Consider the following 55980-nt stretch of genomic DNA (forward strand, 5'->3'; position numbering starts at 1 on the left):
CCGCCACCGGATCGGCCGTGGACACCACAGACCTACGCGACTTCGCCCGGCGCGCACTACCGGACTACATGGTCCCGGCAGTATTCATACTCCTCGACGAACTGCCTCTGCTCCCGAACGGAAAACTGAACCGGGCAGCCCTGCCGACGCCCGAAGCCGGTACGGCCCCGGCAACGCGTGCTCCTCGTACGCCGCGGGAAGAGCTGCTCTGCGGCCTCTTCGCCCACGTGCTGGGCCTCCCCGAGGTCGGCGCGGAGGACAACTTCTTCGAGCTGGGCGGCGACAGCATCATGTCCATCCAGCTCGTGTCCAAGGCCCGCGCCGCCGGGCTGGTCATCTCCCTCCGCGACGTCTTCCAGCACAAGACGCCCGCGGCCCTGGCCCTGGCAGCGACGAAGGACTCGGAGAGCGAACCCGGCAGCGAAGCACCTGATGCCGGCGTCGGCCGGCTGCCGATGACCCCGATCATGCACCGGCTCCGGGAACGCGGGGGTTCGCCCGACGGGTTCCACCAGTCGGTGCTCCTGAACGTTCCCGGCGGACTCGGCACGACTTGCCTCAACGCGGTGATGCAAGCGGTGCTGGACCACCACGACGCCCTGCGGATGAGGGTGACCCGGCATCCCGGCGGCGAGTGGCAGTTGGACATCGCCCCACGCGCCACGGTCACGGCGAGCACGTGCATCCGTCGCGCCGACATGCGCGGGCTGGAAGGCGCGGCTTTGCGCGCGACGATCGCTGCGGAGGGCGCTGCGGCCGTGCGGCGGCTGGCTCCCGGTGACGGGGTGATGCTGCAGGCGGTGTGGTTCGACGCCGGGCCCGCCCGTGCGGGCCGGTTGCTGCTGGTGCTGCACCATCTGGTGGTCGACGGGGTGTCCTGGCGCATTCTGCTGCCGGACCTGGCCTCTGCCGCGGCTGCCGTCGCGGCGGACCGCGCAGCCGACCTGGCCCCCGTACACACGTCGTTCCGCCGGTGGGCCGAACTGCTGGTGGAACAGGCCCGGGAACCGGAACGGGTCGACGAGGCAGCATGGTGGGCACAGGTCCTCGACGGGCCCGGCGCGACCCTGGCCGACCGGCCGCCCCAGGAGGACGACACCACACGGTCGCTGGTGATGACGATTCCGCCGGAACGGGCAGCGGCGTTGCTGACGGACGTGCCGGCCGCGTTCCACGCGAACGTCAACGACGTCCTGCTGACGGCGCTGGCCGTGGCGGTCCTGCGCCGGCACCAGCAGCGCGGAAAGGCGGGGGCGGCCCTGCTGGTTGATCTGGAGGCACACGGCCGGGACTCAGGGGTTCCCGGAGTGGATGTGTCGCGCACGGTGGGCTGGTTCACCAGCCTGTTCCCCGTACGGGTCGACCTCCACGGCATCGACCTCGATCAGGTGCTGACCGGAGGACCCGCTGCCGGTCAGGCTCTCAAGACGGTCAAGGAACAGCTTCGGGCGGTCCCGGCCCAGGGCCTCGGATACGGGCTCGTCCGCTACCTCAATCCGGAGACCCGCGGACGGCTGTCCCACCTGTCCGCTCCCCAGGTCGGATTCAACTACCTGGGGCGATTCCCCGCGGCCGACACCGGGCAGTGGACCGTCGCCGAGGAAACCGACGCCCTCTTCGATGCGACCGAAGCCGGACTGCCCGGACCGGGGCCGGCGCACCACCTCGGCATCAATGCCCTGGCCCGGGAAAGCGCCGAGGGGCCCGTACTCGTGGCCTCCTGGACATGGACCGACAAGACCCTGTCCGAAGCAGACGTCCATGAGCTCACCAACTTGTGGTCACAAGCACTCGACGCCCTCATCGCTCACAGCCGCCGGCCCGGTGCAGGGGGCTGGACGCCCTCGGACCTGCCTCTCGTCTCACTGACGCAGAACCAGCTTGACCGGCTCACCGGGGCCCGGGTGGGCGGGTCGGATCTTGAGGAGATCCTGCCGCTCTCACCGTTGCAGGAGGGCTTGCTCTTCCACTCGGCTTTCGACGACCAATTGCCCGACGTCTACACCGTCCAACTGGTCCTCGGCCTCCAAGGGCAGCTCAACGCGGCAGCGCTGCAGTCCGCGGCAGCGGCCTTGCTGCGCCGGCACGCGAACCTGCGGGCGGGCTTCCGGCAGGAGGATGCCGATCACCCGGTGCAGGTCATTCCGCGCGAGGTGGCGTTGCCCTGGCGCGAAGTGGACCTGAGCGGGAGGAGCGACCAGGACTCGGAGCCGGAACTGGCCCGGCTGCTGACCGAGGACCGCGCCCGCCGCTTCGACCCGGCCCGCCCACCACTCCTGCGCTTCACCCTCATCCGCACCGGCCCCGCCCACCACCGCCTCGTCTTCACCCACCACCACCTGCTCCTCGACGGATGGTCCCTCCCCATCCTCATGCGAGAACTCTTCGCCCTCTACACCCAGAGCTCCGGCAGCGGAGACGGAACCGCCCTCCCCTCCCCCGTCCCCTACCGGAACTACCTCACCTGGCTCGTGAGCCGGGACCGGGACGCGGCCGAGAAGGCCTGGCGAGAGGCACTGACCGGCATAGAAGAGCCCACGCTGCTGGCTCCGGTCAGTGCTGCCCGTGGCACTGTGCTGCCCGCCGACGTGACGAGTGAGCTGCCGGAGACGCTGACCGCGGCCTTGACGGCGTGGGCCCGCCGGCACGAGCTGACGCTCAACACCGTTGTCCAGGGGGTCTGGGGAACCCTGCTGGGGCGCTTGCTCCACCGGCACGACGTGGTCTTCGGCGCCACGGTCTCCGGCCGCCCGCCCGAGGTCACCGGCATCGAGGACATGGTGGGGCTGTTCATCAACACCTTGCCCGTACGCGTGCGCTGGGACGAGAACGAGTCGTGGGCGGACATGCTGACCCGGCTGCAAGAAGAGCAGTCGGCCCTGCTGGAGCACCAGCATCTGGGGCTTGCGGACATCCAGCAGACAGCGGGTGTACGCACACTGTTCGACACGACCACCGTGTTCGAAAGCTATCCGGTCGACGCCGGGGCGCTGGAGAAGACCGCTCCTGCCTTGCGGCTGCTGGACATCGAAGCCGCCGACGGCACGCACTATCCCCTCAGCCTCGCCGTGATACCCGGCCCGGCTCTGCGGCTGCGGCTGCAGTACCGGCCGGATGCGGTGGAGCGGGTCGCGGCCGAGGCCGTCGTGACGCGGCTGCGCCTCTTGCTGGAGGCGGTGGTCATGCGCCCCGAGCAGCCCATAGGGCACGTCGATCTACTGACCGCCGGGGAGCGGGACCGTCTCCTGGGGTTCAGCGCGGATCCCGCCCCGGAAGGTCTGCTCCCGGGGTGGTTCGAGGCTCAGGCGAAGGAGTCGCCCGATGCCGTAGCAGTGCTGCACGACGGTGTTGGGATCACGTACGGGGAGCTCAATGCCCGGGCGAACCGGCTCGCTCGGGTGCTGGTCCGGTGCGGCGTCGGTCCTGACCGGGTCGTTGCCGTGGCGCTGCCGCGGTCGGTGCATGTGGTGGTCGGTCTCCTGGCCGTGCTCAAGGCGGGCGGCGTGTACCTGCCGGTGGATCCGGAGTATCCGGCGGAGCGGATCGCGTTCATGCTGGCCGACGCCCGGCCCGCCCACGTACTCTCCGACGCCGTCACCGCGCCGCGCCTGCCGGACCTGGGTGACGTCCCATCGGTGCTGGTCGACCGGCTTGACCTCGCCCGGGAGGACGGCGCTGACCTCACCGATGCCGATCGCCCGGCCCCGCTGTCACCGGAGCAACTGGCGTATGTGATCTATACGTCGGGATCAACGGGCCGCCCGAAGGGCGTCATGATGTCCGGCGGCGCGCTGGCGAACCTGCTGGCGTGGCACGCCTCGGCGATGCCGGCCGGCCCCGGCGTGCGGGTCGCCCAGTTCACTGCGATCAGTTTCGACGTGTCGGTGCAGGAGATCCTGTCGACGCTGGTGTCCGGTGCGTGCCTGGTGATTCCCCCCGAGGACGTCCGCCGTGACGCGGCGGCGTTCGTGGCGTGGCTGCGGCGGCACGAGGTCGGCAAGCTGTTCGCGCCGAGCTTGGTGATCGAGGCGCTGTGCGAGGCGGCTGTTGAGAGCGGAGAGACGCTGCCGGCGCTGGTGGACGTGGCCCAGGCCGGTGAGGCGCTGCGGTTGAGCGAGCCGGTCCGCCGCTTCCACCGGGGCGTACGGCGCCGGTTGCACAACCACTACGGGCCTGCCGAGACCCATGTGGTGACCGCGTTCACCCTGCCGGACGAGGAAGCGGCATGGCCGGGCGCGGCGCCGATCGGCCGGCCGATCCGGAACGTCGGGACGTATGTGCTGGACGCCCGCTTGCGGCTGGTTCCCCCGGGTGTGGTGGGGGAACTGTATCTGGCCGGTGCCCAGTTGGCCCGCGGCTATCTGCAGCGCCCGGGGCTGACCGCCGGGCGGTTCGTGGCGAACCCGTACGGCGGCCCGGGGGCACGGATGTACCGCACCGGGGACCTGGTGCGGTGGGACTTCGCCGGGAACCTGGAGTACGTCGGCCGGGCGGACCGCCAGGTCAAGGTCCGCGGGTTCCGCATCGAACCCGGCGAGATCGAGGCGGCCGTCGCCCGCCACGAGGACGTCGGCCAGGCCGCCGTGCTGGCCCGGGAGGACCGGCCGGGCGACACGCGTCTGGTGGCCTACGTGGTGCCCGTGCCGGGACGGCGGGTGCAGGTCCCCGAACTGCGCCGGCACCTGGCGGCACTGCTGCCGGACCACATGCTGCCTGCCGCCGTGCTCGAACTCGCCTCCCTGCCGCTGACCGCCAACGGAAAGCTGGACCGGGACGCCCTGCCGGCACCCGGGGCGGGCACGCCGTCCACCGGCGCAGCGCCCCGGAACTCCCGGGAGGAGGTCCTGGCCGGCTTGTTCGCCGAGGTGCTGCGACTGCCGGCGGTGGGGGTCGACGACGACTTCTTCGCCCTGGGCGGGCACTCCCTGCTCGCCACCCGTTTGATCAACCGGGTCCGGTCGGTGTGGGGCACCGAGCTGCCGGTCCGCGCCTTCTTCCAGTCGCCCACCGTCGCCGGACTGGCAGCGGCCGTCGATGCCGCCGAGCGTCCCCGTGGCGATGCGGCGGACGGCACGGACGGCATCGATTTCCGCGCCGAGGCGGTGCTCGATCCGGCGATCACGACCGACGGCTGCCGGCCCGTGGCCCCCCGGGTGCACACTGCTCCCCGCCGCATCCTGCTCACCGGCGCCACCGGGTTCCTCGGTTCCTTCCTGCTCCGCGAGCTGCTGGACCGGACGGAGGCCGACGTGTGGTGCCTGGTGCGAGCGGCGAACGACGAAGAGGCCGGAGAACGGCTGCGCGGCGGCCTCGCCGCGTACCGGCTGTGGGACGAGGCCCTGCGCGAGCGGATCGTCGCCGTGGCAGGAGACCTGGAGAAGCCGCTGCTCGGTCTGACCGGGGAACGCTTCGCCCTGCTGGCGGACCGGATCGAGGTCATTTACCACAACGGCGCGCGGGTGAACATCGTCGACTCGTACGCGAGGCTGAAGGCGGCCAACGTCCTGGGCACGCAGGAGGTGGTGCGCCTGGCCGCCACGGCGCGGGTCAAGCCCCTGCACTACGTCTCCAGTTCCGCCGCCGGGGTGGGGCGGGACCCGGGTACCGATGTCGTCCGGGAGGACCGCCGCGTCGCACCGGACCGGGTGGCGTCGAACGGGTACGTCGCAACGAAGTGGGTGGCCGAGGAACTGGTGCGGGCGGCCGGGGAACGGGGCGTTCCCGCGGTGATCTACCGGCCGAGCCGGGTGAGTGGCCACACCGGCACGGGCGCGTGCACGACGGGGGACGCACTGTGGACGATGGTCCGGGCGATCATCGAGTTGCGTGCCGCGCCGGACCGGACGGTGCGGGAGGGAATGCGGTTCGACGTCGACCTCGTGCCGGTCGACCATGTGGCGAGGGCGATCGTCCATCTCGGCCGGCAGCCGGATGCGCACGGCAAGGTCTTCCACGTGACCAACCCGGAGCCGCTGGGCTTCGACGCGTTGACCGACTGTCTTCGGCGGCTCGGCTACGACGTGACGAGCCTGTCCTACGAGGAGTGGAAACACGCACTCCTCGGCGCCGCCGAAGCGAAGTCCTCGCTGGCTCCGGCCGCACTGCTGGCGCAGGGGCTGCGGGTCGGCGCCGCGAGCCCGCGCTACGACCGGAGCAACACCGAGCGCGGGCTCGCCGGTTCCGGCATAGCGTGCCCCGCCGTCGGCGACGACCTGGTCGCCAAGTACGTCCAGTACTTCGTCGGCTCGGGGTTCCTCCCGGCGCCGGCATCGACGACCGGCGGCTGATGGCTGACGGCAGGCCGCCGGTGGACGACAACCCGACGTTGTACGCGAGGAAGGACAGGACATGACCAACCCCTTTGACGACGACAACGGGCGTTTCCACGTGCTCGTCAACGACGAGGGCCAGCACTCGCTGTGGCCGGTCTTCGCGACCGTCCCCGAGGGCTGGTCCGTCGCCCTGGAGGACCAGGAGCGGGCCGCCTGCCTGGAGTACGTCGAGCAGCACTGGACCGACATGCGTCCCAGGAGCCTCGTCGAGGCGATGAACGCGGCAGCGGCGGCCCGGAAGGATCCCTCCTGACCCTTCGGGAGGATCCCCCCTGGTCCCTCCCCTATCGCTCGTACCCCGGCGCCCCGGATTCCGGTGCTCGGCGGACCTCGCCCGTGCCCAGTGTGATCACGGCCCGGGGCAGCATGGGCCCCTCGCCGCGCCGGGAGAGGACGGCCACCTCTTCGACCACGGCGGACCGTGCGCCGAGCCGGGCGGCGCATTCCGCGGCCAGGCCCCGTGGTTCCTGCGTGCGACCGAGGGACAGATGCGGGGTGAAACGGTCGCCGCGCCCGCGGCAGAGCGGGAAGCGCGACTCCAGCTCCTGGTGGAGGCGCTCCCACGGCGCCGTGCCCGCCGCTGCCGGATCGAGCCACACCGTCGAGGAGTGCCGGTGCCGGAAGTACCGTACGCCGGACAGGCGCGCCGTGAACGCCGCGCTCTCCGCCGCGCCCGCGGCCAGCAGCGGCACGGCCCGCGCGAACTCCTCCTCCGGCACGAAACCGAACAGCAGGTTCACGTGCGGAGGCCACCGCCGCACCTGCGGATCGTGCTCCCGGCGGATCGTCTGAATCGCGGGCCAGAGCTCCTGCGGCGGCAGCCACGCCACGGCCGTCCGGGCCGTCGGCGGCACCTCCAGCGTGCCTCCCGGCCCGGCGCCGCCGGCCTCCCGGTACCCGTTCACACTCCCATGATGCGTTCACCCGCCCGCCCGAGCCTCGTTATTCCTTGCGAGAAAAGAGCGGCCCGGACGGGGAAAATCCCGGGATCCTTTGACGGGTGCTTAATGTCTGAAATACAGTGATGCCCGATTGACGCACCACCGCAGGCTTGCTGTCGATCGGGGGATTCTCATGACCAGCTCCGCTTCTTCCGTCGTGGCCGGTGTCGGTTCCTCCCTCCCTCCGCGGGTGATCCGCAACGACGACATATCGTTTGCGAATCTCGGTTCGAGTGACGAATGGATCCGCAGCAGGACCGGAATCGAATGCAGGCGCCGGGTCGAGCCGGGAATCAGCACCGGGGACCTCGCCGTCGAAGCGGGCCGCGCAGCCCTGCTGAGTGCCGGCGATCCGGCCGTCGACCTCGTGGTGCTGACGACCACGACGCCCGACCACCCCTCACCGGCGACGGCGCCGTGGGTCGCCGCCCGGCTGGGTCTGGGCACCTTGCCGGCGTTCGACGTCGCGGCCGCGTGTTCGGGCTTCACGTACGGGGTGGCCGTGGGCGATGCGTGGATCCGGGCGGGGCTGGCGGAGTGCGTGCTGGTCCTGGCGGCGGAGACGCTGTCGACGATCACCGACCCCGCGGACCGCGGCACCGCCGTGGTCTTCGCCGACGGGGCCGGGGCCGTGGTGCTGCGCAGCGGCGAGCGCGACGAGCCCGGTGCCGTCCGGGCGACGTGCCTGGGCAGTGACGGCACGCAGAAGGACCTCGCCGTCGTCCACGCCGGCGGCTCCCGGCGGCCGGACCCCGGTGGCGCCGCCCCGGTGGCGGAGCGCTGCTTGCGGTTGCAGGGTCCGCAGCTGTTCGCCCACGCGGTGCGCCGGATGACCGAAGTGTCCCGGGAATTGCTGGAGAAGACCGGATGGCCGGTGGATTCCGTGGGGGCGTTCATCGGCCACCAGGCCAATCAGCGGATCCTGGACAAGGTGGCCGACCTGGTCGGCGTGCCCCGTTCCAGCCGCTTCGGGAACATCCGCAGCGTCGGCAACACGTCTTCGGCGTCGATCCCCCTGGTCATGGACGAACTGGTCGAGGCCCAGTCCGTCGCCCCCGGCACACGGACCCTGCTGACCGCGTTCGGGGGCGGCGCGGTGTGGGGCGCGGTCGCGTTGACCTGGCCCGGTCTCAAGCCCGCACGACGGTAGGAGTTTCTTCATGGACGAGCCCGTCCGGCAGCCGTTCGAGTTCATTCGCGACTATCTGTCCGCCACCTACCATCTCGATTCCGAAAAACTCACCGTGGACCGTTCCTTCGACAGCCTCGGCCTGGATTCCATCGCGCAGGTGGAGATGTTCGTGACGCTTTCCGACCACTACGGGATCCGGCTCGACGACGCACACGCCCGCGGGCACATCACTCTCCGGGAAACCGCTGATCTCGTGCAGGAGGCCCTGGACTCGGTGGACCGGCGGAATGGAGAGCCGTGACCAAGGCGATCACCCGCACCCTGCAATTGGACGGGCTGACCTTCTCCTGCCAGGTGGTGGAGAGCGACACTCCGCGCATCGAGCCGGTGCTCGTCCTCGGCGGCGTGCTGCAGGGCATGCACGGCTGGTCCATCATGGAACGTCACGTCCTGCCCTTCGCCGACCTGATCTCCGTGGACCTGCCCGGCGCCGGAGCGTCCACTCCCCTGCGGCCCGAGCAGGACATGGAGACCATGTGCCGGGCCACCGAGATCATCATCGACGGCCTCGGCCTGGAACGGGTCAACTTCCTCGGTTACTCCTTCGGTTCGGCCGTCGCCTTCCGCTGCGCGCAGAGGCACCCGGACCGGTACGCCAAGCTGGCGCTGGGCGGCGTGCCCGTCCGCATCAGCGACAAACTCGTCGGCCTGTGGACGCGCGGCGCCCGGCGGATGCTGACCGGTGACGCGAACGGATTCGTGGACGTCCTGGCGGAGATGTTCCTGTGCTCCGACAGCCGGGTGACGGTCAGGAACCGGGACGTGGTGCGCCAGTTGGTCAAGCGGATGACCCTCAGGGCCGTCACCGGCAGCGCGCACGGATTCCGGACGATGGAGCGTTCGGTCCTGGAGAACCTCGACCCCCGGGGCGGTCTGAGCGGTGTTCCGACGCTGGTGTTCTGCGGCGAGCACGACACCATCAGCTCCCTGGAGGAGCAGAGGGAGTTCGCGGCCACGATCGAGGGCTGCACGTTCGCGGCGATCGGCGAAGCCGATCACTGGGTGTTCCTGCAGCGCCGGTACGAGGCCGGCGACCTGGTGATGCGCTTCTTCACCGGCCGGCCGCTCACCGGCCTCGGCTATCTGACCGGACCCGCCACGGCCGCCGGGGTGACCACGCCGTGAGCGACGACCCGGTGACCACCGTGCTGGCGGGTCTGGGGTCCTGGCTGCCGCCGACCGTCGTGGACAACGCGGATCTCATGAGCCCCGCGATGGACGCCTTCGTACGGCGGCGGATCGGCATCGCCCGCCGGCACCGCATCAGCGACGGCGACGCCACCGTCCACCTGGCCACGGAGGCGGGTGCGCGGGCGCTCGCCTCGGCCGGCGCGGCACGAGTCGACGCGCTCGTCCTCGCCACCACGACCCCGGACCGGCTCTGCCCCGCCGGCGCCCCCGAAGTCGCCAGCCGCCTGGGCATGACCGGCATACCCGCCTTCGATCTCAACGCCGGCTGCTCGGGCTTCCTCTACGGCTGCGAGCTCGCCCGCGGGCTGATCGCCGCCGGCACGGCAGGATCCGTCGCGGTGATCGGTGCCGAGAGCTCCTCCACCATGATCAACCCTGCGGATCCCGGCACCGCCCCGATCTTCGGCGACGGCGCCGGCGCCGCCGTGCTCCGGCGGGCGCGCCCGGGTGAGCCGCCCACGTTCGGTCCGACGGCATGGGGCAGCGACGGCACCCTCGCCGACGCCATCGCCATCCCGGCCGGCGGCTCCCGCCGGCGCACCCCCGCACCGGACCTCGGCGGCGCGGACGCGTTCCTGCACATGCGCGGTACCGAAGTCGTGCGCAACGCGGTCAAGCGCATGAGCGCCGCCGTGATCGCCGCCGCCGAGGCCGCGAGCTGGACGCTGGAGGACATCGACGTGCTCGTCGCGCACCAGGCCAACGCGGCGATCACCCGGGCCGTGGCCGCGACCCTGTCCTTCCCGGCCGACCGCATGCCGTCCAACATCGAGCACGTCGGCAACACCGCCGCGGCGTCCATCCCGCTCCTGCTCGCGCACGCCGCCTCCCACGGCGCGGTCAAACCCGGCCGGCGCGTGCTGATGGTGGCCTTCGGCAGCGGCCTGTCATGGGCCGCCACCACCGCCACGTGGCCGCACGGCCTCACTCCCCACCTGTGACTCCCGGAAGGCCAGGCGCATGGACGACAGGCAGGACACCGACGTGCAGAACGCCGGCGTGCAACACGCCGTCATCCGCATTCTGACGCACAAGGCCGGCCTGCCTCCCGGACCGGTCACACCCGACGCCACCTTGACGCAGGCGGGCGTGGACTCCATGGCCATCGCCGTACTCGCCATGGTCATCGAGGACGAGTACGCACTGGTGATCAGCGAAGCCGATCTGTCGGCGAACTCCACCGTCGCCGACCTCGCGGCCCTCGTCGAGAGACACTTGGCGGCCGAGGCGTGACCGGGCGGCACCCCTCCTCGCTCCCTCTCGCCCGTGCCGGCGCGCACGACCACCGCATCACCTGGAGCCCCGCGGACTTCCCGTGCAGGACCGTCGTTCCGGACGGCCCGGCCGGCGCCGCCGATCCGCTGCTCGTCCTCGGCGGCGGCCTGCAGAACAGACACTCGTGGGCACGCTTCGAGCGCCGTACGGCCTCCCGGTTCCCCCTGGTCATCCCCGACCTGCCGGCCGCCCGCACGCCCGGGCAGGATGTGCCGAGCCTGGACTGGGACGACCTCACCGACGCCGCCCTGCGCGTCATGGACCAGCTGCGCATCCGCCGCTTCGCCGTGCTCGGCGTCTCCTCCGGCTACCCCATCGGCTACCGGCTGGCCCAGCGCCACCCCGACCGGGTCACGCGGCTGATGCTCTTCGGTGCCTCGCCCCGGCCCGCCCCCCGCCTGGCGAAACTGATCGGTGAAGGCCTGCGCCGGGAAGCCGGCCGCCGCGCCCCGGCCTCCTCCGCCGAAGATGCACCGGCCCGTCTTCGAGCCGCCGAAGAGCTGGTCGGCGTCCTCACCAACCCCGAAGCGGCCGAGCGGCACCTGCTCATCAGGGCAGCAGGACGCGTCGTGCTCGACCAGCTCGCCGCGTCCCCCTGCGACCCCCTCGTCCGCTACGTCCACGACCGCGGGTTCCTCCTGCTGCGCGACCCGCTTCCCCCGGGCGGCATCCACGGCGTTCCCTCTCTCGTCGGAGTGGGCGAATTCGACACCGCCACCACCGTCGCCGACAACCGGGCCGTCGCGTCCACCATCAGCCGCGCGACCTTCGTCGTCATGGAGAACGCCGACCACCTGCTGCACATGGAACGGGACGCCGACTTCGCCGCTCTCGTCACCCTCTTCCTCGGCGGCAGACCGCTCAGTGCTCTGCGGCAGTGCACCGTCGAGGCGATGCCTTGAGCACCAGGCCGTGCCGTGCCGCCGGCCCTCTGTACCTCGCCCCCGCGTCCCGCATCCCGAGGAGCCCCGCAGCCGTGCAGACCCCCAGGAAGCACCGACCAGCCGCGCCTCGGCGCATCGTCCTGGCCACGTGGGGGACGACCGGCGACGTCGCCCCGTACACCGGCCTCGCCACCGGCCTGAGAGAGGCCGGTCATCAGGTCACCGTGGTGACCTCACGGCGATACGCGCACCTCTTCCGCGCGCACGGGCTTCCGGTCCGGGCCATGCCCCTGGACGAGCAGGAGGCCGCGGTCGGAGCGCACAAGCCGCGCCGCGCGCGCATCGACAACGGCCGGGACATGGCACTCACCGCAGCCGGGGTCCTGCTGGAAGCGGCCGGTGAAGGCGCCGACGCTCTCCTCGCCCATCCCCTGCTGCACCCCCAGGCCGCGGTCATCGGCGCAGGGCTCCGCGTGCCGTGCCTCGGCGTCTACACCGTCTCGCACGCCATGATGCTGCCGCGCCTGATCGCCGGGACGCCGCGGCTGCGCTACACGATCGCCGATGCGCTGGTCAAAGCCGTCCTCAGCCCGCTGTACGCCCCGGCGATCGCCCGCCTGCGACGCGAACTCGGCCTGCGTCACCGCTCCGTCCCCACCACCCTGACGCCTTCCGCCCGCCACGCCGTCTCCTACGGTTTCAGCAGCGCTCTCCTGCCCGCTCGGATGCCGCTGCCCGCCGCGCACAGGGCCGTCGGCGCCTGGCGGCCCGCTCGACCACCGGACTGGCGTCCTGATGACCGTCTCGTCGACTTCCTCGCTTCGGGGCCCGCACCCGTGTATTTCGGCTTCGGCAGCATGGGCGAAGGCCGTGCGGAACAGCTGTCCCGCACCATCACCCGTGCCGTGCGCCGGCTGAGGATCCGCGCCGTCGTCCAAGGCGGCTGGGCCGGCCTGACGGGTGACGGCGGCAGCGACGACGTCCTCACCATCGGAGAGTGCCCGCACACCTGGCTCTTCCCGCGCATGGCCGCCGCCGTGCACCACGCGGGCCCGGGAACCACCCACGCCTCTCTGGAGGCCGCCCTGCCCACCCTCCCCGTCCCCTTCAAGCTCGACCAGCCCTTCTGGGCAGCCCGGCTCCGCTCCCTCGGGCTCACCCCCGCCGCCCTCCCGGTGCCGCACCTCACCAGCGGCAATCTCAGCCTCGCCCTCACCCGGCTCCTCACCGACGGCCACTACCGCGAACGGACCCGCCGCATCGGCGCGATCGTCGAAGGGCAGGACGGCACCGCAGGGGTCGTCCACGCGCTCAGGCGGATCGCGTCTCAGCCGGGGGAGGCGGTCCGGCGGGGGACTCCGTAGCGGTTCCAAAAGTCCGGGCCGTCCGTAAATGACTGGCGCGCGTGGTGAGGCAGCGGGATCCTCCTGACTGTCCGGGCCCGCGCGCATCCGCGTGATCGCGCTCCACCCCGCCCGGAAAGGGAGTGGTGATGACCGTCTTCGCGTCCGAACCGTCCGCGCCCCGGCCCGGAGTCCGTACAGCGGCCGGAGCGCTGCGCGGCTGCCGGGAGGCGGGCGTGGCGGTCTTCCGCGGCATCCCGTTCGCCGAGCCGCCGGTCGGCTCGCTGCGCTTCGCCGCACCGCGGCCGGTACGAGGCTGGGACGGGGTACGGGAGGCCGCCTCGTACGGGCCACCGCCTCCGCAGGGCGGTCACTTCGGCATGGACGCGCTGGCGCGGGAGACGCCGGGCGACGACTGGCTGTCGGTCAACCTCTGGTCGCCCGACCCGGCCCCCGGCGCCGGGCTGCCGGTGATGGTGTGGATCCAGGGCGGCGCCTACACGTTCGGCATGTCCGCCCTCCCCGAGTACGACGGCGGGCGCCTCGCGCGTGACGGCGGCGTCGTGGTGGTGACGCTCAACTACCGCGTGGGGCTGGAAGGCTTCGGACACATCGACGGGGCGCCGGCCAACCGGGGTCTGCTCGACCAGGTCGCCGCTCTGGAGTGGGTGCGTGACAACATCCGGGCCTTCGGCGGCGACCCGGACCGCGTCACGGTCTTCGGCCAGTCGGCGGGCGCGGGCTCGGTCGCCGCGCTGCTGGCGATGCCGCGTGCGGCCGGGCTCTTCGGCCGGGCGGTCGCGCAGAGCGTGCAGGGCACGTTCTTCTCACCGGAGCTCGCCGCCGGCATCGCCGCCGCCTGCGCCGCCGAACTGGGGCTGAGGCCCGCCGTGGCCGACCTGTCCGCGGTGGCCCCGGCCCGGCTGTCCGCCGCCGGTGACGCGGTCGGCGCCAGGATGAGCCGGTGGGCGGACCACTGGGGCCGGGCCGCGCACCGGTCGATCCCGTTCTCGCCGGTCGTCGACGGTGACATCCTTCCCGTCACGCCGTGGCAGGCCCTCGCCGGCGGGGCCGGCCGGGACGTCGCGCTCCTCGTCGGCCACACCCGCGACGAACAGCGGCTGTTCACGGCGATCGACGGCCTGCTCGGCCAGGTCACACCGGAGCGGGCGGCGTCCGCCCTGCGCCTCTTCGGCCCCGGCCCGGACGGCGCACGGCGCTACGCCGGCGGCTTTCCGTCCGCGGGGCCGGACGAGCTGTACGAACTGGTCCACTCCGACTGGCTGTTCCGCATGCCGAGCCTCCACCTCGCCGAGGCCCGTGTCGCCGGCGGCGGCCGCGCCCACGTCTACGAGCTGACCTGGCCCGCCCCGGGCATGGGCGGTGCCCTCGGCGCCTGCCACGGCCTCGACGTGCCGCTCGTCTTCGGCAACCTGGACCGCGGTCAGCCCGCCATGCTGATCGGCGAAGTCCCCTCCCCGGAGGCGGAGGCGCTCTCCGCCCGCATGCGCGCCGACTGGACGGCGTTCGCCGCCCACGGCGACGCCGGCTGGCCCGCGTACGACACCGGGCGGCGCCTCGTCCGGCTCTACGGCACCCGGCCGGCGGTCACCGCCTATCCGGAGGAAGCCTCCCGCCTGATCTGGCAGGAGCATGCGTTCCCGGCCCTTCCGCTGACCGGCCGGTAGCACCGGCCACGGGAGGCTGCTCACCGGCCGGCGGCTGCCCTTCGTGCGGTGTGTTCGCGCGGTTGAAGAGGTAGGAGCCGAGCAGGACGCCGGCGATGACGAGGAGACCGCCCCAGAGTTCGTGGAAGGTGGGTGCGCGGCCCTCCCAGACCAGGTTGAACGCCGCGCCGAACACGGCCTCCATGCCGATGACGGGGCCCATGACCGTGGCGGGCAGCCGTTTCGAGGCGATGTTCCAGAACCAGGTCGCGCACCACGAGCCCAGTACGGCGAGTGCGACGCACCACAGCAGGAACGACTGGAGGGTGCCTGCGTCCGCGAAGGGGGACGGGCCGTCGCCGGACCGGGCGAGCGGGAGGAGGAAGAGCGAGGCGCCGAACGCCCCGAGGCCGATGCAGGCCGTCCACGTGGCGTTGCCGGCGGCGGGCCGGACCCGGTTCAGGACGATGCGGTTGACGACGACGAAGTAGGACCAGGCGACACAGGCGAGGAAGCCGAGGACGACGCCGGTCGTCACGTCCCCCTCGCCCGTCCGCCCGTGGGACGCACCGCCGTTGACCAGGAGCAGCCCGGCGGAGATCGCCGCGACCGGCAGCACGAGCCGGCGCCACGGCAGGACCTTCTCGGTCGCGTTGGAGGCCAGGGTCACCAGCAGGGGGATCAGCCCGGTCAGGGTGGAGGCGAGGACGCCCCCGCCGGCCTGGGCGGACAGGGACAGCAGGAGGTAGAAGCCGATGTATCCGACGACGCCCAAGTGGAGGGCCAGCAGCAGGTTGCGGGGACCGAGGCGGCGGAGGCCGCCGCGGCGCGCGGCGAGCACGGCCAGGGACATGGCGCCGAAGACCGCGTACCGGCCCACGACGAGGTAGTAGACGTTCACGGGGGCGACGGCGGCCGGCCCCAGGAACGTGAAGCCCCACAGGGCTGTCGCCATGAGGGCCGCGAGCAGGCCCACGACGTACGTGCGGGGCGCCCTGCCTGTCATGTGTGCACCTCTCCGCGGTCGTGACGGGTCGATCCAGCCTATGCCGGGGCGGGGACGAGCAGGATGCGGGTGCGGGCGTGGGCCCGGTCCTCGCCTCCGTGTCACCGGCCGGCCGCCGGTGGCGCGGTCCCGGCGGGGCCGGGGTCCTCCTCCGCGGCGCGCAGTTCCGCCCCGATGGCCCGCACCTGGTCGATCAGGAAGTCGAAGTCGGTGACGTCCGTGCGGTGGTTGTTGTCGGCGACGCGGATGACGAACTTCCCGTCGAGGACCGTGTGCGAGGGCATCGCCAGGCCCTCGGTCTGCAGCCGGTTCAGGATCCCCCGGTTGACGCGGTCGGCGGCGTCCGGGCCGGCTCCGGGCCAGACGTACCGGAAGCAGGCCACGTTCAGATCGCCGCGTGCGACGAGTTCGAGGTCCTCGGCGGCCTCGACGCGTGCGGCCAGGTGGGCGACCTGGGCGATGTTCGCGGCGACGGCCTCGGCGAACGCCCCGATGCCGTGGGTCTTGAGGGCGAACCACACCTTCAGCGCGCGGAAGCGCCGGGACTGCTCGACGCCGCGGTCGGAGAAGGCGAGCGGGTAGGCGGCCGGTCCCCCGGCGGTGCTGCTGATGTAGTCCGCGCTGGAGCTGAAGGCCGCCTCCAGCATGCCCTCGCTCCGGGTGAGGACGCAGCTGACGTCGAACGGCATGTAGAGCCATTTGTGCAGGTCGCACACGAGCGAGTCGGCCTCGGCCAGGCCGTCGAGCAGGGCGCGGTGGGAGGGCAGGAGCTGGGCGAACGCTCCGAAGGCGCCGTCCACGTGGTACCAGAGGTCCTCTTCCCGGGCGATCTCCAGCAGGGTCCGGAGGGGGTCGACCGCGCCGGTGTTGACCGTGCCGGCGTTGCCGATGAGGCACAGGGGGTACAGGCCCGCCTCCCGGTCCGCGCGGAGCGCGGCGCGCAGCGCGCCGACGTCGATCCGGAAGTCCCGGTCCACGGGGATCTTCCGGAAGAAGCGGCGGCCGATGCCGAGCAGCTCGACGGCCTTGTCGACGGAGTGGTGGGTCTCCTCGGACCCGTAGACGGTGAACTGCACGCCCGCGGCGACGGCGCCCTCGTCGCGGATCGCGGCGGCGGAGGGCGCCTTCGCCACCCGGGCGGCGGCGAGGGCCGTGACCTGCCCCATGGAGGCGCCGCTCGTCAGCAGCCCGGAGCCGCCGGCGGGCCAGTGGAGGGCCTGCTGCAGCCACTCGATCACTTGCTGCTCGACCATCATGGCGGCGTTCCCGCCCGAGCCGAGCGTGCAGTTGATCACCGAGGCCAGCAGGTCGCCGTAGGCCGCGACCGGCACGCCGGAGCCGTTGGCCCAGCCCCAGAAGCGGGGGTGGATGTTGCCGCGCGGGAACGGCAGGACCGTCGCCCGGAACTCCTCGTACACCTCGGCCATGGGCATGCCCTTCGCCGGGAGTCCGGTGCGGAACGAGGCCCGGACGTCCTCGGGCACGGGCTGCCACACGGGGCGCTCGCGGAGGCCGGCGAGGTGGTCGGCGATGTCGTCGACGATCCGCTTGCCCAGGGCGCGGAACTCCTCCCAGTCGGCGGGGTCCAGAGGGGGGTCGGTGTGCATGGCGTCCTCTTCTCCAGGTCTGCGGCCTCTCCGGCTCTGCGGGCCGGGTCCACGGGCCTTCTCTCCGCTCTGCGGGCCTGCTAGGTGCGCGAGGCCAGCGGCTGCGGGGCCCGCGCTGCCGGCATGCGCGTGCAGGCGGCCGGTGCCGTGAAGGCCGTGAAGCGCTCGGGGTGGTAGAGGCGGTGCATCGGGTGCTCCTCGCCGCGCAGGGTGGCCAGCACGGCGCGGGCGACGGCCGGGGCCTGGGCGAAGCCCCCGGTGTTGTGCCCGCCGTTGACGACGTACAGCCCGCGGCCCGGGCCCTCCTCCGCGTGGTGGAGGCCGAGCGAGGTCGCCGTCCAGGGGCGTATGCAGTACTTGAAGGCGTAGTTGTCGCCGCCGCGGGACGAGGCCCGCAGGCCGGCGCGGTCCGGGAAGAGCCGCTCGATCGTGTCGGCGATGCCGCGCCGCACGGCGGCGAGCTGCCGCTCGTCGGGTTTCGTGCCGGCCCCCGTGTAGCCGTAGCCGGAGCCGACGATCAGGATCTCCTGGCCGTCGGCGTCGAGCCCCACCGTCACGTTGGCGTCCTCGGTCACGTGGCCGCGGCGCCCGACCTTGAGGGAGTTGCGCAGCCCCGTGGCGTGGTTGCTGATGCGGATCCAGCCGCCGAGCACGCCGTGGATCTTTCCCTCGCAGGGCGTGCCCCGCAGCAGCTCACTGCCGTAGACGCCGGGCGAGGCGACGACGTGGGCGTCCGGCGGCAGCCGCACCGGGCAGTCGAGGCCGGTCAGCGCTCCCGAGGCGTCGCGCCGCACCCCCGGCACGGGGGTGTTCCAGTGGAAGCGGGCGCCCCGGTCCGTCAGCCACGCGACGGCCCGGGCGGTGAACTTGTGCACGTTGAGGGTGAAGCCGGGGACGAAGAAGCCGCCGGCCAGGCTGCCGTCGCGCATCGGCCCGGCCAGGGCCGCGCAGTCCCGTGCCGCTTCGGCGGGCGGCAGTTCGCGCAGGACGGCACCGATGGCGCGGTGCCGGGCCAGCGCGGCCTCCAGGTGGGCGGGGTCCTCGTACACCCGCAGGATGTCGTCGGCCAGGACGACGTTCTCGAACAGTTCGGGGCGGCGCCGCCGCAGCAGGTCCCACTCGCGGCCGGCCTCGGCGGTCAGGGCGAAGATGTCGTCGTTGTAGGACCGGGCCAGCCAGGAGGGGACGCGCTCGAACTCGTCGATCCAGGCGAGCTCCTCCGGGGACAGCGTCCGGGCGTCGCGGGCGAGCCAGCCGTTCTCCTCTACGGGCCGGCGGAACCAGTCGGGCGGGCTGCCGTGGAAGTCCTGGTTGTTGTAGCTGTCCATCTCGGTGAAGGTGAACATGCGCGCGTCGTCGCCGGCGTGGGTGCAGCCGTACGCCTCCCACGCGGCGCTGCCCGGTGCCGGCGAGCGGTCGAGGACGGTCACCCGGTACCCGGCCTCGGTCAAGTACAGCGCCGTGACCAGGTTGACGACTCCGGCTCCGACCAGGACGACCTCGCGCGGGCCCTCGCCGGACGCGGACGGCGGGGCGGCGGCGGTGAGCGGGCGCGAGAGCGCGAAGTGCCGCTCGCAGCGGGCCAGGGCCGTGGCGACGGCCTCCAGGCCGCCTCCGCGCCCGGGGGCCGCGCCGGGGACGCATGCGAGGAAGACGGGCCCCCGGGAGCCGGTCCGGCGCCGCAGCGCCGCCTCGTCCGGCGGCCGCGATGTGACGAGGGCGGCGGCTCCGTGCCGGTCGAGTGCCGCGAGTACGTCCTCGGGCGGGGCGCTGTCCAGCGAAGGATCGTGGACGATGTTGCCGGAGCGCAGGAAGTCGGATGTCCCCAGGCCGGTGTCCGGGAGAGTGAGCAGAATCTTCATCTCGCTGGGAGTCCTGTTCTGGCTGTCGGGTGCGGCGGCCGGGGTGAGGGACGAGGGTGAGGGGACGGGAGCGACGCGCAGCCGCGCACGTCCGGCGTCCGTACGGCGTAGGAGTGTGCGGAGCCTGTGGTGAACGTGCGCGGCCCGCAGTGGGGCAGGGCGCGACCGCCCGGCCGCGCGGTACGGCCGGAGGCGTGGCCGAAGCGGGCCGGTCAGCCCTGGCCGGTGCTGAACGGCAGCGGCCGGCGCCGCATCCGCAGCCGGGCACGGCCCGCTCCGTCGATGTCGATGCCGGTACCGGTCCAGCCGTCGCGGAAGGCGCGCTCCAGTGCGTCGGTGGCCGAGCACGCGACGGTCAGTTCCGGCGTCTCCCCGGCCGTGGCGGGCCACCCCGCGGGGCTGGGCCGGTACAGCAGGAACCGCAACCGTCCCCCGAACTTCCGGACGAGGCCGACCGGTTGGAAGCCGGCCTCCAGCAGGGTGCGCACGGCGTACGGGTTGCTGGGCGCGCTGGTGGCGAAGAGATGGCGGATGTCCGTGCCGGCGAGGTCGGCGAGGGCGCGGACGTTCATCAGCCGGGCCAGTCCGTGACCGCGCCAGCCGGGCAGGACGGCGACGGTGTCCCAGTGGCCCACCCGGTGGTACTCGGCAGGGGGCAGGGCCGTGTCCTTGGCCAGGTTGAACGCGCGGTCGCGGGGAAAGTAGACCATCCGGTAGGCGACGGTCTCGCCGTCGTACACCACGCCGTAGCACCGTCCGCCGTCGGCGAGGCAGTACGCGATGAACTCGGGCGTGCTGGTCTGGAAGACGGACGGGTCCGCGAGGGCCGAGCGCACCCGCTCCTGGAGGCCGAGCAGCAGGCCGAGGTCGCCGGGGCCGAGCCGGCGGACGTCGAAGGTCACGTCGGGTGTCGCTCCGGGTGTCGCTCCGGGCGTCATGCCGCTCCCGCCGCGGCGACGAACGCCGCGATCAGCGGATCGGGGCGTTCCCCGCCGCCGTCGGCGGGCCCGTCGTCCGCGGGGAGCTCGGGGTGCCACAGGACGCCGACCGCCCATGCGTCCCCCTCGGCGTCGTCCTCGCGCTCGATCGCCTCGGCGAGGGAGTCGTCGGCGCGGGCGGTCACCCGCCACCGGATGCCGCCCGGGGTCTGCTCACCCAGCCCCTGGTGGTGGTACGAGGTCACCTTCAGCGTCCGCTCCCCGTACGCCCGGGCGACCTTGCTGCCCTCGACGAGGGTGACCGAGTGCCGCGAGGTCTCCGTGAGGGAGGTCCGGTGCGCGACGCGCCCGCCGTTGACGTCGGGGATGTGCCCGATCAGCGGATTCCCGGTGACGGCGTGGAGCACTTGTGCGCCGCGGCAGATGCCGAGCGTGGGAATTCCCGCATCGAGCGCCGATCCCGCCAGCCGGGTCTCGAACGCGTCCCGCCGGGGGTGGTAGGCGTATCCGGGCTGCCGGTCAGTACCGCGGCAATACGCGGGATCCATGTCCTCGCCGCCGGTGAGCAGCAATCCGTCGAGCAGGGAAAGGTATGACGTGCACAAATCCCCGTCGGCGCCGGTGCAGGGAATGACGAGGGGCAGGCCGCCGGCCCGCGTCACCTGCTCGACATATCCCTCGTGAACGCTATGGCTTCGGATGGTCTGACGAAAGCGTGAGGTGACCCCGATGCGAGGCCTCGCGGACGACGTCCTCATCACCCAACTCCCCCTGAAAATCAAGCACACGCACACGACGGCATACGACGAGCGATGTTTCAGTGGCCGGCAGGTCCGCGCGACTCGCTGCGCGGAAATAGCCTGCCCGGTAAAGGACTTGCAGTGTGGCGACTACACGTACGAACGTTCGGCACCGTAACGGAACACGGACGGAACACGCAAGATTCCGAGATCACTGCCCGTGCGCCCGTGCGCCCGTCCGCCGAGACCGACCCGGACGAACGATCGGTCGGCAGACCGGTGACTCTGCGCGCGATCCCCGCCAGTCCGTTTATTGAACATTCAAGGAGATCGTTCTAGAGTGGCGCCGAGGAGATTCTTGAACATTCAAGAACCACTCTCGCCTCCCCCCATGTAAGGAGCCGTCGTGAAGTCCACCCGCAAGACCTGGGCCGCCGCCGTCGCCCTGGGCGTCCTCGCCGCGAGCGGCGCCACCGTCGCTGCCGCCACCCCCTCCGCCTCCCGCGCGTCGCAGGGCGCGAGCGAGGACGAGCAGCTGCAGAAGCTGTACAAGGACGCCCTGGCCGAGGGCGGCCGCCTGGTCGTCTACGCCGGCGGCGACAAGCCCGGCCAGGCCGACTACCTCAAGAACGCGTTCCTCAAGCGGTTCCCCGAGATGAAGGTCGACACCGTCGTCGACTTCAGCAAGAACCACGACGCGCGCCTCGACAACCAGATAGCCGAGCACAAGGTCGTGGCCGACGTCGTCCACCTGCAGACCCTCGACGACTTCCCGCGCTGGAAGAAGGAGGGCGCCCTCGAGAAGTACAAGCCCGTCGGCTGGAACAAGGTCTACGACCAGATCAAGGACAAGGACGGCTACTACACCGGCCTGTTCTTCATCGCCTTCGCCGACGTCACCGCCACCACGCTGGGCGACGACGCGCCCGTCGAGGCCCAGGACTTCCTCAAGCCCGAGTTCAAGAACAAGCTCGTCTTCACCTACCCGAACGACGACGACGCCGTCCTCTACTACTTCAAGCAGCTCACCGACAAGTACGGGTTCGACTACCTGAAGAAGCTCCTCGCCCAGAACCCCAAGTTCGTCCGCGGCACCGCCGACGCCTCCGCCACGGTCGGCAAGGACGGCTACGTGGCGAACTTCGGCAGCTCCGGCAGCTCCAGCGGCCTGTCGAAGACGAGCACCCCGCAGAAGTCGCCCTGGGTCGCCTGGCCGCAGACCGGCGCCATCCTCAAGGACGCCCCGCACAAGGCCGCCGCCAAGCTGTACCTGAGCTGGCTCCTGTCGAAGCAGGGCCAGGAAGGCCGCTGGAGCGCCCGCACCGACGTCGCCACCCCGGCCGGGCGCAAGAACATCTTCGACTACGACAACATGAACCCCCTCGGCCTCGGCGAGTTCATGAGCGACCGCGCCGCCCTCGACCGCTTCAAGGCGCGCATCAACCTCTACGTCGGCGACGTCAAGGGCGCGAACCCCGCCGACCCCGAGGGCAAGCTCGGCCTGTACCCCGTCGACCAGAACGGCACGCAGGGCTGAAGCGCGCCTCCGGACAGCGGACCTGATCAGTGACCCCCGACTGCCGGCGAACCCTCGCCGGCAGTCAGCCGCAGGGCTGTCCCCGCGGACGCTTCGGCGGGTTCCGGGCGGGGTACCGCAGAGGCAGTTGTCGGCTGGGCGGACTGCGGAGGGGGCCAGGACATGGGGATGGGGACGGGGACGGACCCGTGCGTGACGGATGACCTCTCGCCCCGCGACGCCCAGCACGCGGCCAGGGGCCGCCTGCTGATCCGCACCGGGTGGGCGCTGCGGGTCACGGGGACCGTGGTGGGCCTGGCGGGCGGGCTGCTCTTCAGGGGCGGTCTGAACTCCGACCACATACCGGAGGGCTTCACGCAGGGCATGTGGTGGCTGCAGGAACTGGCCGGCCTGGTGGTCCTCGTGATCGGCCTGTACGTGTTCGGCGCCGGCCGGCGCCGCGTGGTGCGCGGCAAGCAGCACACCGCCGACGTCATCGTCTCCGCCGGTCAGCTGGCCGGCACGAGGTACGTGCTCTACCTGCGCCCGTTCGCGAACGACCCGGCCATGGCCTCGCTCCCCCGCGACTTCCAGGGCGGCGGCTCGAACGCCGAGAACCTGTTCTTCCTCACCGGACTGACCTACGAAGAGGCCCTCGTCCGGCGCTTCCGCCATCTCGGCCGCGTCGTCGCGATCGGCCGGCCCGGCGAGCCGCTCCCGCTGCCCGGCGCGGCCCGCGCGTACCTGCCGGTCGACGACTGGCAGGACACCGTGAGCGAGCTGATCGGCGGCGCGCACGTGGTGATGCTGTCGGCGGGCCCCGGGCCGGGGACGGTGTGGGAGTTCGCCGAGGCCCTGCGCGTCCTGCCGCCCACGCGGCTGGTGCTCCTGGCCTACTGCGAACCCGCGGAGTACGACCTGTTCCGCGAGGCCGTCGCCGAGGAGTACGCGCGGCGGGCGCGCGGCGGCCCGGGAACCCCGGACCCGCATGCCGGCGCCGGTACGGAAGCATGGCCGCCGCTGCCCGCCCTGCCGGACTTCCCGCCGCTGGCCCATCCGCAACGGCCGCGCTGGCAGGTGCTGCTGAGCGGCGGCCGCAGGAAACCGCGCTGGGACTTCGTCCTCAAGGGGCTGATCGTCTTCGGCCCGGACTGGAAGGCGACGTTCGTCCGCTTCGATCCGACGGCGAAGCGCCTGGCGGGCCCTGGAATGCTGAATCATCTCGTCAAGCGCGAACTGCAGCCCATTATGGAACAGTTGAACGCACTGCCCGCGCGGAACTGATTCGTCCGCTGCGTGCGGGAGGTCATCATGCTCCCATGACCGGCATAGACGACACTCTCTGGAACGCAGGCGTCGGCCCGACGGACTACGCCCGGGCCAAGGACAAGTACCAAGGCGCGATCCTGGAGCAGTACAAGCTGTGCGTCGAGATGGCCGACCGGGTCAGCGCCCGGCGCAGCCTCACCAACACGTTCTTCCTGTCGCTCAACACCGTGGCCGTCACCGCCCTCGTCACCCTCTCCGGAGCCCACTGGCGCAGTTCCTCGGTGTGGCTGCTGCTGGCGGGGCTGGCCGTGCTGCTGACCCAGTGCCTGGGCTGGTTCGTGATGATGCGTTCCTACCGCCAGCTCAACGCCGCCAAGTACGCGGTGATCGGCGCGCTGGAGCGAAGACTGCCGGCGCTCGCCTACTCGGACGCGGAGTGGGGCGCCCTGGGCGAGGGACACGACTGGCGCCGCTATGTGCCCCTGACCTACGTGGAGCAGGGGGTCCCGGTCGTCTTCGGCGTGGCCTACGTCGCGGGCTTCCTGGCCACCACCCTCTGAGCCGGTCCGGCTCCCGCCCGGCGACGGGCCCCGCTCCTGCCGGCCGGGGTGGGACACTGGCAGGGCGACAGTGCCGACCGGCGGACGGGTGAAGTGCGATGCGGACGATCGGCGTTACCGGACACATGGACCTCGCCGAGGGCACGGAGCCCCTCCTGCGGGACGCCCTCCAGGGCCTCCTGCGCGAACTGACCCCGGGTGCGACCGGGCTGACCGGCGTGTCCTGCATCGCACCCGGCGCCGACTCGTTGTTCGCCGAGGCCGTCCTGGCCGCCGGCGGAGCCCTTTCCGTGGTCCTGCCGTTCGACGACTACCGGGCGTCCCTGGACGACGCGGAGGACAGGGCGCGGTTCGACCGCCTGCTGGAGGCGGCTGCCGACGTCACGGTCATGCCCTACCCGGCGGCGAGCGTGAGCGCCTTCAAGGCCGCGAACACGGAGCTGCTCGGGCGGTCGGACCTCCTGGTCGCGGTGTGGGACGGGGCGGCGTCCGCGAAGGACGGCGGCACGGCCGCCACCGTCGCCGAGGCGCGGGAGGCGGGGATCCCCGTCCGCGTCCTGTGGCCTGCGGGGGCGGCACGACGCTGCTGACCCGCCCGGACCGGCGGGGCGGCGTGGGCGGGCGCGCCACGCGGACGCGCCCCAAAGACTCCACCGGCCGGATCCGCGCGCGGGCCGGACGTACGCTCGAAGCCGGTGGGACCGCGCCGGGCGCCGCCGGGCGGCCGCGAGGGCGGGCCCGCGCAACGGATGGAGAGACGATGAGCAAGGCCACGGGGACGGGCACGGACAGACGGCCGCCCGCGCCGCACGCTGCCGACAGCCATGATCTGATCCGGGTGCACGGCGCGCGCGAGAACAACCTCAAGGACGTCAGCATCGAGATCCCGAAGCGCCGGCTGACGGTGTTCACCGGTGTGTCCGGCTCGGGCAAGAGCTCCCTGGTGTTCGACACGATCGCCGCGGAGTCGCAGCGGCTGATCAACGAGACCTACAGCGCCTTCGTGCAGGGCTTCATGCCGGTCATGGCACGGCCCGAGGTCGACGTGCTCGACGGGCTGACGACGGCGATCACCGTCGACCAGCAGCGGATGGGTGCCGACCCCCGCTCCACGGTCGGTACCGCCACCGATGCCAACGCGATGCTGCGCATCCTCTTCAGCCGGCTCGGGAAGCCGCACATCGGCCCGCCCAGCGCGTACTCCTTCAACACCGCCTCGGTCCGGGCGAGCGGTGCGATCACGGTCGAGCGCGGCGCGCGGAAGGCGGTGAAGGCGACCTACTCGCGCACCGGCGGCATGTGCCCGCGCTGCGAGGGCCGGGGCACGGTCTCCGACATCGACCTCACCCAGCTCTACGACGACTCCAAGTCGCTGAGCGAGGGCGCGCTCACGATCCCCGGCTACAGCATGGACGGCTGGTACGGCCGCATCTTCACCGGCTGCGGCTTCTTCGATCCGGACAAGCCGATCCGCAAGTACACCAAGAGGGAGCTGCACGACCTCCTCCACAAGGAGCCGACCAAGATCAAGGTCGATGGCATCAACCTGACGTACGAGGGCCTGATCCCCAAGATCCGCAAGTCGATGCTGTCCAAGGACATCGACGCGCTGCAGCCGCACGTCCGCGCGTTCGTGGAGCGGACGACGACGTTCGCCACCTGCCCGGAGTGCGACGGCACCCGGCTCAGCGAGGGCGCACGGTCGTCGAAGATCAAGAAGATCAGCATCGCCGACGCCTGCGCGATGGAGATCAGGGACCTGGCGGAGTGGGTCCGCCGCCTCAGGGAGCCCTCGGTGGCGCCGCTGCTCACGGCGCTGCTGCACACCCTGGACTCGTTCGTGGAGATCGGCCTCGGCTACCTCTCGCTCGACCGGCCGGCGGGCACGCTGTCGGGCGGCGAGGCGCAGCGCGTGAAGATGGTCCGTCACCTCGGCTCCTCGCTCACCGACGTCACCTACGTCTTCGACGAGCCCACCACGGGCCTGCACCCCCACGACATCAGCCGGATGAACGACCTGCTGCTGCGGCTGCGGGACAAGGGCAACACGGTGCTCGTCGTGGAGCACAAGCCGCAGACGATCGCGATCGCCGACCACGTCGTCGACCTCGGCCCGGGGGCGGGCACGGCCGGCGGCACGGTCTGCTTCGAGGGCACCGTCGAGGGCCTGCGGGCCGGCGGCACGATCACCGGCCGGCATCTCGACGACCGGCCCGCCCTCAAGGAGGCGGTGCGCACGCCCGCCGGCACGCTGCCGGTCCGCGGCGCGACGACGCACAACCTGCAGGGCGTGGACGTCGACATCCCGCTCGGGGTGCTGTGCGTGGTCACCGGTGTGGCGGGGTCCGGCAAGAGCTCGCTCGTCCACGGCTCGATCCCCTCCGAGGAGGGTGTGGTGCCGGTGGGCCAGGGCCCGATCAAGGGCTCGCGGCGGAGCAACCCGGCGACGTACACCGGGCTCCTCGACCCGATCCGCAAGGCGTTCGCCAAGGCCAACGGCGTGAAGCCGGCCCTGTTCAGCGCCAACTCCGAGGGCGCCTGCCCCACCTGCAACGGCGCGGGCGTGGTCTACACCGACCTGGCGATGATGGCCGGCGCCGCCGTCACCTGCGAGGAGTGCGAGGGCAAGCGGTTCCAGGCGGCGGTGCTGGAGCACCGCCTCGGCGGCCGCGACATCAGCGAGGTGCTCGCGATGCCGGTGTCCGAGGCCGAGGAGTTCTTCGGCTCCGGCGAGGCGCGCACGCCGGCCGCGCACCGCATCCTCGGCCGCCTGGCCGACGTCGGGCTCGGCTACCTCGCTCTCGGGCAGCCGCTCACGACGCTGTCCGGCGGTGAGCGGCAGCGGCTGAAGCTGGCCACCCACATGGCCGAGAAGGGCGGTGTCTACGTCCTCGACGAGCCGACCACCGGCCTGCACCTCGCCGATGTCGAGCAGTTGCTCGGCCTGCTCGACCGGCTCGTGGACTCCGGCAAGTCGGTCATCGTCGTCGAGCACCACCCGGCGGTCATGGCGCACGCCGACTGGATCATCGACCTCGGGCCCGGGGCCGGCCACGACGGCGGCCGCATCGTCTTCGAGGGCACGCCCGCCGACCTCGTCGCCGCCCGCTCCACCCTCACCGGCGAGCACCTCGCGGCGTACGTCGGCGGCTGACCGGGGCCTTGCCCGGCCGGGGCCTTCGCGAGCGCCGGCCGGGAGGCCGGGCGCCCTGTCGCGGCAGCCGGCCGGTACTCAGCGCCCGGGCGCTCCCGCGCGCAGTCCGTCCATGACGAGGTCCAGCAGCCGGGTGACGCGCGGCTGCCAGTCCGAGCGGGGGTCGATCTGCCAGAGGCCGGCGATGGCGAGGAGGAAGTCGTCCGCGGAGACGCCCGGGCGGATGGTGCCGGCCTCCTCGTTGGCCCGGAGCAGGAGGCCGGCCGCGGAGGTCACCGGGGCGTGCCCCGGTTTCGCCGGGCCCCCGGGCCCGGCGGTGGCCATGCGGATCGCGTCGGCCAGGCCGGCCTTGGTCATGGCGAACCGGGCGAGGCGGTCCATCCACTCGCGCAGGGCCCGGTCCGGTTCCCGCGAGCCGAGCAACTGGGCCGCCGCATCGGCGACCTGCTGCATCTCGTAGCGGTATATCTCCAGGACGAGCGCCTCGCGGTTGGGGAAGTTGCGGTAGAACGTGCCCTGTCCGACGCCCGCCTTCCTGGCGATCGCGCTGAGCGGGGCGTTGGGGCAGCGCATCAGTTCGGCCACTGCCGCGTCCAGGATGCGCTCGCGGTTGCGCCGCGCGTCCGACCGCTGAGCGGTGTCCTTCTTCTCCTGCACTCGCCCTCCCGGCGACGCGTGCCCGAATCCCGCTCTTGTTAACCGGACAACTGTCCACTAAGCTCCATAGGAGCGGACAGTTGTCCGCTTGTGCTCACCATAGCGGCACCCACGGTCGGCCGTTGCCCGTCCCGGCACCGGCGTCGTGATCTTTGCCACCCGCAGTGCTTCCGTCACCTGACCCGCCACGCACGCACAGCGCCATCTCGCGGTCTCCCCCGGCACGTCCCCTGAGACCCCTCCTGATCCACCTCCTGATCCACCGTTCGCTCCGCCCGCCGGTTCGTCCCCCGCGACGTGCTCGGGACACGAGGCTCCGGATACGCGAAAGAAGGCTGATCATGGCCCCACCCCCCTCGTCCGCGTACGACAGCTCCATCACCTTGGACGTCAACGGCGACAAGCACACGCTGACCGTGGACCACCGCACCACCCTGCTCGACGCACTGCGCGAGCGGCTCGATCTGACCGGTACCAAGAAGGGCTGCGACCAGGGGCAGTGCGGGGCCTGCACGGTCCTGCTCGACGGGCGCCGGACCGTGGCCTGCCTCCAGCTCGCCGTGGCCGCCGAAGGGCGTGCGATCACGACCGTCGAGGGCCTCGCCGACGGTGACCGGCTGCACCCCGTCCAGCAGGCGTTCCTCGACCTCGACGGCTACCAGTGCGGCTACTGCACGCCGGGACAGATCTGTTCGGCGGTCGCGGTGATCGAGGAGCACGCGGCGGGCTGGCCGAGCGCCGTCACCGATGACATACGACCCGAAGCCGGGCCGCCCCCGCTGACCGGTGACGAGATACGCGAGCGGATGAGCGGCAACCTGTGCCGCTGCAGCGCTTACGTGTCGATCGTGCAGGCGGTCTCCCGCGCGGCCGCCACGGCCCGGACGGAGCCCGCGGAGGCGGCGGCCGGCGCCGAGGGGGCGGCGGCGTGAAGGAGTTCGGCTACCAGCGCGCGTCCGACGTCTCCGGCGCCCTCGCGCTGCTCGACGCCGATGCCGACGCCCGTTTCCTCGGCGGCGGCACCAACCTCGTCGACCTGATGAAGGCCGGCGTCGAGCGCCCCTCCCGCCTCGTCGACGTGCGCGAACTGCCCCTCGACCGCATCGAGCCGACGGCGGACGGAGGGCTGCGCATCGGCGCCACCGTCACCAACAGCGACCTCGCCGCCCACCCCGGCGTCCGCCGCCGCTACCCGGCGCTGGCGCAGGCCGTGCTGGCCGGCGCCTCCGGACAGCTGCGCAACATGGCCACGGTCGGCGGCAACCTGCTCCAGCGCACCCGTTGCGGCTACTTCACCGACGTGAGCAGGCCCTGCAACAAGCGCGTCCCCGGCAGCGGCTGCCCGGCCGTCGGGGGCGAACACCGCAACCACGCGATCCTGGGCGCCACCCGCCACTGCGTGGCGGTCCACCCCTCGGACATGGCCGTGGCGCTGGCCGCCTTCGACGCCGTCGTCTCGTACGAGACGAGCGGCGGGCCCGGCGAACTGCCGCTCGCCGGCTTCTACCTGCCCGTGGGCGGCACACCGCACCTGGAGACCGCGCTGCCGCCGGGCGCGCTGATCACCGGCGTCACCCTGCCGCCCGCTCCCGTCGCCGCGCGCTCCCGCTACCGCAAGGTCCGCGAGCGCGCCTCGTACGCGTTCGCGATCGGCTCGGTCGCCGCCGCCCTCGACCTCCGGGACGGCGTGATCCGCGAAGCGCGCCTGGCCTTCGGAGGAGTGGCGTCCCGGCCGTGGCGCGCCCTGGCCGCCGAACGGGCACTGACCGGGGCACCCGCCGACGGCGAGACGTTCGCCGCCGCCGCGGACGCCGAACTGGCGGCCGCCGAGCCGCTGCCGCACAACGCGTACAAGGTGACCCTGATGCGCAATCTCGTGGTGGCGGTACTGACCGGACTCGCCGAGGAGGCCGCCCGATGACCACCGCCCCCACCGCGCGCAAGGGCGCCGTCGGCACCGCGCACACCCGGGTGGAAGGCCGCGACAAGGTCACCGGCGCCGCCCGCTACGCCGCCGAGATCCCCTTCGCCGGCCTCGCCCACGGCTGGCTGGTGCTGTCCACCGTCGCGCGCGGGCGCATCCGCTCCCTGGAGACCGCCGAGGTGCTCGCGATGCCGGGAGTGCTCTCCGTTCTCCACCACGGGAACGCCCTGCGGCTCAACACCGACTACATCGGCCTGCTGGGGGCGCCGCCGGACCCGACCTGCGCCGTCTTCCAGCACGACCGGGTGCCGTTCATGGGATGGCCGGTGGCCCTGGTCGTCGCCGAGACCCCCGAACAGGCCAGGGAAGCCGCCGAAGCGCTCGTCGTGCGCTACGAGGAGGAACCGTACGACACGGCCTTCGCCGGCGACCGCCCGGACGCGTACCCCGTCGGCGGCCGCATGCCGGCCGAGACCGGGAAGGGCGACCTGGAAGCCGGACTCGCCGCGTCCGCGGTCGTCGTGGACGCGGAGTACACCACCCCGGAGGAGTACCACCACCCGATGGAGCCCCACGCGGCCACGGCCCGCTGGGACGGCGGCCGGCTCGACGTCGTGGACTCCAACCAGGGCGCCACCTGGGTCGTGGGCGAGCTCGTCAGCCTCTTCTCGCTCGACCCCGCCTCGGTGCGGGTGCGCTCCGAGCACGTCGGCGGCGGCTTCGGCAGCAAGGGGGTCCGCGCCCATCAGGTGGCCGCCGTGATGGCCGCGACCCTCCTCCAGCGGCCGGTGCGCGTCGTCCTGACACGCCGCCAGATGTTCTCCCTCGCCGGCTACCGCAGCCCCACGATCCAGCGGCTCAGGCTCGGCGCCGACGCCGGCGGGCGGCTGCGCGCGCTGGAGCACCGCTCCCTCAGCCACACCTCCACCGTGCACGAGTTCGTCGAGCCGAGCACCGGTGCGACGCGGGTGATGTACGACGCCGACGCCCACCACACGGCCAACCTGGTGGTGCGTCTCGACGTGCCGACCCCGACGTGGATGCGCGCACCCGGCGAGGCACCGGGGTCGTTCGCGCTGGAGGCGGCGCTGGACGAACTCGCCGAGAAGTGCGGGATCGACCCGATCGAGCTGCGCGTGCGCAACGAGCCCGAGCGGGGGCCGGTGTCCGGCCTGCCCTTCAGCAGCCGCAACCTGATCGCCTGCTTCCGGGAGGGCGCCCGCAGGTTCGGCTGGGCGGACCGCGACCCCCGGCCCGGACTGCGCCGCGAAGGCCGCCGGCTGATCGGCACCGGCACGGCCGCGGCCGGCTTCCCGGTGATGGCCCTGCCGTCCACGGCGGCCGTCACGGCGGAGGCCGACGGCACCTTCACCGTACGGATCGCCGCGGCGGACATCGGTACCGGAGCGCGGACCGCGCTCACCCAGGTGGCCGCCGACGCACTGGAGACCGCGCCGGACCGCGTCCGGGTGCGCATCGGGGACAGCGACTTCGGACCGGCGATGATCGCCGGAGGTTCGATGGGCACCCGCTCCTGGTCGTGGGCGATCACCGCCGCAGCCGGCGAGTTGCGCGAGCGGCTCGTCCCGGGAGCCGGCATCCCGCCGGAGGGCATCACGGTGCGGTCGGACACCACCGAGGCCGTCGGCGCCCTCGCGCAACTGGAACGGCACTCCTTCGGAGCGCAGTTCGCCGAGGTCGCCGTGGACGTCGCCACCGGCGAGGTGCGCGTACGGCGCATGCTCGGCGTCTTCGCTGCGGGCCGGATCATCAACCCGCTCACCGCCCGCGGCCAGTTCACCGGCGGAATGATCTGGGGCATCTCCATGGCCCTGCACGAAGAGGCGGTCCGGGACAGCACCTCCGGCGGAAACTACGGCGCGGACCTCGCGGGCTACCACGTCGCCACGCACGCCGACGTCCCGCACATCGAAGCGCACTGGATCGACGATCCGGATCCGCACGACCCGGTCGGGATCAAGGGCATCGGTGAGATCGGCATCGTGGGCGCCGCGGCGGCCGTCGCCAACGCGGTCTGGCACGCGACGGGCGTACGCCACCGGAGCCTGCCCATCCGGCCGGACCGCGTCATCCTTGCCGGTGCGGGCAATGCAGGCGGTGCGGCCGGTACGACCGTTGCGGGGGGAGCACATGCTTGAGATCGCCGGGGAACTGCACCGCTGGGCCGCGCAGGGCCGGGACTTCGCCGTCGCCACCGTGGTGGCCGTCAGCGGCAGCGCCCCGCGCGGCCCCGGCGCCGCCCTCGCCGTCGACGGCGAGGGCACGGTCATCGGCTCGGTCTCCGGCGGCTGCGTGGAAGGAGCGGTGTACGAGCTGTGCCGGCAGGCCCTGGCCGACGGCGAGACGGTCGTCGAACGGTTCGGCTACAGCGACGACGACGCCTTCGCGGTCGGGCTCACCTGCGGCGGGGTCATCGACATCATGGTCACGCCGGTCACCGCGGGCACGCCGTGGCGGGCAGTGCTCCGGTCGGCGCTGACGACCGCCGCCCGCGGCGAGCCGGCGGCGGTCGCCCGGGTGGTCCGGGGCCCGGCCGGGCTCCTCGGCAGGGCACTGCTCGTACGCCCCGAGGGCTCCTGCGAAGGCTCTCTCGGCGGCCGGGCGGAACTGGACCGGACGGCGGCGGCCGAGGCCCGGGCCGTGCTGGACACCGGCCGCACCGGCACGGTCGGCCTCTCGGAGGACGGATCGCACTGCCCCGGCGGGCTCACCCTGCTCGTCGAGTCGAGCGTGCCGCCGCCCCGCATGATCGTCTTCGGTGCGATCGACTTCGCCGCGGCCCTCGTACGGGCGGGCAAGTTCCTCGGCTACGACGTGACCGTGTGCGACGCCCGCCCCGTCTTCGCCACGCGGGCCCGCTTCCCCGACGCCGACGACGTCGTGGTCGACCGGCCCCACCGCTACCTGCGGCGCACCGCGGTCGACGGGCGCACGGTCCTGTGCGTGCTCACCCACGACGCCAAGTTCGACGTGCCCCTGCTGAAGGAGGCGCTGCGGATGCCGGTCGCGTACGTCGGCGCGATGGGCTCGCGCCGCACCCACGCGGACCGCGGCCGGAGGCTGCGCGAAGCCGGCGTGACCGAAGGGGAACTGGCCCGGCTGAGGTCGCCGATCGGCCTCGACCTCGGCGCCCGTACGCCCGAGGAGACCGCCCTGTCGATCGCGGCGGAGATCGTGGCGGCCCGGCGGGGAGGGACGGGGGTGCCGCTCACGGGCTCGGACACGCCGATCCACCGTGAGGACCGGCGGCTCGCCCTCGTGCCCTCACGAGGACGAGCCGCAGCCGCCCGAGCCACCGTCCCCGTGGTGCCCGCCGCCGCAGGAGTGGTGTCCTCCCCCTGAATGGTCTCCGCCGGAGTGGTGGCCCGGCCCTCCGCCGTCGTCCCCGGAGTCCGCCGACCCGTCGTATCCCCCGTGCCCCTTGCTGCCGCGGGCGCCCCGGAGCGCCTGCGTCAGCTTCTTCAGAATCCCCATGACCGCCGCCTCCCTCGTCGGACCTACCCACCGCACGGCCCGCACGCACGTTCCTGCTCCGGCGCGCCGAAGCACGCGGCGCGCATGCGGGAAGCGGGCGGGGGCGCGTAGCCGAAAGAAGTCAGGAAGCACGCCGGAGAGCCGCCGTACGACGGGCGTCACCCGGCCTGCTGCAAAGGGGCCGCGCCCGCCGGCCCGCGAACACGGGCGGCGGGCCGCGGGCCGCCGTTCCCGGGAGCAACGCAACCCCCGGAACGGGTGAGGGGCCACGCCCGGGTGAATCGCACAAGGCTCGCCCCGGCCCTCGCCCCGTGGTCACGGCCCTCTTGACCCAGGCTCGAACTTACGCGCGACGAAGCGCCCGCCGGGGTCCGTAACGGACCCGATCGGGGGTCGTTTTTCCGATCACTCGTCCGAGCCACCCGTCAACGAGGAGGCGTAGTGCGTCACCGCCCCATCTGCCGTACGAGCAACACGAGGGTGCCCTTGCTGTTCGAACACCGGCCGCTCCCGGCCCGTGCCGTCCCCGCCCGGGCCACCGCGGGGAGGACGGCATGAGCCACCGGATCCGCTACCGCAGCGTGGTCGACGTCATGGTCCTGCTGCACCGCACCGACGGGCGCGTCCTGCTGCTGCGCCGGGCCGGAGACGTCTACGCCCGCGGCCTCCTCGCCCCGCCCGGCGGGCACCTCGAGGACGGCGAGACCGTCGTCGAAGGGGCCCTGCGCGAGGCCGGCGAAGAGGTCGGCGTGGGCATCGCACCGGCCGACCTGGAGTTCTGCCACCTCATCCATCACCGCTCCCCCGAAGGCCGGGCGCGGCTGGGGGTGGTCTTCACGACCCAGCGGTGGTCCGGGGAGCCCCGCAACCGCGAGCCGGGCAAGTGCTCCGCCCTGGTGTGGGCCGATCCCGGCCGGCCCCCGGCGGACTGCGTCCCCTACACCGCCGCCGTCCTGGACCGGTTCTGCGCCGGCGCCCTGTTCTCCACACATGGCTGGCCCGTCACCATGGCAGGAGGGACGGCATGAAACCCGAGGACAGCAGGGCGTGCGGCCGCGCCGGAGGACGACGAAGGGCTGAGTGCGTTCGGGTGTACCCCGACGCGCGGACATTGCGGGCGACCGCCGAGTGCGGGAGATTGATGCGGGTCCCATTGCCGTAGGACGGGCCGGTTGCCCGGGGCCGCACGGCCGGCAGTCGCCGAGTGCCCGGCAACGCCGGGGCGAGCAGGAGGAGCCCGACATGCCCGCAGCGGACGCCGAGGCGGACGTGCTGATCGTCGGCGGCGGGCCGGTCGGGCTCACCGCCCGGGCGCTGCTGGAACGGTGGGGCGTACGGGCCCTGCTCGTCGAGAAGCACGGCGAGTTGTCGCCCTTTCCCCGGGCCCGGCTGGTCAACGTGCGATCGATGGAGATCTACCGCGCGCTCGGGCTCGCCGACGGCATCACGGCGGCCGCGTTCGCACCGGAGTACGGCCGCATCCGCTTCCGCGACACCTTGCACGACAGCGACTTCGCCACGGCAGCGATGGTCGGGATCAACGCGCCGGTCCCCGAAAGCCCCGTGACCGGCGTGGTCACCTCGCAGGACCGGCTGGAACCCACCCTGCTCGCCGCCGCGGACGGCCGGGTGCGGTTCGGGGCCGAGCTCGTCGACCTGGTCGAGGAGGACGAGGGCGTCCTGGCCACGCTCCTCGACCGCCGAAGCGGTCAAGAGGTCCGCGTCCGCGCCCGTTACGCGCTCGCCGCCGACGGCGCGAACTCCACCGTCCGGCAGCGGCTGGGCGTCGGCACGACCGGCCCCGGAGCGATGGCGGACTTCACGACCGTCGTGTTCGACGCCGATCTCGGCCGCTGGTGCGCCGACCGGCCCGCCGGGGTCTACTTCACCCCGCACGGGCTGTTCGCCCCGCTCTACCCCGAGGGAGGCTGGGCCTGGTTCGCGCCCACACCCGAAGACGCCGCGCACGCGGACTGGGCCGGGCTCGTCTCGCGCGCCCTCGGCCCGGGCTCCGGCGTACCCGTCGACGTGGTGCGGGTGCAGCACTGGACGATGAACGCCTTCGTCGCCGAACGCTTCCGTCACGGCCGGGCCCTGCTGGCCGGCGACGCCGCGCACGCGATGCCCATCGTCGGCGGCCTGGGCATGAACACCGGCATCGCCGACGTGCACAACCTGTGCTGGAAGCTGGCGGGCGTCCTCCACGGGTGGGCCGGACCGGGACTGCTGGACACCTACGGGACGGAACGGCAACCCGTCGCCCACCGGACCCTGCGCCAAGCGGTGACCAACACCCGGCTCATGCTCGACGTGCAGAACCGGCGCCGCGAACAGCTCCGCGCCGGAGCAGCACCGTCGCAGCGGATCGAACTCCCCTGGTCGCAGCGGTACTTCGCGCAACTCGGCCTCGTGCTCGGCGTCTCGTACGACTCCGACGCCGTCCTCACCGACGGCAGCGGTCCGCCCGGCCCACCCGGCACAGGCACGGATGCGGACACGGGCACGGACTATGTCCCCACCGCAAGGCCGGGCCGCCGCATGCCGCACCTTCCGCTCGCGCGGGACCGCTCCACGCTCGACGCGTTCGGCGAATGGTTCACCCTGCTCACCCCGGACCCCGTCCGCTGGGAGCGGCAAAGTACCGCCGGACCATGGCCGTTGCGCATCGAGCCGCTTCCCCGCGAGCACCTCGGCGTCTGCGGGCTCGGCCCGCAGGGGGCCCTGCTCGTCCGGCCCGACGGCCACGTCGGCGCCCGCTGGCGTGACCACCCGCCCGGCGGCTCCGCCCTCCGCCACGCCCTCGCCGCCCTCACCTGCGCGACGTCCCGCGAGCCCTCCTGAGCCCCGCCGGGCCCACGTCGCCGGCGCGCGGTCACAGCAGCGGCCCGAGCGGTCCGAGGTCGAGGTTGAGGTCCTCCGGTTCCAGGCCGTGGTGGTGGCACAGTTCCTCGACGCGTTCCGCGAGCAGCATGAGGGTCATGCCGATCCGTTCCTCCTGCTCGTCGGTGAGGTCGCCGCGCTCCACCCGGCGCAGGGCCTGCCGTTCCATCAGTTGACGCAGGAGTTCGACGACGGTCAGCACGAGCCGGGCCAGGTCGCGTTCGACGGTGGCCTCGTCCAGTTCCACGCGGCGGGTCACACCCCCGCCTCCTCCCAGGGTGCGGGCACCCGGTCGTCGATGCTGCTGATGAGGGCGTGCAGGTCGATGCGGACGAGGTCGACGTCGGCGATGCACAGGGTGAGGTCGCCGGCGACGACCACGCCGCCCGCGAGGAGCCGGTCGAGCAGGTCGACCAGGGAGAGCCTGCGCCGGGCGAGGAGGCCGTCGCCGGTCATGGGACGTCCTCCCCGGACGCGGGAGGCTCGTGCCCGGTCGTGGGGCGCTCACTTGCGGCCTGCCCGCTCGTGGCTTGTCCGGCGAAGGAGTACGGGGCCCAGGGCCCGGTCAGCTCCAGCCGCACCCCGTCCCCGGGCGCCAGGTCGGCGAGTCCGGCGACGGCCGAGAGGAAGCGGTTGCCGCTCTCGCGCCGTACGAGGTAGGCGGCGTTGAGGATGTTGCGCCCCGAGGGCCCCGCGAGGGGGCCGTGCTGCGGCGGGTAGAGCCGGGTCTGCTCCGCCAGGGCGGTGAGCGCCGCGTGGATGCCGCGCGCGGCCTCGTCCTCGCGCCGCGCCTCCTCCTCGTACGCGTGGTGTGCCGCCGCGCGGCGGCGGAGGTAGTCGCGGCCTGACAGGGCGGCGCGCGGCGCTCGGGGGCCGCCGGTGGCGGCCGGGGCCTGTGCGGCGTCGCCGGACGCGTGGATCTTCACTCCCCATTCGACACAGCCGTCGAGCCGGTCGAGGGCGGCGCCCAGCTGCGCGTGCCGGTTCGCGAGCATGCGGCGCACTCCCGTCTCGTCGCGGTAGACGGTCGCCAGCCGCAACGGCAGGACGCACGCGCCGGTCGCGGTCACCGCGTCGATGACTCTCTGATGGGCGCGGGCGGCCTTCTCCAGCCAGGCGATGTCCTCCAGGGAAGCGCGCAGGGCCGCTTCGCCGAAGCCGGCGGCCGGCACCGGGCCCACCAGGGTCGCGAGCCCCAGGTGCCGCAGGGCCCGGACGGGTTCGCCGGCGACGCCGGTCAGCACCTCCAGGTCGTCGGTGCCGGGGGCGCCGGCGTCCCGCGTGACGGCGTAGGCGTAGAGCAGTTCCTCGTGGTCCGCGTTCACCGGGTCTCCTCCTGCCGCTGTTCCAGTTCGGCGACGCGCGCCCGGAGCCGTGCGTTCTCGGCGCCCAGTTCGCCGCGGCGGGCGCCGGAGGACAGCGCGGGGTCGCTCTCCCACCAGTCGATGCCCATCTCCTTCGCCTTGTCGACGGAGGCGACCACCAGCCGCAGCTTGATGGTGAGGAGTTCGATGTCGAGCAGGTTGACCCGGATGTCACCGGCGATCACCACGCCCTTGTCGAGCACGCGCTCCAGGATGTCGGCGAGGTCGGCGCCGCCGGAGCCGTCGCCCACACCTGTGCCGGTGCCGGTCCTCGTCAGTGCCGTGCTGTCGGGATTCATGCCGTGCGCTCCTGTCCTCCGGCGCGTCGTCGCGTCTCCGCCAGCCGGTCCAGGAGCGCGTCCTCGCGGCGGTCGAACTCCTCCTCGCCGATCAGGCCGGCGGCGAGTTGCTCCTCCAGCGCCTTCAGTTCGGCGCCGACGACGGCCGGGTCGTAGTACAGCCGCTCGGCCTCGGCGACGACGCGGCGCAGCACCCAGGCCACGAAGCCGATCATTCGACGAAGCTGTACGGGGGCAGCGGGCCGTGGACCTTCACGTCCAGCCGGGGGTGCTCCTTCTCCAGCCGGCCGGCCTCGGCGAGCAGCCGGCTCCCGGCGTCCTCGGGCACGAGGAAGGAGACGTTCAGGAACCAGCCGGTGCTTTCGGGGCCGGGCCGTTCGCCCTCCGCCAGCGGTGCCAGCGTACGGCGCACCAGGGCGGCGTCGCGGGTTTCCCGCTCGTGCACGGCCCGGGCGACCAGTTCGCCGAAGTGCAGCCGCTCCTCGTACGAGCCTCCGCCGCCGGCCCGGTTGGCCTCGGCGAGGGTGCGCAGTCCGGTGTTCTCGGCGAGGACCAGGTGCAGGACGGCGTCCTCGTGGTGCACGGCCTTGACGTTGTACTCGACGCGGCCGTCGAGCCGGTCCAGTTGTTCCTCGTAGCGGCCCGAGTGCTCCGTGAGCACGTCGCGCACCTGCTCGTCACTGCCGGAGACGCTGCCGAAGCGCATCGGCAGCACGGTGGTGCGGCGGCCCGCCTCGGCGAGCACCCGCTGGTGGGCCAGCAGATCGCGGCGCTTGGGCCGCAGCTCGCCCTCCGCCGGGCAGTCGCTGACCACCGCGGACAGGCCCGCGCCGGTCACGACGCGTACGGGCAGCGGCGGGTCGCCGATGCCGGTGAGTCCTTCGGGCAGTTCGGGGCGGTCGCCGCGGGCGATGCCGTAGACGTAGGTGGTCACTCGCTCTCCTCCTTCTTGCGGGAGCGGGAACCGCTGCTCCGTTCTTCGCCGCGGTCGCGGACCTGCTGCACGGCGTCCGCGACGCTCTGCGCGGCGCCGGAGAGCGCGCCCTTGGCCTTGCCGCGGGCGCCGCCCTCGGTCACCGAGCCGACGAGGTCGGGCAGGCCGGCGCTGCGGTGCGGGCCGGCTTCCAGGTCGAGGCGGTTGCAGGCCTCGGCGAAACGCAGGTACGTGTCGACGCTCGCGACCACGACACGCACGTCGATCTTCAGGATCTCGATGCCGACCAGGGAGACGCGCACGAACGCGTCGATCACCAGGCCGCGGTCGAGCACCAGCTCCAGGACGTCGTACAGACCGCTGGTGCCGCCTGCACCCCCGCCCTGGGCCGCGGGGACTACGCTCATCGGACAACTTCCTCTCTTCGCTTCCGGCCCGGGGCCTCAGCGGGAGTCGGTCCGGCCCGTCCGGCCCCGTTCGTAGCGCCGCACGCGGCGGTAGCCGGTGAGCAGGCCGTCGGTGTCCAGGCTCAGCTCGTAGAGCGCCATGACGCTCATCGTCTCGGGGACGCGAGCGAGCTCCACCACCTCGGCCTCCAGCTCCCAGCCCCCGCCCTCGGACCTCTCGAACCGGCTGATGCCTTCGGGGCGCAGGCCGGTGAGCTCGGCGAACTGCTCGTGCGCCGCGCGCAGCACCTGCACCGCCGTCACGGCGGACTGCCGCCTCTCGGGCGGGGCGTCGCTCGACGTGCCGTCGGCCTTCTTGACGGGCTCTTCGGGTGTGCCGGATGTATCGGCTGTCTTCTTCTTCGACTGGGTCATCGGGCCCTCTGGTGTCCGTCCGGTGTCCGTCGTGGGCCTCGTCACGCGCATACCGTGCCTGCGCAGGTCCAAACATGTGCGAACGCGGCGTCCTGTGATCAACTCGGAGGACGGGGACGGAGTCAGTCCCGTGAACGGGAGGGGGCGGCTGATGCGACCGGCGCTGCTGATGGACGTGGACGGGCCGCTCAACCCGTACGCCGCGAAGCCGTACCGCCGGCCCGGGGGCTACGGGACGCACCGGCTCCTGACGCCCCGGTGGGAGGCCGCCGAGCGCCGCCGCCTGAACGAATGGGGACTGCCGGGCAAGCCGGTGAAGCCGTTGCGCGTGTGGCTCAACCCGGACCACGGCCCGGCGCTGGCCGCGCTTCCCTACGACCTGGTCTGGGCGACGACGTGGGAAGAGGAGGCCAACGCGTTCATCGCGCCGGTTCTCGGGCTCCCTGCCCTGCCGTTCATTTCGTGGCCCTCGCCGCGGCCGGAGCCCGGGGGCGGTGTGTTCTGGAAAACGCCGGAAATAGTCGCGTGGGCGAAGGGCCGGGCGTTCGCCTGGGTCGACGACGAGATCACCGGTGCGGACCGCGCCTGGGTGAAGGCTCACCACGACGGTCCCGCCCTGCTGCACCGGATCGACCCGCGCCGCGGTCTCGCCGACGACGACTTCACCGTGCTGGCGGATTGGGCGGCCGGTCTGGGCTGACTGGGCGGGCGGGAGGGCCTGCGCGGGTGCATGAGGGTACTGCCCCGGTCCTGACCCGCACCCCCGTGGCGCGCCCGGGCCGGGTCGTGTGGAGGGCCGCGCGTCCCTGACCACGCAGCGGCCGCCGCCCGCCCATCACGCTCACCACACCGGGGTGTAACGCACCGGCAGGAGAGTCAAGCCGCGGATCAGGCCGGGGCGCCAGGCGGCGTCGGCCGGGTCCGTGTCCAGGGTGAGGTCGGGGAGGCGGTCGAGGAGGGCCCGGAAGGCGACGGCGGCTTCCAGGCGTGCCAGGGGAGCGCCCAGGCAGTGGTGGATGCCGTGGCCGAAGGCGAGGTGTCCGCCGCCGGGGGTGCGGGGGCGGCGGATGTCGAAGCGGTCGGGCTCGGCGAAGCGGCCGGGGTCGCGGGAGCCCGAGCCCAGCAGGACCAGGACGGACTCGCCCGCGGGGATGGTGTGTCCCGCGATCTCGACGGCCTCCTTCGTCCAGCGGTACGCGGCGGACGTGACCGGCCCCTCGTAGCGCAGCATCTCCTCGATCGCGCCTTCCAGCAGGCCGGGTTCGGCCTGCAGGGCCTTGAGCTGCTCGGGGTGGGTGAGCAGGGCGTACGTGCCGTTGGCCAGCAGGTTGACGGTGGTCTCGTGGCCGGCGACGAGGAGGAGGAAGGCCATGCCGATGAGCTCGTCCACCGGGAGCCTGTGCCCGTCGGCGTCCTCGGCCCGCACCAGCGCGCTCAGCAGGTCGTCTTCGGGGTGTTCTTCCTTGGTGCGGAGCAGTTCGGTGAGGAAGGCCGCCATGGCGGCGGCCGCCTCGGCGCCGGCCGGGGTGGCGGGTTCGAAGACCATGCGCTGCGACCACTCGTGGAAGTAGTCGCGGTCCTCTTCGGGTACGCCCAGCAGCTCGCATATGACGGCGATGGGCAGGGGAAGCGCGAAGGACGCGACGAGGTCGGTGGCGCCCAGGGGGGCGATGCGGTCGAGCAGCTGGTCGGTGATCTGCTGGATGCGCGGCCTGAGGGCTTCGATCCGGCGGGCCGTGAACTCGCCGGCGACCATCGCCCGCAGGCGGGTGTGCTGGGGCGGATCGGTCTGGAGCATGTTGCGGCCGACGGCCTGGCCGCCGTCGCTGGTCCAGCGGGCGGAGTGGCGCACGTCGGTGCTGATCCCGGGGTGCGTGAGGGCCTCGCGCCCCGCGTCGTAGCCGAGGATCACCCAGACGTCGCCGGCGCCTTCCGTGGGGACGCGGTGGACGGGGCCCTGCCCGCGCAGGTGGGCGTAGAGGGGGTAGGGGTCGGCCACGAAGTCGACGCCGGCCGGGGCCAGCGCCTGGAAGTCGGGAAGCGTGCTCATGGATCGTCAGCCCTTCGTCGCCGGTACGGCAACCGGCAGCCGGTAACGGGAACCCAGAAAAGTGGGGATGGCTCCCCACTACGTGCCGTGACCTTAACAGCGAAACGGGGACCAGTCCACGGTTCGCTGTTAGAGTTGCTGTCATCACGCAGCCGCACCGCCCGAGGAGGGGCCATGAGCAGCAACACCCGCGCGGACGGCCCCTTGCGCAAGGACGCGCAGCGCAACCGCGACCTGCTCGTCGCGGCAGCCCGCGAGATCTACGCCGAGCGCGGCGTGGACGCCCCGCTGGACGACATCGCCCGCCGGGCCGGCGTCGGCAACGCCACCCTCTACCGGCGCTTCCCCACCCGTGGCGCGCTCATCGAGGCGGTGTTCGGCGAGGGGCTGACCGGCACGCTGCAACGGGGCGAAGAGGCCCGGAACGCCGACGACGCCTGGGCGGGCCTGGCGGGCTACCTGGAGCACATCTTCGAAGGCCTGGCCGCCGACAGGGGCGCCAACGACCTCATGACCACCAGCATCCCCGACATCCCCTCCCTCGACGCCCTCAAGACCCACCACCACGAGACGGTCCGCCTGCTCATCCTGCGCGCCCAGGAGCAGGGCTCTATGCGCGACGACGTGGTCGTCGAGGACCTGCTGTTCGCGCTGGCCGCCCTCGGCCGCGTCGTCCCCGCCTCGGTGACCGTCGCGCCGCAGGCCTGGCGGCGCCACCTGCACCTCCTCCTGGACGGCCTGCGCGCCCCGGCCGCCTCCGCCCTCCCCGCCCCGCCGCTCACCACCGACGAACTGGCGGACGCACTGCGCGCGCTGGCCGGCGGGGAGACCGGCGGCTGACCGACCCCGGCCCGCACAGCCGCCTGACGAGCCCGCCCCGGATGCCATTGCCCGGAGCCCGCCCCGGGTGCACCCTGATGTCCCATGAAGACCGGTACGCTGACCACGCCCGATGCCGAGATCTACTACGAGGTCCGCGGATCGGGCCCGCCCCTTCTGCTCGTCAACGGCGGTGACGGCGACGCCGCGATGTACGGGCCCCTGGCCGGCCGGCTCGCAGAAGACTTCACCGTCATCACGTACGACCTGCGGGGCAACTCCCGCAGCCGCCTGACGAGCCCGCCCCGGGAGCAGCGGATCGAGGAGCACGGCCAGGACGCCCGCCTACTGCTGGACACGGTCGCCGGCGGCGAGCCGGCGTACGTCTTCGGCACGAGCTACGGCGGAATGATCGGCATGGCCCTCCTGGCGCGGCACCCCGGCCGCGTACGGGCCCTGGTGGCGCACGAGCCGTTCGTGATCGACCTGCTGCCGGACGCCGACCGCTGGCACGCCCTGTTCCAGGAGGTGTACGAGCTCTACGAGCACGAGGGCCTCGACGCGGCGATGCGGCGGTTCAGCGGGGCGATCGGCCTGGAAGGGCCCCCGGAAACGACCGAGGGCCTGCCGGCACCGATTCAGGAGATGCTGGCGCGCGTCCGGGTCAACATGGGGACGTGTCTGGCCTACGAGTTGCGCTCGTTCGTCCGCTTCCGGCCGGATGCCGATGCCCTGCGTGCGGCGCGGTTCACCGTGGTGCTCGGCGGCGAGGGCCCGGAGACGCTCGTGCTCCGCACGACGCGGACCCTGGCGGAGCACGTGGGCACCGGCGTCACGGAGTTCCCGGGCGGGCACGTGGGTTACCTGACGCACCCGGCCCCCTTCGCGGAGGCGCTGCGCGGGGCCTTCGAGAACTGAGCTCAGGCGCTGGACGGCCGGTCAGAAAGGCCTGGCGGAAAAGCCCGGCCGACCCGACCGGAGGGAAACGGAAAGGCCGCGCTCAGCCGGTCGGCCGAGCGCGGCCCGGAGCCCGTTCGCTCAGGAAGCCGGAACCGGGTCCGACAGCTGCTCGCTGATGAACTGGATCGGTCCCTCACCCATGCTCGGGACGTACGTGTAGGCGTCGTGCTTGCCGCCCGGGATCTCCTTGACCATGGTGTGCACGGGCCCCTGCCCGTACTCCTTCACGAAGTTCTTGACCCCGTTGATGGTGATGGGATCCTCCTTCGTGCCGTACTGGAAGGCGATGTAGACCTCGGGGCCCTTGCGGGCGATCAGGTCCTTCGCCAGCAGCTTGGGGTCGTTCTCGTCCCGCTCCTTGGGATGGCCCTTCCACAGCGGGGAGTCGGGGTAGAAGTCCGGGCCGGAGGCGATCGCGGCCTTGAACTTGTCCGGGTGCTTGAGCACGGCCTTCATGCCGGCGAAACCGCCGGAGGAGGAACCCATGAAGGCCCAGCCGTCGCGCGACTTGATGGTGCGGAAGTTGGCCTTCATCAGGTCCGGGACGTCCTCGGTCAGCCAGGTGCCCATCTTCGGCTGGCCCGGGATGTCGCTGCCGTCCCAGTACGTACCGTTGTTCTTGGGGTTGAGGACCGGCATGGCCAGGAGGAACGGCTTGCTCTTGCCCGCGGCGTACCACTTGGAGATGGACGACTGGAGCTTGAGGTTGGTGCCCATCCAGTAGTTGTCCGGGAAGCCGGGGCCGCCGGGCAGCGCGATCAGGACCGGGAAACCGTGGTCCTTGAACTTCGCGTCCTTGTACTCCTTGGGCGCCCAGACCCACACCTTGCCCGTGAAACCGGACTTCTTGCCCTCCAGGGTGGTGACGGCGATGTGCGTGCCGTCGCCGAGGGTGTCGGCGTTCTTGAACTCGGCGGCGGGGCCGGTCGGCATCAGGACCTTGGAATCCGGGGCCGCGGGGGCGCCGTTGGGCCCGCCGGCCTGGCCGCCGCTCCCGGCCGCCTGGTCCTGGCCGAAGCTCACCGGTGCCCCCTTGTCGGAGAAGGGGCCTATCTTCAAGTAGTCGAGCACGCCGGCGGTTATCAGACCGAGCACGGCTATGGATGCCACCACGATGGTCCATCGTTTGGCAAGGCGTGCGCGATGGTATCCCTGGGACTGGTAGGTCCCCCCGCTCACTTGCGTCATCACGTCGCTCCGGACACTCCTGCTGCTGCCCCGAAGGACATGATCGTCTGTTTCCGCCATGGTGGAGTGCCGAAGCCCTCCCCCGGTTCCACGCTCCGGCTATGATCTGCGCCGCTCGCGCGGCACGGCCTTCGCGGCGGACCTCACGGCCACATTACGTGCGCCGCTCCACCGGTCACGCACCCGGGCCGCCCGTACTGTACTTCTGAGTAGCCGTACTCAGGCGCCTCCCGGGCCGGCCGCCATGCTTGCCCCATGGATCTTGCGAGCAGCCGGTGGCCACGGGTGGCCCTCGGCCTGTCGGGGATGTGGGCCGCCGGGGCGGTGATGGTGCCCAAAGGCTGGAGCTACGGCGTCGTCTCGGCGTGGGCGACGGGCCGGGCCGCTGCGGGCGCGGCCCTCGCCGTCGTCGCCGTGGTGATGGTGCTGCTGCTGTTCGCCGTGGCACGGTGATCCACGACGTGGTGCCCGCGTGCCGCACCGTCCGCCGGCGGCCGGCCTGGCCGGTCGCCGTGTTCGCGGGCGGGAGCACCGCGATCGCGATCGGGTTCGCGGCCCGGCAGGCCGGCCGCCTCGGCCTCGGCGACGACTCCGTTCGCTTCCTCTGCTGCGGGGTGCCGTACCCGCTCGCCGCGGCGTTGTCCGTGCCCGGCCGGGTCCGTGCCGTCGCGGGCACGGCGATCGCCGGGACCGTCGGCGCTCTGGTGCGGGCCGGATTCCGGGCGGACCGGGCACAGGAGCCCGCGTCCCTGCTGGGGGCTCCCCGCTCTCCCGCGGGCCGGCTCTGCGGCGCGAGGGGGTCGCCCTCGCGGTCACCGCGTACCACCGGGTCGGGGTCTCCGAACTGCGCCGCATGCTGGAGAACGCGCACCGTGCCGGCGACGGCGATCTGCTGCGCGCGCTGCGCTTCGTGCCGTAGCGGGCCGGGGCGGGCCGAGGGGAACGGTCGTGTCAGCAGTGGTCCAGCGTCCGGGCGAGCACATCGCCCTCGGCCCGGGTGACCGTCAGGTCGTACTTGCGCTTCACCCCGGTCCACGCCTCGCCGTACGGACACGCGCCCTTCGAGGGGTTGGACGTCGCGGACACAGCGATCAGCCGCGGGGTGCCGGGCGAGATGTCGTAGGCGGACCTCTCCCGCTTCGCGACGTCCCAGGTGTCGGCCCCGGCGTCCCAGGCGGCTCTGAGCGGCACGATGTGGTCGATGTCCAGGCCTCTGGGGCTGCCGGCGAAGGCCCGGTCGTCGTACTCGCTCCTCCGGTGAGCTCTCGCCCTGCGGGGGTCGACAACGACGCCAGGGCAGGGCCGGAGGTGTGTCGCACCATGGGCCGAGCCATCGGGCGGGCGGCCGTACGGGCTGTCAGTCAGAGCCTCTAGGGTGATCGCGCGGCAGCACCCGCCGCATCACACGAACAACCGGAGGATCCGTGCGACGCATATCCCTCGCACTCACCACCGCCGCCCTCATCGGCACCACCGCCGCCCTGGCCGCCCCGGCCCAGGCCGCGCCCGCGACCACCGTGACCGCCGCGACCACCGTGTCCGCCAAGGCGTGCCACGAGGACAACGCCATGATCTACAGCGACGGCACCCGGCTGCGCACCAAGGCCGGCACCTCGGGCGCGGTCGTGGGCCAGCTGTACTTCGGCGACCCCATCCGCATCCTGCGTTCGTCGGGCGGCTGGGACAACGTCCAGCTCAAGTCCAAGAGCAAGGGCGGCCTGGCCAAGGGCACGCGCGGCTGGGTGTCCCACAAGAACATCATCCCGCCGTTCTGCGGCAAGTGACGACCCGCAAGCCCGTTCTGTGCGAGGGGCCCGACCCGGTAGCGGAAGCTGCCGGCTGAACCGGGCCCGTGCGTGACATCGGTCCTCAAGACCCGGTGGCGGTCTTGGGGACCGGCGTGTTTCCCGGGCCTTCCGTCAGCCCGTCCGTCACCGTACGTCCGTCACCGCAGGTCCTTGCTGCGTACGTAGCGCAGACCGCAGCCGTCCTCGTACGGGTCGCCTTCCGAGCCGAGCCAGCCGAGCACGCTCCACACCGGCTGCATCGGCAGCCAGGTCAGGCCCAGGAGCCAGCGCCGCACGGCCTGCCAGAAGCGCGGCCGCCCGCCGTCGGCCTCCCGCACCACGCGCGTGAAGAGCAGGAACTTGCCCACCGTCGTCCGGAACACCACGGCCCCCAGGACGTGGTGGACGAAGGACACCCCGAACAGGCACGCGGCGGCGACGGCCCAGAACGTGCCGACGCTCTTGTCGTCCGCGATCCGCAGGGCGAGGGCGAAACCGGCCACGACCGTGATGGTCCCGTCGATCCCGGCGAAGAGTATCCGGCGTTCGTCACCGACCGCCTCGGGGACGGCGGGGCGCTGCGGGTACGGATGCGGCTGGGGCTGGGGCTGGGGCTGGGGCTGCGCGTAGGGATGCGGATGCGGATAGGGGTGCGGGTGCGGATTCGCATGCGCATACGGCTGCTGCGGGGGCTGAGGGCCCGGGTAAGGCTGAGGAGGATACGGCTGCTGGGGCTGCGGAGCGTAGGGCTGGTTCACGGGGGCTCATCCTGCCTTACGACTGTCACAGCTCATTCTCAGGTTGATCGCCGAGCGGCATCGAACAGGCTGCCGATCGAGGCGATTGGCGGTGGGGGCTCCCCCTGGTGTAGAACACTCCGCGATCAATCATGATCACGACAAGTTCTTCACATTCTTCACACGGGGGAAGACTCATGCGATCTGTTCGGCATGCCATCGGTGCGCTCGCGCTCGTGACCGCGCTCGGCGGCGGTCTCACGGCTTGCGGTCCCGAAGAGGACACCGCGAAGGGCGACTCGGGCGGCTCCTCCGCCGCGGCGAAGCCGTCGCAGGCGGCCAAGGGCGACGGCAAGAGCGACGACAAGGACGGTGCTCACGGCGGCGAGGGCGACTGCGGGAAGCCGCCGAAGCTGCCCGCGGGCGTCAAGATGATCCAGGTGGGCCTGCACCGCGACGTCAGCGTCATCGAGGCCATGGACGCCAAGCCCAAGTGCACGCCCAACGACTGGATCTACCACGGCGAGGGCGAGCCCAAGGGCTACAAGCTCCCGGCGGACCTCAAGGCCGAGCTGGCCACGGGCTCCGGCCAGTACAAGAAGGTGAGCCGCGACGAGTTGTCGATGCACCTCGACGCCTGCCTGGTCAACGACTACAGCCGCGTCAAGGCGCCCTTCTCCTGCTACGGCAACATCTACGAGATCACGCTCAACGACAAGGGCGACACGGTCAAGACGATGCGCGAGCGCTGGTCCGTCTGACGGACCGCGGTGGTACCGGGTACCGTCCCGGCCCGGTACCGCGGGCCTGCACACCGTAGCGCCGTAGGTCCGCGCCCGTAGTGCCGGCATGTCACTCCGACCGCGTGACGGTGCGCCCCCAGGCGAGCTGTCAGTCGGTTGCCCTGCGGATCCTCGGGCGGCGGAGCGGTCCGCGTGGACGCTGCGGGACAGTGAGACCTGGCGCATGGTGACACCGGTGGGGGACCGGCCCCGGCGTCAGGAGTGGAAGCTCCACCTGTCGGAGACCGTCGGCTCCGCCCATCAGGTCCTGCACGGAGCCGCGGGGGTCCTGGTGGCGCACGGGTGCGCGTTCAAGTTCGCGGTGTCGCCCCGCGTCACCGCCGGTCTCACGTCGGTCCGGGCCCCGCGGGAGCACTCCGGCAAGTTCCTCACCGCGTACCCCGCCGACGACGCCGGTTGCGCGCGCTCGCGGAAGAGCTGCACCGGACCACGCTCGGGCTGCCCGGGCCGGCGATCCTGTCGGACCCTTCGACCAGCCCGTACGCGCCGGCCGGCGCCGGGGCGGACGCGGCCCGGCGCTCATCGCCGGGCGCTACCTCGTCCGGGAAGCCGTCCCCCACTCCAACCGCGGCGGCGTCTACCGCGCACGCGACGAACACACCGGCGAGGACGTCCTGCTGAAGGAGGCACGCGCGCACGTCGGCGCACAGCCCGGCAAGACCGATGCCCGGGAATGGCTCCGCTACGAGGCCGATGTGCTCGCCCGTCTCGCGCCGCGGGGCATCACTCCCGCTCCGCGCGAGGTCTTCGAGGCCGGCGGGCGCGTCTTCCTCGCCGAGGACCTGATCGACGGCGAGAACCTGCACCGCTGGCCGGCGGAGGAGGCAGCGCGCAACGGAGGCCTGCCGCCGGTCCCGGCGGCGTGGCGCCTCGCCCGCGAACTCACCCACCTGATCGGTGAGGCCGCACGCGGCCGGCTTCGTCCTGCGCGACCTCAAGCCGACCAACATCGTGATGAGACTCGCCGACTCGGCCTGCTACGGATTTGCGCACGGCGTGGCGGGCCTCGTCGTGTTCCCGCGCGGCCGGCACCGGCCGGACCGGGGCCGGCCGCGCGGGGCTTACGCTCTTGAGCCGCCGATATGATCTTCCCGACCCGTGTGACACCGCCGTACGCGCGCCCGCCGAACCCGTGCCCCGGCCGGGCCGGGCCGGAAAGGGGAGCCCCATGTCTCCGGAGGAGATCGTCGACGGCCAGCTCGCGGCGTACAACGCGCGCGACCTCGAGGGGTTCCTCGCGTACTACGCCGAGGACGTGCCCGTCCACGCCTTCCCGTCCGGCGACGTCCTCCCCGACCGGTCGGGGCCCGCCTTCCGCGAGCGCTACGCGACCCTCTTCGCCGCCAGCCCCGGTCTGCACGCCGAACTGGTCTCGCGCGTGACGCACGGCCGCATCGTCATCGACCAGGAGCGCGTGACCGGTTTCATGGGCCACGAGACCCGTGCCGCGATGGCCGTCTACGAGGTGGGGCAGGACCACATCGAACGGGTCTGGTTCGCGGCCTGACCGACCGCCGGGACCGCTACCGGGGCGCCGGCCAGGACCGGCCCCACCGTGCCGCGTCAGCAGCGGAAACGCGCCTCGTCGCCCTCGATGTACAGGAGGAACTCGCCGACCGGCCCCGTCGGCGACACCAGGGTCAAAGCCTCCGCGATCGGGTCGTACGCGGCGTCGAACCGGTCGAAGTCGTCCGCTGCGAGGACGGCCAGCAGTTCCTCGAACCACGGCCGCACTCCTTCGAAGGCGGGCTCGGCGGCGAAGCGGCCCGCCAGCCACGGGAAGTCCCCGTCGTCCACCGTGATGGTGCCGACGAGCGTGTCGCCGCGCAGGAGCCGCCAGACGTTCTCCGCGGACGTATGGACGGAACTCACAGTGCGATCCCCCGGTATGCCAGTGCCTCGTCGACGATCTCCTCCGGGGACGCCTCCCGCCCGCGGCCGGCGTCGGCGAACAGCAGGTCACCGACCCGTGGATGCGGCACGTTCGCCTCCAGGAGCGTCAGATAGCAGTCGGCGTCCGGGCCGGCCGCCGTGATCCGGCGGACGACCTCGACGAGCTCGTCCCTCGTGACATCGGCGACACGGGGCGGGGCCGGGCGAGCGGCATCCCTCGCGAACTCCTCGCGGCTCCTGCTGCCGTGGTACGTGGCGAAGTCGAACGCCGTGCAGGCGTGCCCGGTCTTCTCGTTGAAGGCCCGTACGGCTTCGTCGGCATCGGCGGGCGACGTGGTCACCAGGTCTGCTGTCCGGTCGATTTCGCGGGCCGTCTCGTCCAGCCGCTGCCGGCTCACCGGCGGTGGCACGAGCTCCGGTCTCAGGTCCATGGTTTGTCCTCAGGGTGGGTACGTCCTCGATCGCGGCCCGGGGCTCCTCGTCCTGGAGGACGGCCGGGCAGCCGGGCAGCGCCGACGAACGCCGGCCGGACGCCTCAGCCGCTTGCAGGGCGGCACGGATGGCCGGGGTGACGGCCCCGGTCCCGGCCCGTTCCGGCGATCATCCTGCCACCGGCGGTCCGGGCGCCGCGGAGTGGCCCACGAAACGGCCCGCCGAGTGGACCACTTCCCCGGGCGCTTCCGCCTCTACGGTCGGGTGTATGACAACGATCTCCGGCGATGCCGCCGCCTTCCGTTCCCTGCACCACGGCCGGACCGCGTCCGGCCCCCTCGTCCTGCCCGGCCCTTGGGACGCCGCCAGTGCCCGTGCCTTCGCGGACGCCGGTTTCCGGGCTCTGGCAACGCCCAGCGCGGGCGTCTCGGCCGTGCTCGGGTACGCCGACGGGAGTGCGCCCGCGGACGAGATGTTCGCCGCGGTGGCCCGGATCGTCCGGGCCGTCGCCGCGGACGGCGTGATGGTCACCGCCGACCTGGAGGACGGCTACGGGCTGCCGCCCGCCGAATTCGTCGAGCGGCTGCTGGAGACGGGGGCCGTCGGCTGCAATCTGGAGGACAGCGATCGCGTCACGGGGCGCCTGAAGGATGCTGCCGAGCACGCCGACCGGCTGTCCCGCATCCGGGCCGAGGCCGGCGACCGGCTCGTGATCAACGCCCGCACCGACACCTTCCTCAGGGGCGACCGGACGGCACCGGACGCCGGCCCCGCCATTGCCCGTTGTCAGCTCTACGCCCGGGCGGGCGCCGACTGCGCGTTCCCGATCCTCGCCCCGGCAGAGCTCCTCCCGGAGATCACCCGCGCCGTTCCCGTGCCGGTCAACGCCATCGCCCTGCCGAACGGGCCCTCGCCCCGTGAGCTGGGCGAACTGGGCGTAGCCCGCGTCACTTTCGGCGGCGGTCTCCACCGGCGCACGATGGCCGTAGTGGCGGACATGGCAGCGTCGCTGTGGGAGCAGGGGGAAGCCGAAACCGCTTGACGGACTCCGCCCGCGTCAACCGGCCCCGCACGCCGAGGTCCACCGGGCCAGCGCCCGACCGCGTTCGGTGCGCAGGGCCCGGGGGTGAGTGGCCCCGGTGGCCCAGGCGACGTGGCCGTCGGGGCGCACGAGCACTTCGGTCACCGCGGCGAGGGACGGGTGCTCCTCACCCGACGCGGCGTGGACGGCGTGCACAGTGCGGACGTGTGCCGCACTGTGCCTGTCGTCGGCCGGCCCGCTGCCGCCGCCCAGGTGCAGCAGGACGAAACGACCGTCGTGCAGATGCTCGTAGAGCCGCGTCGTGGTTCCTCCGGCTGCGGTCAGGGGGATGTCGGGCATCCGCCGGCCGGTGAGCGGGTGGGCGCCGGGGCCGGCGGGCGGGTAGGCCGTGTCGAGGGCGGAGAGGCGGCCGGCCAGGTGGCGGTTGACCTCGGGGAGGCCGATGAGGGTGTCGAGGAGCTCGCACAGGAGCCCCGCGGCGGCGCCGTAGGGGGCGGTCAGCGGGAGTTCGACGAGGAGGGTCTGGGCCCGGGTGAGTCCGGTGAGTTCCCGGCCGGTCCGGTGGCGTTCGTCGTGGTACGTGTCGAGCAGACCGGCCGGTGCCCGGCCGCGGAGGGTGGCGGCGAGTTTCCAGCCGAGGTTCATGGCGTCCTGCAGGCCGGTGTTGAGCCCCTGGGCGCCGACGGGGAAGTGGACGTGCGCGGCGTCGCCGGCGAGCAGGATCCGGTCCCGCCGGTAGGTCTCGGCGAGGCGGGTGGTGTTGCCGAAGCGCGACAGCCACCGGGGCCGGTCGACACCGCAGTCCGTGCCGCACACCTGCCGCAGGGACGTGCGGAACTCCTCCAGGGTGACCGGTTCGGTGGAGGGCACCCGGATGCGCGCCGGGTCCATGACCACGAACCGGGTCAGCCCGGCCTCCAGCCGGGCCACGAGCACGCCGTGCCGCCGGGCCCGGTCGTTGCCGGCGTGGTCGGCGACCGCGAAGTCCCCGACGATCGCCGTCATCGTCTCGGGGGTGCCGGGGAAGCCGATGCCGGCCGCCTGCCGGACGAAGCTGCGCCCTCCGTCGCACCCGGCCACGTAGGCGGCCCGCACCGTGACCCGCCCGCCGGGTCCGGCGATGTCCACCTCTGCTCCCCCGGGGTGCTGCCGCAGGGCGACCGCCTCGCACCCGCGGTGGACGGGCACGCCCAGTTCCCGCGCCCGCTCCGCGAGCAGGGCTTCGGTGCGGGACTGGGCCAGCAGGAGGGCGTACGGATGCCGCGTGTCGAGGACGGTGAAGTCGAGCGGTCGCTTGAGGCTCGCGGTGAACTGCCAGCCGGGCACCGTACGGCCCGCGGCGAGGAACCGGCCTGCCAGGCCGCGCATGTCCATCAGCTCGATGCTGCGCGGGTGGAGATTCAGGGCACGCGACTCCCGGTGCGCCTGGGCGCGCTTGTCCACCACCAGCGTCCGCACCCCGGCCAGGGCCAGCTCGCAGGCCAGCAGCAGCCCGGCCGGGCCGGCGCCCACGACAAGCACTTCGGTGGTCACATCCGCGCTCAGGGACGTCACGCGTCCACCCTTGGCGCGGGCGGTCCGCTCCGTCAACCCCACCGCCCGTCAACCCCACCGCCCGTCAGCCCCCGCCGCACCCGGCACCGCCCGCCGCCGGGGCCGCCGTTGACCGTGGCTGCCATTGGCCGGGCGGCGCGCTTGGCAACGGCACGCTCTCGTACTGGACTCGTACGGGTAGGGCGTCCCCGGGCCCGCCGGGCGCCGTGAAGGGAGTCCGTACCCGTGATCCACATGACCGAGACCCTGGCCGTCCAGACCGTGGAGGGGTTTCTCACCACCGACGAGACCGACGGCCTCACCAAGGTCCTGGACGAGTACCTCGCCACCAGCGGGTGGGTCCCCACGCGCCCCAGCGAGGGAACGACCCCGCCCCGGGAGGCGCAGGCCATCCTGGACGGCGCCCTGCAACGGTCCCTGCCCGCGCTCCGCCGGGCCTTCCCCTCCGCCACCGACGCCGACCCGTGGCTCTACCACGACCTCAAGCCCGGCGACACCATCCGCCCGCACGTCCACGGCGTGGGTGACCCGGGTGCCCGGCCGCAGCGGATCGCCCGGATCGCCTTCAACCTGGAGGACGCCGAAGAGGGCGGGGAGTTCTATCTCGACACGTGTTCCGCGGACGCCCTCTGGAGCGAGGCCGCCGTGCCTCCCGGGAGCGCCTACGGACCGGGCACGCGGTTCGTCCACGAGATCACGGCCCGCCGCGGCCCCGTGCGCCTCGCCGACGTCCCCCACACGCGCTGGACCTGCAGCCCGCCGCCGGGGACCACCGTCGTCTACGGCACCCAGCTCGTCCACGGCGTCCTGCCCGTGGTCAGGGGCAGGGTGCGCAAGCTCATCACGAACCTTCTCGCCCGGTCATGAGGCCGGGCCTGGCATGAGGCCGGGCGTGAGCGGGCCTGCCTCGCGCAGTCCCCGCGCCCCGCGCGCGAGCTGACCGGCCGCCTCCCGCGGGCTGTTCAGCAGCGTCCCCGGGGGCAGCTCCCCCAACCAGGCGAGCGCGACCTCCTCCCGGCCCTCCGGCACGGTGAGCACGGGCCGGCTGTACCCGCCGACGAGGGGGCCGGGGTTGACCGGGGAACCCGGGAAGAGCATGAGTCCGGTGCCTTCGGGCGGGGGCGGCAGTGGCGTCCCGGAGGGCACCGGCAGTTCGAGGGCGGCCCGGCACGGCGGGGGCGGCCCGCCGAGGAGGCCGTCGGCCGGGGCGGCGAGGGCGGACCGGGCGTGGGCCACGTGCGGGTCTGCGCCGGTGGCGGCCCAGCTCATGTTGGAGACGCCGCCGAGCCGCCCGTTCAGCTCGATCAGCGCCGGCCTGCCCCCGTCGGTGACGGCGAAGTCCATCTGCCACGGGCCGTGCGGCCGGAACGCGTCGTTCATGTCCCGTACGACAGCGGCCAGTTCCGCCCGTGCATGCGCGGGCAGCGCCACGGGGGCGACCCTCACCCGGCGGCCCGGGGCGCACTCCCCGTCGAGCCGGCCCAGGGACGCCACCGGCCACGCCACCGTCGACGACCCGTCGGACAGGAACTCGGCCCCGTACTCCTCCCCCGCCAGCACCTCCTGGACCAGCACCGGGTAGGCGACCTCGGCGCAGGCACGGTCGAGCTGTCCGTGATCACGCACGTAGTGGCGCCCGGCGTGGAACTCGCTGCGGGCCTCCTTGATCATCACGGGCGGACCGAGCTCCCGCGCGGCCGTCCGGACGGCCGGCGCCGCGCCGCACACCAGGCCCCTGGGCACGGGCCAGCCCCGTGCTCGCGCGGTCCTGTGGAGCGCCACCTTGTCGCTGACCAGCTCCGCGAAACCGTCCGGGTGGACGGGCATGCGCCGGCCGGCGGCCCGCCACCGGGAGGCGGTGCGGGCGTAGAGCGGCAGGAGCTGCTCCTGCCCGGGGCAGCCCATGTTGGGGACGGCGACGTCCGCGCGCCAGTGCGCGAGCAGACGCAGCACGTCCTCCTCGCTCAGGGCGGCGGGCAGTTCGCCGCAGACGACGTCCGCCCCGAGCGAGGCCGCCAGGAAGGGGGCGATGCGCGGCGAGAAGCCCAGCACCACGGCCTCGGCACCCGCACGCAGGAGCGGCGGCAGCAGCCGGTCCGCACGGAACTCGCCCAGGACGAGCACGCGCATCATCCACACCGCCCTCGCGAGGCCATGGCCACGCCCGTTGCCGGACTCAGTGCCCGCCGGGGGTCCGTTCCAGGACGAAGACCGGGATCACACGGTCCGTCTTCTCCTGGTAGTCGGCATAGTCCGGGAACGCCTGGACGGCGCGCTTCCACCAGACTTCCTTCTCCTCCCCGGTGACCTCCCGGGCCGTCATGTCCCAGACCTCCGTCCCGTCCCGGAGCTCCACGCGCGGGTCGGCGACGAGGTTGTTGTACCAGACCGGGTTCTTGGGGGCGCCGCCCAGAGAGGCGACCACGGCGTACGCGCCCTCGTGCTCCACCCGCATGACCGGGGACTTGCGGAGCTTCCCGCTCTTCACGCCCCGGCTGGTGAGGAGGACGACGGGCAGTCCGCGCAGCGTCGTCCCCTCGGTGCCGCCCGAACCCTCGTACTTCTCCACCTGCTCCCGCACCCACGCCGTGGGGCTCGGCTCGTACTCGCCGTCAAGAGGCATGGCGTCTCTCCCGTCGTCAGAAACACGTGTCAGGAACACAACTGCACACAGTGCCCGGTGCATTCCCTCGGCACCACGCCGGAACCATGGCGATCCCGTGGACGGCCGCCGGGCCCGTTGTCAGTGGCATCGGCCATCATCGGGGCATGCACAAGACCGACGGGAACGGCGCCCGGATCGCCCAGGAACGGATCGCCCGGGAGTGGACCGCCCGGGAGTGGAAATCCTTCACCATCACCGC

At 72.7% G+C, this 55980-nt stretch carries 56 protein-coding genes (1 of these 56 only partly in view); 31 read left to right on the top strand and 25 right to left on the bottom strand.

Annotated features, from left to right (window positions below; genetic code table 11):
- Window positions 1–17: 17 nt before the first annotated feature.
- Window positions 18–6287 (top strand): amino acid adenylation domain-containing protein, encoded by a 6270-nt coding sequence (locus ACOTKD_RS35785; protein ID WP_424893165.1) that lies wholly within the window; start codon window positions 18–20, stop codon window positions 6285–6287.
- 61 nt (window positions 6288–6348) lie between these two features.
- Window positions 6349–6585 (top strand): MbtH family protein, encoded by a 237-nt coding sequence (locus ACOTKD_RS35790; protein WP_424893166.1) that lies wholly within the window; start codon window positions 6349–6351, stop codon window positions 6583–6585.
- A gap of 31 nt (window positions 6586–6616) precedes the next feature.
- Here ACOTKD_RS35790 and ACOTKD_RS35795 read toward each other — a convergent pair whose 3' ends face one another.
- Window positions 6617–7237, bottom strand: a complete 621-nt coding sequence (locus tag ACOTKD_RS35795) for a 2'-5' RNA ligase family protein (protein ID WP_424893167.1) — start codon at window positions 7235–7237, stop codon at window positions 6617–6619.
- A 169-nt stretch (window positions 7238–7406) separates the two neighbouring features.
- Between ACOTKD_RS35795 and ACOTKD_RS35800 the strand changes: the two genes are divergently transcribed.
- From ACOTKD_RS35800 to ACOTKD_RS35835, 8 genes are all read left to right on the top strand, one after another.
- A complete protein-coding gene (locus tag ACOTKD_RS35800; RefSeq protein ID WP_424893168.1) occupies window positions 7407–8423 on the top strand; it encodes a beta-ketoacyl-ACP synthase III in 1017 nt (338 codons plus the stop codon).
- Between the two features lie 10 nt (window positions 8424–8433).
- Window positions 8434–8706 (top strand): acyl carrier protein, encoded by a 273-nt coding sequence (locus ACOTKD_RS35805; RefSeq protein ID WP_424893169.1) that lies wholly within the window; start codon window positions 8434–8436, stop codon window positions 8704–8706.
- The gene (locus ACOTKD_RS35810) at window positions 8703–9590 is read left to right on the top strand and encodes an alpha/beta fold hydrolase (RefSeq protein WP_424893170.1); all 888 of its coding nucleotides are present in this window, start codon (window positions 8703–8705) and stop codon (window positions 9588–9590) included. The genes ACOTKD_RS35805 and ACOTKD_RS35810 overlap by 4 nt, the downstream gene beginning before the upstream one ends.
- On the top strand, window positions 9587–10597 hold the full coding sequence (locus tag ACOTKD_RS35815) for a 3-oxoacyl-ACP synthase III family protein (RefSeq protein ID WP_424893171.1): 1011 nt from the start codon (window positions 9587–9589) through the stop codon (window positions 10595–10597). Before ACOTKD_RS35810 ends, ACOTKD_RS35815 begins: the two co-directional genes overlap by 4 nt.
- A gap of 19 nt (window positions 10598–10616) precedes the next feature.
- Entirely contained in the window at window positions 10617–10889 is a 273-nt protein-coding gene (locus tag ACOTKD_RS35820; RefSeq protein ID WP_424893172.1) for an acyl carrier protein, read from the top strand.
- Window positions 10886–11833: an alpha/beta fold hydrolase gene (locus ACOTKD_RS35825; protein ID WP_424893173.1), complete on the top strand. Its 948-nt coding sequence runs from the start codon at window positions 10886–10888 to the stop codon at window positions 11831–11833. The genes ACOTKD_RS35820 and ACOTKD_RS35825 overlap by 4 nt, the downstream gene beginning before the upstream one ends.
- Window positions 11834–11907: 74 nt before the next feature.
- Window positions 11908–13179, top strand: coding sequence for a glycosyltransferase (locus tag ACOTKD_RS35830; protein ID WP_424893174.1), 1272 nt, complete (start codon window positions 11908–11910; stop codon window positions 13177–13179).
- 128 nt (window positions 13180–13307) lie between these two features.
- Window positions 13308–14846, top strand: a complete 1539-nt coding sequence (locus tag ACOTKD_RS35835) for a carboxylesterase/lipase family protein (RefSeq protein ID WP_424893175.1) — start codon at window positions 13308–13310, stop codon at window positions 14844–14846.
- Here the strand turns inward: ACOTKD_RS35835 and ACOTKD_RS35840 are convergent.
- From ACOTKD_RS35840 to ACOTKD_RS35860, 5 genes are all read right to left on the bottom strand, one after another.
- Window positions 14767–15831 (bottom strand): DMT family transporter, encoded by a 1065-nt coding sequence (locus ACOTKD_RS35840; RefSeq protein WP_424893176.1) that lies wholly within the window; start codon window positions 15829–15831, stop codon window positions 14767–14769. The two genes, ACOTKD_RS35835 and ACOTKD_RS35840, sit on opposite strands and share 80 nt — an antisense overlap.
- 101 nt (window positions 15832–15932) lie before the next feature.
- Entirely contained in the window at window positions 15933–17438 is a 1506-nt protein-coding gene (locus ACOTKD_RS35845; RefSeq protein WP_424893177.1) for a pyridoxal phosphate-dependent decarboxylase family protein, read from the bottom strand.
- An 80-nt stretch (window positions 17439–17518) separates the two neighbouring features.
- On the bottom strand, window positions 17519–19300 hold the full coding sequence (locus tag ACOTKD_RS35850) for an NAD(P)/FAD-dependent oxidoreductase (RefSeq protein ID WP_424893178.1): 1782 nt from the start codon (window positions 19298–19300) through the stop codon (window positions 17519–17521).
- Between the two features lie 212 nt (window positions 19301–19512).
- Window positions 19513–20202, bottom strand: coding sequence for a GNAT family N-acetyltransferase (locus ACOTKD_RS35855; RefSeq protein WP_424893179.1), 690 nt, complete (start codon window positions 20200–20202; stop codon window positions 19513–19515).
- 32 nt (window positions 20203–20234) lie between these two features.
- Window positions 20235–20996, bottom strand: coding sequence for a gamma-glutamyl-gamma-aminobutyrate hydrolase family protein (locus tag ACOTKD_RS35860; protein ID WP_424893180.1), 762 nt, complete (start codon window positions 20994–20996; stop codon window positions 20235–20237).
- A 388-nt stretch (window positions 20997–21384) separates the two neighbouring features.
- Here ACOTKD_RS35860 and ACOTKD_RS35865 point away from each other — a divergent pair, with 388 nt between their 5' ends.
- The 5 genes from ACOTKD_RS35865 to ACOTKD_RS35885 all read left to right on the top strand — a co-directional run bounded on the left by ACOTKD_RS35865 (window position 21385) and on the right by ACOTKD_RS35885 (window position 27477).
- Complete coding sequence (locus ACOTKD_RS35865; RefSeq protein ID WP_424893181.1) at window positions 21385–22515, top strand: ABC transporter substrate-binding protein; 1131 nt, start codon at window positions 21385–21387, stop codon at window positions 22513–22515.
- 192 nt (window positions 22516–22707) lie between these two features.
- Complete coding sequence (locus tag ACOTKD_RS35870; protein WP_424893182.1) at window positions 22708–23778, top strand: hypothetical protein; 1071 nt, start codon at window positions 22708–22710, stop codon at window positions 23776–23778.
- 35 nt (window positions 23779–23813) lie between these two features.
- Window positions 23814–24323, top strand: coding sequence for a RipA family octameric membrane protein (locus ACOTKD_RS35875; RefSeq protein WP_424893183.1), 510 nt, complete (start codon window positions 23814–23816; stop codon window positions 24321–24323).
- A 98-nt stretch (window positions 24324–24421) separates the two neighbouring features.
- Entirely contained in the window at window positions 24422–24913 is a 492-nt protein-coding gene (locus ACOTKD_RS35880; protein WP_424893184.1) for a hypothetical protein, read from the top strand.
- Window positions 24914–25083: 170 nt separating this feature from the next.
- On the top strand, window positions 25084–27477 hold the full coding sequence (locus tag ACOTKD_RS35885) for an ATP-binding cassette domain-containing protein (RefSeq protein ID WP_424893185.1): 2394 nt from the start codon (window positions 25084–25086) through the stop codon (window positions 27475–27477).
- A gap of 78 nt (window positions 27478–27555) precedes the next feature.
- Here the strand turns inward: ACOTKD_RS35885 and ACOTKD_RS35890 are convergent, their stop codons facing one another.
- On the bottom strand, window positions 27556–28134 hold the full coding sequence (locus tag ACOTKD_RS35890; protein WP_424893186.1) for a TetR/AcrR family transcriptional regulator: 579 nt from the start codon (window positions 28132–28134) through the stop codon (window positions 27556–27558).
- Between the two features lie 341 nt (window positions 28135–28475).
- Here ACOTKD_RS35890 and ACOTKD_RS35895 point away from each other — a divergent pair, with 341 nt between their 5' ends.
- The 6 genes from ACOTKD_RS35895 to ACOTKD_RS35920 all read left to right on the top strand — a co-directional run bounded on the left by ACOTKD_RS35895 (window position 28476) and on the right by ACOTKD_RS35920 (window position 36394).
- Window positions 28476–29066 (top strand): 2Fe-2S iron-sulfur cluster-binding protein, encoded by a 591-nt coding sequence (locus ACOTKD_RS35895; protein ID WP_424893187.1) that lies wholly within the window; start codon window positions 28476–28478, stop codon window positions 29064–29066.
- On the top strand, window positions 29063–30055 hold the full coding sequence (locus ACOTKD_RS35900) for an FAD binding domain-containing protein (RefSeq protein WP_424893188.1): 993 nt from the start codon (window positions 29063–29065) through the stop codon (window positions 30053–30055). Before ACOTKD_RS35895 ends, ACOTKD_RS35900 begins: the two co-directional genes overlap by 4 nt.
- Window positions 30052–32217, top strand: a complete 2166-nt coding sequence (locus tag ACOTKD_RS35905) for a xanthine dehydrogenase family protein molybdopterin-binding subunit (RefSeq protein ID WP_424893189.1) — start codon at window positions 30052–30054, stop codon at window positions 32215–32217. The genes ACOTKD_RS35900 and ACOTKD_RS35905 overlap by 4 nt, the downstream gene beginning before the upstream one ends.
- On the top strand, window positions 32210–33421 hold the full coding sequence (locus ACOTKD_RS35910; protein WP_424893190.1) for an XdhC family protein: 1212 nt from the start codon (window positions 32210–32212) through the stop codon (window positions 33419–33421). The genes ACOTKD_RS35905 and ACOTKD_RS35910 overlap by 8 nt, the downstream gene beginning before the upstream one ends.
- Before the next feature lie 686 nt (window positions 33422–34107).
- Window positions 34108–34581, top strand: coding sequence for an NUDIX hydrolase (locus ACOTKD_RS35915; RefSeq protein WP_424893191.1), 474 nt, complete (start codon window positions 34108–34110; stop codon window positions 34579–34581).
- 214 nt (window positions 34582–34795) lie between these two features.
- A complete protein-coding gene (locus ACOTKD_RS35920) occupies window positions 34796–36394 on the top strand; it encodes an FAD-dependent monooxygenase (RefSeq protein WP_424893192.1) in 1599 nt (532 codons plus the stop codon).
- A gap of 31 nt (window positions 36395–36425) precedes the next feature.
- Here ACOTKD_RS35920 and ACOTKD_RS35925 read toward each other — a convergent pair whose 3' ends face one another.
- From ACOTKD_RS35925 to gvpO, 8 genes are read right to left on the bottom strand one after another with little or no spacing between them, the layout of a single operon-like run.
- Window positions 36426–36692, bottom strand: coding sequence for a gas vesicle protein K (locus ACOTKD_RS35925; protein WP_424893193.1), 267 nt, complete (start codon window positions 36690–36692; stop codon window positions 36426–36428).
- The gene (locus tag ACOTKD_RS35930) at window positions 36689–36889 is read right to left on the bottom strand and encodes a gas vesicle protein (protein ID WP_424893194.1); all 201 of its coding nucleotides are present in this window, start codon (window positions 36887–36889) and stop codon (window positions 36689–36691) included. Before ACOTKD_RS35930 ends, ACOTKD_RS35925 begins: the two co-directional genes overlap by 4 nt.
- The gene (locus ACOTKD_RS35935; protein ID WP_424893195.1) at window positions 36886–37758 is read right to left on the bottom strand and encodes a GvpL/GvpF family gas vesicle protein; all 873 of its coding nucleotides are present in this window, start codon (window positions 37756–37758) and stop codon (window positions 36886–36888) included. The genes ACOTKD_RS35930 and ACOTKD_RS35935 overlap by 4 nt, the downstream gene beginning before the upstream one ends.
- Window positions 37755–38096 (bottom strand): gas vesicle protein, encoded by a 342-nt coding sequence (locus ACOTKD_RS35940; protein WP_424893196.1) that lies wholly within the window; start codon window positions 38094–38096, stop codon window positions 37755–37757. The genes ACOTKD_RS35935 and ACOTKD_RS35940 overlap by 4 nt, the downstream gene beginning before the upstream one ends.
- Window positions 38093–38311 carry a gas vesicle protein GvpG gene (locus ACOTKD_RS35945; RefSeq protein WP_424893197.1) on the bottom strand — a complete coding sequence of 73 codons (219 nt, stop codon included), beginning with the start codon at window positions 38309–38311 and terminating at the stop codon, window positions 38093–38095. Before ACOTKD_RS35945 ends, ACOTKD_RS35940 begins: the two co-directional genes overlap by 4 nt.
- Window positions 38308–39030, bottom strand: a complete 723-nt coding sequence (locus tag ACOTKD_RS35950; protein WP_424893198.1) for a GvpL/GvpF family gas vesicle protein — start codon at window positions 39028–39030, stop codon at window positions 38308–38310. The genes ACOTKD_RS35945 and ACOTKD_RS35950 overlap by 4 nt, the downstream gene beginning before the upstream one ends.
- Window positions 39027–39437, bottom strand: a complete 411-nt coding sequence (locus ACOTKD_RS35955; protein WP_424893199.1) for a gas vesicle structural protein GvpA — start codon at window positions 39435–39437, stop codon at window positions 39027–39029. The genes ACOTKD_RS35950 and ACOTKD_RS35955 overlap by 4 nt, the downstream gene beginning before the upstream one ends.
- Window positions 39438–39473: 36 nt before the next feature.
- The gene (gvpO, locus tag ACOTKD_RS35960; RefSeq protein ID WP_424893200.1) at window positions 39474–39896 is read right to left on the bottom strand and encodes a gas vesicle protein GvpO; all 423 of its coding nucleotides are present in this window, start codon (window positions 39894–39896) and stop codon (window positions 39474–39476) included.
- A 106-nt stretch (window positions 39897–40002) separates the two neighbouring features.
- On the opposite strand from gvpO, the gene ACOTKD_RS35965 reads away from it, so the two are divergent.
- The gene (locus tag ACOTKD_RS35965) at window positions 40003–40551 is read left to right on the top strand and encodes a hypothetical protein (protein ID WP_424893201.1); all 549 of its coding nucleotides are present in this window, start codon (window positions 40003–40005) and stop codon (window positions 40549–40551) included.
- 141 nt (window positions 40552–40692) lie between these two features.
- Here the strand turns inward: ACOTKD_RS35965 and ACOTKD_RS35970 are convergent, their stop codons facing one another.
- Window positions 40693–41901, bottom strand: a complete 1209-nt coding sequence (locus ACOTKD_RS35970) for a cytochrome P450 family protein (protein ID WP_424893202.1) — start codon at window positions 41899–41901, stop codon at window positions 40693–40695.
- Between the two features lie 174 nt (window positions 41902–42075).
- Here ACOTKD_RS35970 and ACOTKD_RS35975 point away from each other — a divergent pair, with 174 nt between their 5' ends.
- On the top strand, window positions 42076–42741 hold the full coding sequence (locus ACOTKD_RS35975) for a TetR/AcrR family transcriptional regulator (protein WP_424893203.1): 666 nt from the start codon (window positions 42076–42078) through the stop codon (window positions 42739–42741).
- 84 nt (window positions 42742–42825) lie between these two features.
- Window positions 42826–43638 carry an alpha/beta fold hydrolase gene (locus tag ACOTKD_RS35980; RefSeq protein WP_424893204.1) on the top strand — a complete coding sequence of 271 codons (813 nt, stop codon included), beginning with the start codon at window positions 42826–42828 and terminating at the stop codon, window positions 43636–43638.
- Window positions 43639–43758: 120 nt separating this feature from the next.
- On the opposite strand, the gene ACOTKD_RS35985 is transcribed toward ACOTKD_RS35980, so the two are convergent.
- Window positions 43759–44793: an alpha/beta hydrolase gene (locus ACOTKD_RS35985; RefSeq protein WP_424893205.1), complete on the bottom strand. Its 1035-nt coding sequence runs from the start codon at window positions 44791–44793 to the stop codon at window positions 43759–43761.
- A 330-nt stretch (window positions 44794–45123) separates the two neighbouring features.
- Here ACOTKD_RS35985 and ACOTKD_RS35990 point away from each other — a divergent pair, with 330 nt between their 5' ends.
- Window positions 45124–45321 (top strand): hypothetical protein, encoded by a 198-nt coding sequence (locus ACOTKD_RS35990; protein ID WP_424893206.1) that lies wholly within the window; start codon window positions 45124–45126, stop codon window positions 45319–45321.
- A 498-nt stretch (window positions 45322–45819) separates the two neighbouring features.
- Here ACOTKD_RS35990 and ACOTKD_RS35995 read toward each other — a convergent pair whose 3' ends face one another.
- Window positions 45820–46059: a hypothetical protein gene (locus ACOTKD_RS35995; protein WP_424893207.1), complete on the bottom strand. Its 240-nt coding sequence runs from the start codon at window positions 46057–46059 to the stop codon at window positions 45820–45822.
- Window positions 46060–46292: 233 nt separating this feature from the next.
- Between ACOTKD_RS35995 and ACOTKD_RS36000 the strand changes: the two genes are divergently transcribed.
- Window positions 46293–46652, top strand: coding sequence for an SH3 domain-containing protein (locus ACOTKD_RS36000; RefSeq protein ID WP_424893208.1), 360 nt, complete (start codon window positions 46293–46295; stop codon window positions 46650–46652).
- A gap of 161 nt (window positions 46653–46813) precedes the next feature.
- Here ACOTKD_RS36000 and ACOTKD_RS36005 read toward each other — a convergent pair whose 3' ends face one another.
- Complete coding sequence (locus ACOTKD_RS36005) at window positions 46814–47413, bottom strand: RDD family protein (RefSeq protein WP_424893209.1); 600 nt, start codon at window positions 47411–47413, stop codon at window positions 46814–46816.
- A gap of 176 nt (window positions 47414–47589) precedes the next feature.
- Between ACOTKD_RS36005 and ACOTKD_RS36010 the strand changes: the two genes are divergently transcribed.
- Complete coding sequence (locus tag ACOTKD_RS36010; RefSeq protein WP_424893210.1) at window positions 47590–48153, top strand: hypothetical protein; 564 nt, start codon at window positions 47590–47592, stop codon at window positions 48151–48153.
- A gap of 410 nt (window positions 48154–48563) precedes the next feature.
- Here ACOTKD_RS36010 and ACOTKD_RS36015 read toward each other — a convergent pair whose 3' ends face one another.
- Window positions 48564–49145 carry a hypothetical protein gene (locus tag ACOTKD_RS36015; RefSeq protein WP_424893211.1) on the bottom strand — a complete coding sequence of 194 codons (582 nt, stop codon included), beginning with the start codon at window positions 49143–49145 and terminating at the stop codon, window positions 48564–48566.
- Window positions 49146–49363: 218 nt separating this feature from the next.
- Here ACOTKD_RS36015 and ACOTKD_RS36020 point away from each other — a divergent pair, with 218 nt between their 5' ends.
- Window positions 49364–49702 carry a nuclear transport factor 2 family protein gene (locus ACOTKD_RS36020; RefSeq protein WP_424893212.1) on the top strand — a complete coding sequence of 113 codons (339 nt, stop codon included), beginning with the start codon at window positions 49364–49366 and terminating at the stop codon, window positions 49700–49702.
- 56 nt (window positions 49703–49758) lie between these two features.
- On the opposite strand, the gene ACOTKD_RS36025 is transcribed toward ACOTKD_RS36020, so the two are convergent.
- Window positions 49759–50067, bottom strand: coding sequence for a hypothetical protein (locus ACOTKD_RS36025; protein ID WP_424893213.1), 309 nt, complete (start codon window positions 50065–50067; stop codon window positions 49759–49761).
- A complete protein-coding gene (locus tag ACOTKD_RS36030; RefSeq protein WP_424893214.1) occupies window positions 50064–50519 on the bottom strand; it encodes a hypothetical protein in 456 nt (151 codons plus the stop codon). Before ACOTKD_RS36030 ends, ACOTKD_RS36025 begins: the two co-directional genes overlap by 4 nt.
- 269 nt (window positions 50520–50788) lie before the next feature.
- Between ACOTKD_RS36030 and ACOTKD_RS36035 the strand changes: the two genes are divergently transcribed.
- Window positions 50789–51562: an isocitrate lyase/PEP mutase family protein gene (locus ACOTKD_RS36035; RefSeq protein WP_424893215.1), complete on the top strand. Its 774-nt coding sequence runs from the start codon at window positions 50789–50791 to the stop codon at window positions 51560–51562.
- A gap of 15 nt (window positions 51563–51577) precedes the next feature.
- On the opposite strand, the gene ACOTKD_RS36040 is transcribed toward ACOTKD_RS36035, so the two are convergent.
- A complete protein-coding gene (locus tag ACOTKD_RS36040; RefSeq protein WP_424893233.1) occupies window positions 51578–53095 on the bottom strand; it encodes an FAD-dependent monooxygenase in 1518 nt (505 codons plus the stop codon).
- A 246-nt stretch (window positions 53096–53341) separates the two neighbouring features.
- Between ACOTKD_RS36040 and ACOTKD_RS36045 the strand changes: the two genes are divergently transcribed.
- The gene (locus tag ACOTKD_RS36045; protein WP_424893216.1) at window positions 53342–53983 is read left to right on the top strand and encodes a hypothetical protein; all 642 of its coding nucleotides are present in this window, start codon (window positions 53342–53344) and stop codon (window positions 53981–53983) included.
- On the opposite strand, the gene ACOTKD_RS36050 is transcribed toward ACOTKD_RS36045, so the two are convergent.
- Window positions 53978–55249, bottom strand: coding sequence for an ATP-grasp domain-containing protein (locus tag ACOTKD_RS36050; protein WP_424893217.1), 1272 nt, complete (start codon window positions 55247–55249; stop codon window positions 53978–53980). The genes ACOTKD_RS36045 and ACOTKD_RS36050 overlap by 6 nt on opposite strands.
- Before the next feature lie 43 nt (window positions 55250–55292).
- Window positions 55293–55739 (bottom strand): nitroreductase family deazaflavin-dependent oxidoreductase, encoded by a 447-nt coding sequence (locus ACOTKD_RS36055; protein ID WP_424893218.1) that lies wholly within the window; start codon window positions 55737–55739, stop codon window positions 55293–55295.
- A 146-nt stretch (window positions 55740–55885) separates the two neighbouring features.
- Between ACOTKD_RS36055 and ACOTKD_RS36060 the strand changes: the two genes are divergently transcribed.
- On the top strand, window positions 55886–55980 hold the 5' end (the start) of the coding sequence (locus tag ACOTKD_RS36060) for a hypothetical protein (RefSeq protein ID WP_424893219.1). The gene runs 1756 nt beyond the window's last position; the window shows 95 of its 1851 coding nt (coding positions 1–95); the start codon lies at window positions 55886–55888; the stop codon falls past the right edge of the window.

Source organism: Streptomyces sp. XH2, assembly GCF_049725035.1.
In the GTDB taxonomy this organism is placed as follows: Bacteria; Actinomycetota; Actinomycetes; order Streptomycetales; family Streptomycetaceae; genus Streptomyces; species Streptomyces roseoverticillatus.

Coding starts and splice junctions, on each gene's coding strand:
- ACOTKD_RS35915 (WP_424893191.1), top strand. CDS start 34,108: ATGAGCCACCGGATCCGCTACCGCAGCGTGGTCGACGTCATGGTCCTG.
- ACOTKD_RS35910 (WP_424893190.1), top strand. CDS start 32,210: ATGCTTGAGATCGCCGGGGAACTGCACCGCTGGGCCGCGCAGGGCCGG.
- ACOTKD_RS35905 (WP_424893189.1), top strand. CDS start 30,052: ATGACCACCGCCCCCACCGCGCGCAAGGGCGCCGTCGGCACCGCGCAC.
- ACOTKD_RS35805 (WP_424893169.1), top strand. CDS start 8,434: ATGGACGAGCCCGTCCGGCAGCCGTTCGAGTTCATTCGCGACTATCTG.
- ACOTKD_RS35920 (WP_424893192.1), top strand. CDS start 34,796: ATGCCCGCAGCGGACGCCGAGGCGGACGTGCTGATCGTCGGCGGCGGG.
- ACOTKD_RS35955 (WP_424893199.1), bottom strand. CDS start 39,437: ATGAGCGTAGTCCCCGCGGCCCAGGGCGGGGGTGCAGGCGGCACCAGC.
- ACOTKD_RS36020 (WP_424893212.1), top strand. CDS start 49,364: ATGTCTCCGGAGGAGATCGTCGACGGCCAGCTCGCGGCGTACAACGCG.
- ACOTKD_RS35980 (WP_424893204.1), top strand. CDS start 42,826: ATGAAGACCGGTACGCTGACCACGCCCGATGCCGAGATCTACTACGAG.
- ACOTKD_RS35930 (WP_424893194.1), bottom strand. CDS start 36,889: ATGACCGGCGACGGCCTCCTCGCCCGGCGCAGGCTCTCCCTGGTCGAC.
- ACOTKD_RS35945 (WP_424893197.1), bottom strand. CDS start 38,311: ATGATCGGCTTCGTGGCCTGGGTGCTGCGCCGCGTCGTCGCCGAGGCC.
- ACOTKD_RS35875 (WP_424893183.1), top strand. CDS start 23,814: ATGACCGGCATAGACGACACTCTCTGGAACGCAGGCGTCGGCCCGACG.
- ACOTKD_RS36010 (WP_424893210.1), top strand. CDS start 47,590: ATGCGATCTGTTCGGCATGCCATCGGTGCGCTCGCGCTCGTGACCGCG.
- ACOTKD_RS35800 (WP_424893168.1), top strand. CDS start 7,407: ATGACCAGCTCCGCTTCTTCCGTCGTGGCCGGTGTCGGTTCCTCCCTC.
- ACOTKD_RS35820 (WP_424893172.1), top strand. CDS start 10,617: ATGGACGACAGGCAGGACACCGACGTGCAGAACGCCGGCGTGCAACAC.
- ACOTKD_RS36030 (WP_424893214.1), bottom strand. CDS start 50,519: ATGGACCTGAGACCGGAGCTCGTGCCACCGCCGGTGAGCCGGCAGCGG.
- ACOTKD_RS35965 (WP_424893201.1), top strand. CDS start 40,003: ATGCGACCGGCGCTGCTGATGGACGTGGACGGGCCGCTCAACCCGTAC.
- ACOTKD_RS35860 (WP_424893180.1), bottom strand. CDS start 20,996: ATGAGGACGTCGTCCGCGAGGCCTCGCATCGGGGTCACCTCACGCTTT.
- ACOTKD_RS35895 (WP_424893187.1), top strand. CDS start 28,476: ATGGCCCCACCCCCCTCGTCCGCGTACGACAGCTCCATCACCTTGGAC.
- ACOTKD_RS35835 (WP_424893175.1), top strand. CDS start 13,308: ATGACCGTCTTCGCGTCCGAACCGTCCGCGCCCCGGCCCGGAGTCCGT.
- ACOTKD_RS35840 (WP_424893176.1), bottom strand. CDS start 15,831: ATGACAGGCAGGGCGCCCCGCACGTACGTCGTGGGCCTGCTCGCGGCC.
- ACOTKD_RS36035 (WP_424893215.1), top strand. CDS start 50,789: ATGACAACGATCTCCGGCGATGCCGCCGCCTTCCGTTCCCTGCACCAC.
- ACOTKD_RS35845 (WP_424893177.1), bottom strand. CDS start 17,438: ATGCACACCGACCCCCCTCTGGACCCCGCCGACTGGGAGGAGTTCCGC.
- ACOTKD_RS35940 (WP_424893196.1), bottom strand. CDS start 38,096: ATGAATCCCGACAGCACGGCACTGACGAGGACCGGCACCGGCACAGGT.
- ACOTKD_RS36015 (WP_424893211.1), bottom strand. CDS start 49,145: ATGTTGGTCGGCTTGAGGTCGCGCAGGACGAAGCCGGCCGCGTGCGGC.
- ACOTKD_RS35880 (WP_424893184.1), top strand. CDS start 24,422: ATGCGGACGATCGGCGTTACCGGACACATGGACCTCGCCGAGGGCACG.
- ACOTKD_RS36055 (WP_424893218.1), bottom strand. CDS start 55,739: ATGCCTCTTGACGGCGAGTACGAGCCGAGCCCCACGGCGTGGGTGCGG.
- ACOTKD_RS35970 (WP_424893202.1), bottom strand. CDS start 41,901: ATGAGCACGCTTCCCGACTTCCAGGCGCTGGCCCCGGCCGGCGTCGAC.
- ACOTKD_RS35850 (WP_424893178.1), bottom strand. CDS start 19,300: ATGAAGATTCTGCTCACTCTCCCGGACACCGGCCTGGGGACATCCGAC.
- ACOTKD_RS35990 (WP_424893206.1), top strand. CDS start 45,124: ATGGATCTTGCGAGCAGCCGGTGGCCACGGGTGGCCCTCGGCCTGTCG.
- ACOTKD_RS35975 (WP_424893203.1), top strand. CDS start 42,076: ATGAGCAGCAACACCCGCGCGGACGGCCCCTTGCGCAAGGACGCGCAG.
- ACOTKD_RS36050 (WP_424893217.1), bottom strand. CDS start 55,249: ATGATGCGCGTGCTCGTCCTGGGCGAGTTCCGTGCGGACCGGCTGCTG.
- ACOTKD_RS35885 (WP_424893185.1), top strand. CDS start 25,084: ATGAGCAAGGCCACGGGGACGGGCACGGACAGACGGCCGCCCGCGCCG.
- ACOTKD_RS35790 (WP_424893166.1), top strand. CDS start 6,349: ATGACCAACCCCTTTGACGACGACAACGGGCGTTTCCACGTGCTCGTC.